Below are 57671 nucleotides of genomic sequence, written 5' to 3' on the forward strand. Positions count from 1 at the left end.
GATCTGTCGGCCTTCGCGGACGAGCGCGATCGCGCGTGCACGGAACTCTGGCGGGTAGGGGCGTGGTATGTGGGCGAGCCTTTCATGAAGGCCATCGACTAGCTACCCCGAGTGGAAACCAAACCATAGGTCAGGTCAAACTGTCACCTAAACATGCATCAGACCCGAGCGCAAGACGGCCCATGCCCGAGCTTGGCGACAACGCTTGCGTCGTCGTCACAGGACAGGGCCGACCTGCGGGAAACCACATACGGACCACATCACGCCTCATTTGCGGTGTCGCATGCAGGGCGTGAATCCATACGGTTGGGCTATGTCGGGTTCCCCAACCATCCGCGTTTCAGCTCAGCTCGGACGCGCCGCTAGCAGGCCCTCCCTGGTTGTTCTGTCGGCCTGCCTCGCTCAAGTCATCATCGTTCTCGACACCACGATTGTTGCAGTCGCGCTCCCTGACGCGCAGTTGGATCTGGGGTTCGCCAGCGCTGACCGTCAGTGGGCTGTCACTGCATACACACTCGCATTCGGATCCCTGCTCCTTGTAGGGGGACGAGTGTCAACCTTCCTTGGCGCAAAACGCGCTTTTCTGATCGGCGCAGCAGGTTTTGGCATCGCGAGCCTTCTTGGAGGCCTTGCGAATGACTTTGGAACTTTGATCGCTTTCCGTGCCCTCCAAGGAGTCTTCGCCGCGTTGCTCGCCCCTACAAACCTCTCGCTCATGAATGCTGCGTTCCCAGGGGCAGCTGGACGGTCCAAGGCCTTTGCAATCTTCGGCTCCGTCGCAGGGGCTGGTGCTGCGCTGGGGCTTGTTCTGGGCGGAGCGCTTACTGAGTTGGGGGATTGGAGGTGGTGCTTCTTCATAAATGTCCCCCTGGTCGCTGGAACAATCCTTGTCGCGATCAATGGGCTCCGCGGCACGGCCGGCAGAACTTCGGGTTCACTCCTTGATGACGTGACCGGACTACTGTTGGGAACCGCGTCGGTGTCGGCGCTGGTGTTCGCTTTCTCGTGCGCCGAATCCGACGGCTGGACTCACTCATCGACTCTCGTGTTGCTCGTCGGCGGCGCAGTTCTCGCCATCGTGTTCGTGATCCGTGAACGATTGGCGGCTGAACCTCTTGTCCCGCTGAGCCTGCTCGCTGACGCTCGGCGTTCGTCTTCGTATCTCGCGATCGCACTGGTCGGCTTCGCTCAGATGGGCGCGTCCGTGTACCTCACCTTTTACCTGCAAGAGGACCTGGGGTACTCGCCACTGCGAGCTGGACTCGCTTTCCTCCCCATGGTTGTGGGGCTGATCGTCGCTGCAATCGTTAGCACGCGATTCCTTGTGCCTCGCTTCGGACTCGGAGTCGTCCTGACTGTTGGCCCTCTCATGCAAAGCATCGGCTTCATTTGGTTGTCTGGTCTGGGAACCGTGGACGAATACGTTTCAGAGTTGGTCGCGCCCATGGTGGTGATAGGGATGGGGCTCGGGACCGTTATGGCTCCCGCGATGTCTTCCGCGACCGTGGGGCTTAATCCAGCACGGGGCGGCCTTGCCTCCGCGCTCGCCAACACAAGCCAACAGCTGGGGGCCTCACTTGGTGTGGCTTTCCTCAGCACGATCGCAACGTCGATTGTGTCCGAGCGAATAGAGGCTGCGGCTCCTCTGACGCAAGCTGAGGCTGCCACTGTTCGTCTCTCTGCCGACGTCGCGGCCTACTCTGTGGGATTTCAATGGCTCGCAGGCATCACCGCGTTGGTCGCGGTGCTCATCGCGATGCGCTTCGCCCTTGGCCGACTTGTCGGTGGCCAATGAGCGTGAGAATCGTAGCGGCCCGCCTCCCCGCAGACCTGGCAACGCTCGATCGAGGCGGCTGGAGCCCAGCGTCAGCCGCTCGAGCGGCGATGATCGCCCGCAAGCACCGCGCAATTGACCGGGTTCGATCACGGATGGCTGATTACCTCCTTCACCACGTCTGCGGCGCTCCAGCAGGGTACGACCACATCGGTCGGCCGATACATCCGACTGGCGCTGGTGCTTCTGCAAGCCACGACGGAGTCTGGGTGGTCGCGGCTACTGCAAGGTACGCGATCGGGGTCGATGTCGTCGCCATTGACCGGGCTTCATCTATCCCCAACAGTGCGTTCGACGCTCTTGAGCTCACTCGAATCGGCAAGGTCGTGACCAGCGAAGCCCAGCTTCTCAAGGCTCGGATATGGGCGGCGAAGGAAGCTCACCTCAAACGACTGGGCATAGGCCTACTCCGCCATCCGGGCACGATAGTTAGCAGTCCGTCCGCTCGGCACATCCGCATTCTCGACGGCAACGACTCTTCGTGCGTTGCCCTCCAAAGTCTCGACGCGAGCCACATCCTCGCTGTCACGGTCCTTGACGAGAACACCGGGGTCCAGCTCCTTGAATACACCGCTCCGATCGATGCGCGACGCTACCTTGCCCGCACCCGCTACTCGGCCCCCGAAAGGACTTAGTGATGATGACGAACACCTTCGGCCCTTACCCTGCAACATCGGCACAGCGCAGCATGTTTTTGCACTCTGCTGCCCACCCGTCCGACACTGCGTTCGACCTCGGATTCGTCTTCCGGGTCGAAGGAGACGTCGACCGCGCTCGCCTCATCGATGCGACACGCGCCGTATTCTCGGCTACGACAGCATTCTCAACAACCTTCCGGCACTCTGACGATGGTTTGATCGCTGCGCCGGGAACAGGTGTTGCGCGAGTGCTCGAGTTCGATCGGACACAGACGCCGACAGAGCTTCTCGAAGCCATGGTCCTTGAGGAAACCGAGCAGATGCTCGCATCAGTTCCGATTGCCCCGCACGATCCTCATCAGGTCACGGCCCGCTTCTACTACGGTCGGAACACGTTGCTCCTCTCCTTCGTTGCCTCACACCTCGTCAGCGATGCGTACTCCTTCTATCGAGTCGTTGGCATGATCTCGACGCTGTACGCATCGATCGAGGCTGCATGGCCCGATCTCGTAAGTGGTCTAGGTGAGCACCCCGGCACTGTCGCTCCGCCGCCCATCTCTCCCCGGTCGATCGATCGCTACCGTGCACTCGTCGAAACGGTACCTGAGCCAGCTTCCTTGCCACTTGCAGTTCGCGACCGTGGGCGAATCAGAGGAACCCGCTTGCGGCTCCGGCTCGATGGGCCCGAAGTTCGTGCGCTGCGTGAGAGCGAGATGGTGGGGGAGTACGGTTTGGTGGCCGTTCTCTTCGCCGCCCACGCCCATGTCCTGAGTCGCCTTGCTGGCTCCGGGGCGATCACCGTCGGGGTACCAGTTGCAGGCCGTGCGGGGCATCGAGCTAAGAATGCCGTCGGCTTCTTCGTAAACACTCTTCCGCTCCCCGTCTTGATCGACGGAAGCACGACGTGGCGGAGCCTGTGCGGGCAGATCTCCTCCGGTATCCGAACCCTCCAGGGCGCTCAAGGTCTCAACATCCACGGGGAAACTGGCTCCGTTCTGTTCCCGGGGTCGAGAGCGACGATCGACAACGCCGTGACGTTTTACGCTCAGGATCTCGCTCTCGAACTTGAGGGCGCTAGTGTGGTCTCTCTTCCCATAAATCGCACGGATCTCCCGTATCCACTCACAATCACCTTCGCCGATGAACAGGATGCGATTCGCATCGAGGTTGGCGTGTCGGATGCCTTCCATCAGCCGACGGCAGCGGCGCAGGTGATGCAAGCCCTTGCTCTCGCGACGGCACAGCCTGACGCTCTCGTTGTCGACGATGCCGTGTTCGACGATGCATCAACGTCATCCAGCCCCGTGGAAGTTGCGAAGCCCGAGCTCACGGTTATCGACCTCATCCGTTCGATCGCCGTCACCCAGCCCCACTCCATCGCCCTGAGCGCTGACGAAGAGATCAGCTACGCGGAGCTCGCTGACCGGATGCTCTCGGGCGCCGGCGAACTGGACGCCCATGAAGCCAGCCGGCTTGTGGTTGTGCGGATGAGAAAGAGCATAGACGCCGTGATCGCGATCCTGTCTGTCCTCGCATCCGGTCGAGCCTATGTTCCGATCGACCCCGCCGCACCTCCCCACCGCGCCCAGCTCATCCTAAGCAAGATCGCCAAGGAACTCGATGCATCACCAACGATTCTCGTCGACGAAGGTGCCACCGGCCCTGGCGAGATGTGTGCCGCGGTGATTACCCGCACATCGCGGCGCACTCGGCCAATGCGCCCGCCGACAGTAGCGGATCGCGCCTATGTGATCTTCACATCGGGCTCCACTGGGGAACCGAAAGGAGTCGTCGTCTCTCACAGTGCGCTTTCGGCGCTACTCCGCTCTGCTCGTTCGGTCATCAGTTCGAGCGCCCGAGACCGCTGGTGTCTCTTTCATTCACTTGCGTTCGACTTCAGCGTTTGGGAGCTCTTCGGAGCGATTACTACGGGTGGCACGCTGATAGTTCCACGCCCAGAAGAGGTGTCCCACCCTGATGCCTTTGCCGACCTTGTCGAGCACGCGAGTATTACGGTGCTCAACCAGACACCATCCGCGTTCCGGCGACTGGCTGACGCTATGCGCAGAAGCACTCGCACTTTTCCCGACGTTCGCGTGGTTGTCTTTGGGGGTGAGGCGCTCCACCCCGCTGATCTCCGGTCCTGGCGAGGCGAAGCGAACGCCCAAACACGATTCATCAACATGTACGGGATTACTGAAACGACGGTACATGTGACGGCAAAGGAGATCACGGAGCCCGAGATTGACTTTGAAAGTCGGAGCATGATCGGGGAACCCCTGGCACATCTTGGCATCATTATCCTCGACGAGCTCGGCCGCCCAGCCGCAGTTGGCGTGGCAGGCGAATTGCTGGTCTTCGGCGCTGGCCTCGCGGACGAGTATCTCGGGCAGGAAGAGCTGACGGCAGCCAGATTCCGCACCATCGAGGTCCAGGGGCGCAAGCTACGCGCATATTGCACAGGCGACCGTGTGCGCCGCGACATCGACGGAGAACTCGTCTACTTGGGGCGCATCGACCAACAGGTCCAGCTGCGTGGATACCGAATCGAGCTAGGAGAGATCGAAGCCGCCATCGCTGCGACCGGCCGAACGAGCGCAGCGGTAGCTGCGCTCGTCTCACCGGAGGGGCGGGAGCCGTTCCTCTGCGCTTGGGTCGTCACCACCTCTGAGGGGGACGCAGACGCCATCCGCGCGGAGCTCGGGGATCACATCCCGTGGTACATGGTTCCGGCCGCCGTCGTACCCCTCGAGACGATCCCGATGACTCGGAACGGGAAACCGGATGTCGTCGCCCTTCCCCTTCCTGCACATGAGACGGACGAGGAAGTCGACGATAGCCTCGCCGGGCGCATCGCTCGGGTCTGGGAGGAAGCGATTGGGGCTGGGCGTGTGCGAGCTCAAGACCGCTTCCTCGAAGTTGGCGGCACCTCGATGCACGTGATGGAAGTCCACGAGCGATTGCGCACTGACCTCGGGCTACACGACTTGACGCTCGTCGACCTCTTCGAATATTCCACCCCAGCCGCGCTGGCCGACTACGTGCTCAGCACTCGCGCCTAACCCAGAAGAAGGCTTACTATGACCGTACAAGATCCTGCTCCCGCCTACGGGAACGACGTTGCTATAACCGGGATCGCTCTCCGTGTCCCCGGAGCCGACGATGTGAACGCCTTCTGGCAATTGACCGCTGAAGGGACGTCAACATTCCGATCCGTCTCAAGGGCAGAATCAGAACGATTCGGATATACGTCCGCTCAGATCGACGATGAGGATTTCGTGTCCGTAGTGAGCGCGCTCGACGATATCGATGCCTTCGACCACGATGCGTTCGGCATCTCAGCACGTGACGCGGCGCTCATGGATCCACAACACCGTGTCTTCTTGGAATGCGCTCGCAGTGCACTCGATGATGCTGGATTCGGTGACGTTACAGGACTCAAGGTCGGCGTTTTCGGCTCAGCAAGTTCGAGTACCTACCTCACCGGACCGGTGCGCGCGGCAGGGCTTTGGGATGAGTCAGATCTCAATTTCAGTGCCATGCTCGCCAACGACAAGGACTTCCTGTGCACGCGTACGAGCTACGCGCTCGGACTCACCGGTCCGTCTGTAGTGGTGCAGTCCGCGTGCTCGAGCTCGCTTCTGGCTGTCCACCTCGCCAGGCAAGCACTCCTGCACGGGGAATGCGACGCGGCAATCGTCGGTGGTGTCTCCATTTCGATCCCGCATCTCGGAGGCTACCTCAAGCGCTCCGGAAGCATCTTCAGTCCAACCGGATCGTGCCGGCCATTCGACCGTACTGCCGATGGAACAGTAAAGGCACATGGTGCCGCGGCCGTTGTCCTAGTGAGATCAGAGGACGCTAACCTTCAACACGTATATGCGAACGTGGCCGGAACCGCTGCCAACAACGACGGGGCTGACAAAGTCGGATTTCCCGCGCCAGGGGTATCTGGGCAGGCTGCCGTAATCCGATCTGCAATGGCGTCTGCTGGCATCACCGCCGACCAGGTGCGCTACATCGAGTCTCACGGGACAGGCACGCTTCTGGGGGATCCGATTGAGATTCGCGCTCTTCGACTGGCGCGCGAAGGTTCAACCAAATCGTGCTATCTCGGTAGCGCGAAGGCGAACGTCGGCCATCTCGACGCGGCCGCCGGGGTCATGGGGCTCGTGCGAGCTGCACTCGTGCTCGAGAAGGGCGTCATTCCTCCGCTCGCCGGTTTCTCCGAATCGAATCCGCTCCTCGATGTGGGTGAGGAAGTCGTCCTCCCTACAGAACCCGTCGATGCGCCGTGGCTGACCCACGCTGGTGTCAGCTCGTTCGGGATGGGCGGGAGTAACGTGCATGCCATTCTTCGCCGACGCGCCGACGCGCGCGGCCGGCAGGTTTCCCCCCAAGGCCGTCGCCTCGTGCGAACGCGGCACTGGGTTGGCCACCCCCGGCACACTCGAACACCGGAAGTCTCGAAGGCCGCCGGTCGAACGACGGAATCGGCACGTTCAGTATCGCTTCCATCTCTGGAAGAACTGCTTGCCACCGTCCGCGAGGTCCTGCAGCTTCCCGAACTCGCGGCCGAGGACCGACTCGTGGATGCTGGTGCCGATTCGCTCGCCCTTATCGATATCACGGCAGCTCTCGCGGAACGGCACGGAACGGCATTGGACGTCGCCGAACTCGAACGGATCGGCACGGTCGAGAAACTGTTTCAGACACACGTCATCGACAGGACGTCTGGCAAGGTGGGCCCGGTCGATGAACCGACCCGCCGTCACATAGCTCGGCAGCCACGATCGGCCTTCGACAACGTCGTCCACATCACGCCACCTCGTGAGCGTACGTTTTTCCTTGTACATCCCGCTGGTGGGACTACGACCTGCTACGCCGGCGTCGCTACTCACATTGGGGAGGATGTCGGAGTCACTGGTCTCACTTTCCCTGCTGACTTCCTCGGGCAGCGCATTACGATGAGAGAGCTAGCGGCCTCCTATCTCGCCACGATCACCGGAATCCAGCCGTCCGGACCTTACCTAATCGGTGGGTACTCATTTGGCGGGAACCTTGCCGCCGAGCTGGCACTGCAGTTGGAGGAGGCTGGCGAGACAGTCGAGCTTCTCGTCATGATTGATTCGCATCCTCCGCACGCCTACACCAGCGGTGCCTGCGATGAGCAGGCGTACGTCGCAGCCTTCCCGGCGCTGCTCAGCACGCTTGTACCTGGCATTCGATTCGCCGAGGACGTTCGTGCTCGCGCGGACGCACGCGGAATCCTCGAGGCTGTCGAACACCCGGCCTGGCCTGAGACCGTGCGCAACGAATTCGCGCGATTCTTCGAGATCTGGCGAGAAAACCACGGCGTGCTTAAGCGCTGGACGCCAGATCGACTGATCGACTGTCCTGTGCTCATCATCGAGGCTTCCGAACCGGAGCCCGAGGAAGTCCTCGATTGTCTCTCGATCTCCCCGTCGACTGTGAACGAGTGGTCGAGATATCTCTCCCAGGCCCCGCAGATTATTGGCGTCGATGGCGACCACTACTCCATTTTCCGAGATCTGACCTCGCTTCGGCGCATCGGTGAGATTCTCGGCCAAGCGGCGACGCAGCGAGAATTGGTCCGATGAGCGCCGAGCGCAGTGCCGGGGCAGGACGTACGGCGATGCTCATCGCCTTCGGATGTCACAACGCCGAAGAGATCGCCTTCTCTGACCATGGCAGCAGGCTTGATCCCCGTTTCCTCGCCAATCTCGGTCTTTCTGAAGAAGACTATCGCGCGGACCGAATGAGTATCGCCACCGCGCTATTGAGCGCTGTGGTGACCTGTGCAACGCATTCGAGAGGTGGTCGAGCTCGGCGGCCGATCACTGCCGCGATCGCGATTGCGTCTGCTGGTGCACTGTCCGTGAATGCTGCAGGGCATCTGCTGCAGGCCTTGGTGCGGCGTAATTACAACCCTGGTCTTGTCACCGCACCCTTGCTCCTGATGAGTTCTATCGCCGCTATCCGTGGGTTCCGGGCGGATTCCAGTATCTCCAGCGTGGGCGCCGGAACCGCGGTCGTGGCTGGGACGGCACTCTCCGTGCCCGCGATCGTCGCCTCGCTCCGCGTTGCTCGGCTTGTCAGACCCACCACTATACAAACTCGAAAGGAAAGCTCTCTATGACCGCACAGCTCATTCATGGGCGCCCAGTGCAGCAAGGCCTCGTCGCGGCGGCACTCGCCAAGACCTCCTCGGCAGGCGTACTGCCACGTGTCGCCCTGCTTTCAGTGGCCAGTGACGACCCGATGCTCGCAATCAACCGAGAGCTTCACATGCGCACCTTCGCCGCCTACGGCGTTGAGGGTATTGACGTCGCACTTCCCGCCGACGCAACGCTCGACGCTCTTCTCGAACGCATCCATGAGGCAAACGACGACCAATCGGTCCACGGCGTCATGGTGCTGATGCCGCTTCCCTCGCGCCTTTCCATCCGCGACATCCTTCCAGCAATTGATCCAAGGAAAGAACTTGAAGGCCTGCATCCGGAGCACACCGCTGGATTGCTCCCATCGAACCGTCCGGCACCCACTGGTGTCCTGCCCCTCGTTGGAGAGGCAGTCATCCTCGCTCTTGCCGAATATGGCATCCCGCTTGAAAGCCGAAACATTGTTCTCCTGACGGAAGAGCCATTGATGCGCAGCAACCCCGTCGCCAATGTTGTCGCCAGATGCGTCGCGCCTGCGATGCTCCCGCCGAGTTCACCGTTGGCGATCGTGCCCATCGATCATCCCCAAGCTCGCCGACTCGCTTCCGCGGCTGATGTTCTGATTGTGAGTCTTGAGCGCCCGGAGGTCGTCTCCGCTGAGTGGGTGAAGCCCGGCGCAACTGTGATCGATTTCAACCCGAGTCTCGTCGGCTTCGTCGAACGTGAGGACGGCACCCAGGCACCGATTCTTCGTGGTGGAATCGCGACTGAGGACGTCGCCTCCGTCGCGGGACATATCCTCCCCGTGCCTGGGGGTATCGGTCCCGTCATGCTCGGCGTCCTCATTCGGAACGCTGCGCTGGCGGCGCTCGCATCGCGCACCCCGTAAATAGTTTGTCGGGTGAGCTCGACCCCACCCGATGCGCGGGGTCGGGGCCACACCGCGTGAGAATGACTTCTCCACGTAATATTGACACCATCTCAAGAGTATCGGGGGACTTCATCTCAAACACGTATCGCTGAATGACCGACTAATCGAGGAGCTGGAGAAATCAGATGCCGTTCTTCCGACGCAACGAGTTGATGAAAGCCGTAGAGCTGACAAACGGTGGCGCTGGCGCGACGGTCATCGTGCACGGCGCAGCGGGTTCCGGCAAATCTCGCTTTGTGACAGAGGCTGCAAGCATCCTTCAGCACTCAATAGCGGTGAGAGTGAATCCAGCCGAGTCGATCCGTCCCTTTTCCGGCATTGTGAATCTCCTTGCTGCGCTACCCAACCCTCGTACGCATCACCTATCCCGCGCAATCGCAGGTGCGAAGGACCGTGATTCGTTTATCGTGGCTGAACGGGTTGTGTCATGCCTGCAGGACGCCGAGGATCTCCCTGAGCTCATCTTGATCGACGACGCTGATGTGATGGACAGCGAGAGCACGAGTGCTCTCGCTGTCATCGCTCGCCGCCTCGGCGGAACATCCGTACGCCTCGTGATTATGGTCTCGACCTTCGGGGGGCGCCGCCCGTTCGACGGCTTGCCTACCCTTGAGATCGGGGCCCTCGACCACAGCAGAATCCGAACCCTGGTCGAAACAGAGACGGGTGCAACGCCACACGATGCGGTTCTCGAACACATCGAAACGATCTCTGCTGCAGTTGCGGGCAGAGTTGTCGACGCGGCTAACCACCTGAAGCCTGCGCAGCTCACCGGGTCCTCCCCATTGCCGACCCCACTCCGACAAGGCCGGCATGTTGCCGCGGCATTCCTCGAACCACTCGGGGAGATGGACGACCGAATGGTGGAGGCGATCGAGTATCTCGCTTCTACGCCGAGGATGCGAGCCTCCGACTTGCGCTCCCTGGTCGGGAGCGGAGTAGTTGACGAATTACTTGATAGGTCATGGGTTGTAGCAGCCGACCAATGGGTAGCCATACGAGACGCCTCGGCCCGTTCGGCGATCTACTACCAACACCTCGACACAGCTTCACGTCAACGTATCCATTCGTTCCTAGCGGAAATGAGCGACCAGCCGGTCGACGTTGCGTGGCATGCGGGATACCTGGATCCTTCCCCGGAGCATGCATCCGCGCTACGACAAGCAGCTGCGGATTTGCTGCACTCAGGCGACGTAGCACTGGCACTCGAGTACATCGAACGCTCACTCTCACTTCCTGTCTCGGACGATACTGGTCCAGAGCTTTTGGCGCTCGCCGAGACGCTCTTTTACCGAAAGAACACCTCTGCGGCAGGGCGGCTCATTGACATTGTGGATCGCGCTGCGCCGACAGTTCCTCGAACTCGCCTCGCAATGGTAAGCCTGCGCGTTCGTATCGAGTATCTAACTTCGCAGAGCATACTCGGCACACTCGCGGCAGAAGCTCTGGACCGCGACGAACACGCTGCTCCAGAAGACGCGACGCTCCTCACCGCCCTTCTGGCTATCTACTGCGCCGAGCGCTGGGAATTCAAGGAAGCAGAGTCGTACCTCGCACGTCTCAACGACCTGTCCGTGGGCAACGACCGCACGGCCACAGTTGTCGGGAACGCTCGCATCCAGATCGCGGCCATGCAAGGCCAGACGCCGCAGCTCCCCACCGCCGCTGAAATCGCAATCAGTGTCGCGGACAAGTCCGCAGCCGTCCTCGCCCGACTCGCGTACGGCCGCGCCCTCACCTTTGCGGGCCGCTATCACGACGCACGTGACTTATTCGCACTCATCGTAGGGGCGTCGGCGGAGAGCGACCCACTCTGGGTGTCGACAGCACGGTTCTATTCCATTGAGAACGACCGACTTGCAGGCGACTTCCACGGCGCATTCAGTGCGCTCGCGGACATTCTCCGCATGTCCAGCGGAGAGGGTGCGCCAGAACCGTTTCGCTTGTTCTATGAGTACTGGTACCACATCGAGCATGACGCGGATGCGGCGGCCAATGTGGTTCTCGATAGACTGTATGCGACTCTTCAAGGCCGTCGGAACCCCGCAATTGCAGCTCGTCTTGACGCTTACCTCGGTGCGCTTGCCCTTCACCGCGATGATCTTTCGGAAGCCGTTCGGCTTTTGATGCGTGCCAGACTGATCACTGCGGAGATAGAAGATCCTCAACTCGCACGCGTCGACGCTGACTTGGTGGAGAGCCTTGTCCGATCTGGAGACGAGAGCACGGCCCGCACGATCTTGTCTGACTTTGAACGGCGAGCTGCGCTGGCGCCATCGCGCTGGGCCGAGCTCGCAATCGAACGCTGCCATGCGGTAATGGCTCCACCTCCAGAAACAGTGCGCACCTTCGAGAGGCTCCTCGCGCAGTTTGGCCCACACGACTCCGACTACGAGTACGCTAAGACGCTACATGCGTACGCGGGCGCACTGGCTGCAGCAAACATGCCTGCAGAGGCCGGTCAGGCCGCTTCTGCGGCAGCAAGTGTTTTCCGCCGCATCGGCCTCCCCAGATGGGCAACACGCGCTGCCGCGGTACCGGTGTCGGATCTGAGTCGTTCAGAGAAAGCCGTCGTGGATTTGGTCGTTGCGGGACGGCGCAATAGAGAGATCGCAGCGACGCTGTTCATTTCAGTGCGCGCCGTTGAGGCGCGGCTCACTGGGGTTTATCGCAAGCTCAATATCTCTTCACGAGCTCAACTGATTGCGCGATTCAGCTCGACGACCGATATGGGCTGAGCGCTGTTGGGACTCTCCACGAGTTCTCGAGCGAAACGCCCTTCGGCTTCCGCTCGTTGTATCTCCCCGTGGGGCTGTGGACGTGGTCCGACTGAGTCTGTCCATTGATTCCGGCATCGGGTCGATGATCATTGTCATAAGGACGCCGGGGTTCCCATATGGCGTCTCTGGCCTCACTACGGTCATACGTGGCCGCATACGCCCGCTCCTGCGCAAGGGCGCGGTTGCAGCGCTCGACCTTCCCCGTTCGTCTTCCATGATTCTCGGAATACGCGAGCCGGGAAAGGTCTACAACAGCATGAGGTACAGACTGGTAACCGCGTTGGTGAGGCGCGCTAGCCCGGGCAGCTCTGCCGGATAGTGCCTGCGCCTGCTTTTACGCCTCAGAATCACTCCGTGGACTTTCCAGCTCCCACCTCGCGCAGTGGCCGTGCACGAGATCACTCGGGCGTGCGCCCTCGCGCCTCAGGGCAACTGCTGCGAGACCCCCAGAGGAGTTGCGAGCTTTTGCGTTCCGATGAATGCCAATCCGATTCGGGCAGCGGGTCTACGGCAGTGCTCCCACCGACAAGCTGATCGACTATGTCCTCTCCTCGGATGGTGCGGTGCGGAACGCTCGAAGGGAGGAGACCGAGGCCTGGAAGCTGCTCTCCGGGCGAGAGCTCGAAGTGTTGCAGCTCATCTCGCTCGGGCACTCCAACCGTGAGATCAGCCAGATCCTCTTCACCACTGTGGGCACCGTGAAGAACCACGTGTCCAGTGTGCTCCGCAAGCTTCGGCTTCGGGATCGTAACCAGCTCGCGATTCGCGCGGCTCGGTATCCTCCGGAAGATATGTCTTCGCTGTAGAACCGGCCGCCTTCCTCGGCGGAAAAATGCGAAGCCGGCCGAAACTCCGAGGCTTCCAGCGAGCGGACAACCGAGCCAAGGATCTTTTTGGGCACCAAGCGGTGTCGGTGGGCAAGAATGGGCGGACTGTCCATCTACAGCTCGCTCGTTCGTCTTGGCAGTGAGAGTCCACGGAGGAGTCTCGGAGAGGAAGATCAATCATGAAGTACCTGCTGATTTTTGCCGCAGACGAGGCGGCCTTCGCGGAACCCGGCTCTGCCGCCGCTGAGGAAGAGATGCAGCGGTTCGTCACGTTGACAGAGGAGCTTGAGGCAGCGGGAGCGCTGCTCGGCGGGGAGGAGCTCAAATCTGTGACCACCGCGACCACGGTGCGGATTCGAGCGGGTGAGACGCTGATCACTGACGGGCCGTTTGCAGACACGAAAGAGGCTATTGGGGGATACTTCGTGATCGAAGTGGAGACCCTCGACGAGGCGATCGCGTGGGCGCGCAAGGTTCCCGTCGCAGAGTACGGCGCGATCGAGATTCGCCCCGTCCAGGAATGGGAATGACACTCGACTCGCTCTTCCAACGCCACTGGTCTCGTCTTGTCGCCGTACTCGCCCGAGACACTGGCGACCTCGGTCTCGCTGAAGACTGCGTGCAGGAGGCATTCGAAGCGGCAGCGAGCTGGGGAGCCACCCCGCCGGAGAATCCGGCGGGGTGGCTCTACCGCACGGCCCGAAACCGCGCTATCGACAAGATTCGGCGCGAAACGAAAGCTCGGGATCTCGCGCCGCAGCTCCTCCCGGAGGAACCCTTTTCCGAGGACGAAGCCGTGCTTGGAACAATCCTGGGATGCTGCCACCCCGCACTAAACCTTGACGCACAGATCGCACTCACGCTCCGATACGCCGGGGGACTGCGCACCGAGCAGATCGCGCAGGCATTCTTCGTCCCCACGGAGACCATGGCAAAGCGGCTCGTTCGCGCCAAACACAAGATTCGCGCCTCACGAATTCCACTCACCGTCCCTGAAGACATTGACGACCGACTTCCCGCCGTGCTGCACGTCATCTATCTGATCTACTCCGCGGGGTACACCGGCCGCGCGGGCGGGCTCCTCGTGCACGGTGAACTGTGCGACGAAGCGGTCTGGCTCGCAGGCGAGATGCTCCGGCTCCTCCCGAATACGCCTGAGGTGATGGGCCTCGCCGCGCTCCTCGACTTCACTGACGCAAGACGTGACGCCCGTCTCGATGCGGACGGAAACATGGTGCTTCTGGAGCATCAGGAGCGCGCGCTCTGGGACACCCAACGAATCGCGAGCGCGCACGTTCTCCTTGAAAGCGCGGCCCAGCTGGGCAGCGTCGGGCCATATCAGGTGCAGGCCGCGATCGCGGCAGTGCACTCATCAAGCGCTTCGTCTGACACGACCGACTGGCACCTGGTTGTGCGGCTCTATCGTCGCCTCTATGCGCTGCAGCCGAGCCCAGTCGTCGCTCTCAACCTCGGCTGTGCAATCGCGAATGCTGCGACCCCGGAACTGGGCCTGCAGTTCATCGATCGTCAGGTGAGCGGCCTCACCGACTACCCGTATCTTCCGGCGGCACGAGCGCGGCTCAACGAACGAATCGGCCGGTTCGCCGAAGCGCGATCTGAATACCATTGTGCGATCGAGTTGCTCTCCGACGGGCCAGAGCGAAGAGCACTCGAAGCACGCCTGCGGAGTCTCGGCGGATAGTCTGAGCGCGCCGAGCCCCACCCGAGCGGGATTTCGGTGGTGCTTCACCGAGCCGAGAACGACCCTCCGGGGCGCTCGATCACGTGTTCGGCATATCCGCACCGGGGCGGACGGGCACCCGATTTACGGAGGTCTACTCACCTACAAGCCCGCAATCCACCAGAAACCTCGTGGGCAAAGACTAGGTGTACGGGGCGTATCGGGGCAATTGGCGTGAGTATGTGAGGAAAAGGCTCCCCAGTGGGGGCCGCCGCGTGGTGAAATAATCCTGCGCTCGCGAAGAGCTCGTGGACGATTCGTTCACGCGCGCTGCTCCTCCGAGCTCTGAAGAACGGGAGGCAGCACATGCTGGTCTACGGAGAAGCAGTGCAAGAGGTCGTTGCCGCAGTACGGGCACGACGAAACGCTCGGATCGTGGGGCGCCGCCTGGGCGGCCGAACCACCGTGCTGCGTGCAGCTATCGAGTCGCTTGAGAGCAGCGGAACCACGGTTCTCCAGATGAGCGGCGACCAGCTTGCGGGCGAGCACCCGGGCTATGCGCTGCAGCAACTGCGCGACGCGCTCTCGCTCGGCCCTCGACAGCGCGAACTCTCTGGAGTGGTTGATTCGCTTTCAAGCGCGCTGAGTGCGCGAGACGTGATCGCTGTTGACGATGTGCACCTGGTCGACTCGCTCTCGCTTCGTGCGCTGTCGGTGCTGCGGAAACGGGTGGGCGTCGTCGTGGTCAGCACCGAACTTGTTGGGCACGCCCACGATCTCGATTTCCCACCGGTATGGCCGGAAGCCGTGATCCCAATCCCGGATCTTGACCTCGCAAGTAGCGCACTGCTCCTCGAATCCGCCCTTGGACACCCGGTTGAGTCTCGCACACACCTGCAGATCTACGGCAAGGCCGGGGGAAACGCTGGTCTCACGATCGCGCTTGCCGAGAGCGCGCAGTATGCAGGTCTCATTGAACTCGACGGCTCGCACTGGCGAGGTGACGGACGGCGACTCTGGAACAACCACCTGGCGCCGCTCGTTGACGGACTCCTGGCCGAGCTTGCGCCAGAGGAGCGCGAGCTCGTTTCCTGGCTGGCGGCCGAGGGGCCCGTGCTGCACGACCGCGTGGTCGAGCGATTCTCTGAACCGCTGCTTCGCCGAGTGTTCGACCTGCACTATGCGGCCCCCGTAGGCGCACGGGCGTCGCTCCTCGTGCAGGTGTGGCCGCCGTTGCTCGTGAACCGCGCGAGACAGCACGCCTACGTTGGCACATTTCCAGAGGAGGGTCTGAGCGACAACGGGACCCCGGTGTTGAGCGAGGTACCCGGCAACGAACTGGCGCTTCTGGCCCGCAGCTTCGTTGAACATGAAGAGCGCGCAACACGTGCGACGTTCCGCACATGGACCGTCGCGCCGACGCCCGCCAACGCGCTTGCCTACCTGGCCGCTGCCATGGGGGTGTCCAGCGAGATGGAACGAGTGCGCCGTGTGTTCAGCCAGACCACGATGTCACATCGGCTCGGTGACCAGCGCATCCACCAGGCCTTCGCAATGCGTCGCCTGCAGTGGCTGCGCTTTGACGAGCATGACGGCGAGAGCGAACGCGCGATGCTCGCACAGTTGCTCGAACTGAACCCCGGCATGGAGACGTCTCTCAACGCCGCGCTGGCTACCCTCGACATCGCCGATGGGCGAGGTGTGCCCGAGGACATTGCCCGCCTCGAAACACCGCCGAACGATGAGTGGGAACTGGTGGGCCGGATCGCCTGTGCGCTCTCGCTCGGTGACGTTGACGGGGTGCGCCGGGGCGTGGAAAGCGCCACTCACCTCGCCGGGCACAGCGTGTTCATTGGCTTCGTTGAAACGGCGCAACTGTACCTCGAAGGAGAAGTGCGCGAGTCGGTCCGCCGCGCCTTGGAGCAGCGCGAGCTGGCCCGTGAACGGTTCAGCCGCTCTGAGTACACGATGCTGAGCTACGTTGCTGCGGTGGGCGCGCTGTATCTTGGCGACATCCAACTCATGCGCCAGTACGTTGATGAGGGTACGGTTGCGGGGCAGCCCTCAAGCTCGCTCAACATCTTCTACGGCGCGCTTTTCGCACTGGAAGCCGGTTTGGCGCACTACTCCGGCCAAACGCGACTTCGAGACAACCTGCAGCGAGAGGCAGCGACACGCTTGCCCTCGATTGGTCCGGGCATCGGGATGAGCGCAGACTTCTTGGACGCGACCATTCGCTTGTCGGATCAGCCCGAAGAGTTCGCATCCGCCGTTGAAGCGACGGTCGATCGCAGCCTTGAGCTTGGCTACCGTCTTGGTGCGGTGCAGACCGCGGCCCTGAGCCTCACGATCCGGTGGAACGAGCGCATTGCCGAGGCGTTCCTTCGTGCATTCACGATTGCCGCGATTCCCGCATATGTCTCCACCGCTGAGGGGGTGCGGCTCATCGTACAGCGAGACCTGCCGGGGCTTCATGCGTGGGGAGCGACGCTCTCTCCTGACCGAGACGACGCAGAGATGCTGGTGCGTGTGCTCGGGGCCGCGTATCGCAGTGCACGGCGCGAGGAGCTTCCGCTCGCCGAGGTGCTTGAACGCATCCTTTCGACCGTGCTGCAGCGCCGCACAGAGACGATTGCCACCGGAGAGATTGCCCAGCTTCTGAGTAGCCGCGAGCTGCAGGTGGGGCGGCTCGGGGGAGAGCTGAGCAATACCGAGATCGCTGAGCGATTGAGTATTAGCCGGCGCACTGTTGAGAATCACATCGCGAATGGCCTCAAGAAAACGGGGCTGGCAAACCGCAAGGAGCTTGCACGGCTGCTGCAGTCGCTCTAGGAGAGCTGCCCAGCGAATTCCTCAGCGTTCTGAGCTGAACACCTACTGCTCAATTCCACTCCACTCACCCTGCGCAAGAGACGCACGTGATCTCTGCCGACACCATACCCAGCGCCAATATTCGGTGTTGCCATGGATGGTGGAAGTCCTCCGCCAATCGGGCGGCGGGCGCAGAGTGGGAAACGAGGAGCGCGAGCATGGGACTGCGCCGAATTGGGTTTGAACGGATATCGTCTCCGGCGTTGAGACACGGCGCAGTCGTGGTGATTGGTGCGCTGGTAGCGGGCGCGGCTTTCGCGATGGGCGCGGTGATGCCCACTGCGGCGCAGGCGCTCGCCGCAGACCTCGTCGACATTCCTCTGGGGGCAGACACCGGCTTGGGAACAACGACCCCGAATGAGGCAAACGTTGAGCAGCAGCCGGCTCAGCCTCTGGAAACGCGTCAGGCACGAGCGCTGCCCGACGACCGTGAGCGTGTAGAGATCCCCGATCCGATTCTGCGGCGGGAGATTGCGCGAAAGCTTAACCTGAGCCAGTCCTCGACGATCACTCGGGGAGACGTTCGGCGCCTCCAGTCGCTCACTGCGAAAAACCTCGGGATCACGGACCTCACTGGGCTTGAGTTTGCAACGAGTCTGTCCAATCTCTACGTAGATCAAAACGGCATCACCTCGCTGGAGCCGCTGCGCGATCTTCCGAGCATGCGCCAGCTGACCGCCAGCCGAAACCCGATCTCCGATATTTCGCCGCTCGCTACGCTGCCGAACATCAACTGGCTTGAGTTGAACTGGACAGAGATCACATCGCTCGAGGCGCTGCGCGGCAATATCAAGTTGGGGTGGCTTCAAGTTGCATACACCGGGATCGATTCGATTGAGCCGCTGAACGAGAGCACGAATATCGGAAGCCTGTACATCCAGAACACCACTGTGTCAGATCTTGCTCCGCTCGCGGGGATCGAGGGCATCCAGGTGATTTCCGCGCCGAACGCCGAGATCAGTGACCTTGAGCCACTGCGTGGCAAGGAGAAGCTCTTCTTGTTGAACATCAACTCGAACCATGTGACCGATCTTTCGATGCTCGAGACCTGGCCCTCTATTTCGACTGTTGGGTTCAACGACCAGGAGATCGACGGAGGGAACGCGCTGATTCCCGCGGGAGCAAACGAATTCACCCGAAGCGACATCGTGCCGATGTTCAAGATGCCCTTCGATGAACGGCAGCAGGTTGTGGAGCATGCTGCGCCGACCGAAGATGGAGATGGCGCGGTGTGGAGCGACATGGAAGCAGATGCGGATCGCATTGAGGTCTTCCTCTCGAAGCCGGTGGTGCCGGGCGGGCCTCCTTTCTCCGCGACCGTCGAGTTTGCGGTGGAGCGCGCTGAGTTCATGAACGCGGAACCACACGAGGCTGCTCTCGATACTCCGTATGAGTTCTCCTTTGAAGCCACGTCGGGTTTCGTGGTGAACGAAGTTACCCGCGGCACCGGCACCTCCGGCTATTCCATGCTCCAGGGGAGCGTGCCCGGGCTGCAGCTGAGCGCGGACGGCGTGCTCAGCGGTACGCCGACCAGCCGTGGAAGTTTCGACTTCACTGTGCGTGCTGCTGATCGGCACGGGAACGTGCTCGATCGGAGCTACGCCATTGCGGTCGGTGAGAAGCCGGTGACCCCGGAGCCGCCGACGGTTGTGCCGCCGACAACGGAGCCGCCCGTGGTCGTTCCGCCGAAGGTCGATCCGCCGGCCGTGGATCCCGGAGTCACCCCTCAGACCAAGGAAGACGCGAAGGGCGCCGACACACACGTCCTCGCCCATACGGGCGCAGCGGCCCAATGGTCGCTGGCCCTTGCCGCACTGCTGCTCTGTGGAGCTGGCATCTTCCTTGCTCTCCGCGCCAAGCTCCGTCGCCGCTAACACAGATCAAAGGACACTCCTGAATGTTGCTTACTCGAACAAGAAAACGCGTGGCCACGGTGACGGCCACGGCACTGACCCTGGGTCTGTTGCTTGCACCCACGCTGAGCATGTCGCCTGCGCTTGCGGACGACTCCACCAATGAAGAATTGGGGACCACGACTGAGCTGGCTGAACCTGGCCCGCAGACGCGAGCGATCGGACCAGCAAAGGTATCGCGGGTGTTTTCCGGAGTGCCTGCTCAGTTTGGTGCGGGCTCCGCACTCGTGCTCCCTGGGGCTGAGGGCCTCCCGCCTCGAGCGGTTGTGACCTCTTCGTACACGGGCACAGCCCCGATCGTCGATCTGCCGAGCGGAAAAGCTCCGGTGACCGCGGTGACCGGGCTGAACGGAACACACGGCGTCGCGGCCGCCTCAGGAGCCACCTCGGCGGGCGGGCGACTCTTCTTCGTCTCCGTGTTTTCGAACAGCGTTGGTGTCTACGACATCGCCTCGCGGAACTGGGTGGACGAGATCTCGATCCCCGGCGCACAGCCCGCTTCAGTCACTTTCGTGGGCAACCCGGAAGGCACCGAGGGAACTTTGTTCGTCGGTGCGACGAGCGAATCATCAATCTACGGCGTCGACGTTGCGACCGGAGACACGGTGATGGAGGCTCGTGTCCCCTGGGGCGGCTGGATCGGCGGCCTTGCGCCCGGCGCAGACGCAACTGCCCGCTCCGGCAGCTTGCTCGTGGTGGATGCCGGTCTGAAGGGCGAGGTACTCCGCATCGACATCGCGAGCGGTGCCATCACCGAGACACACAAGCTTCCGGCAGCTGGCTCTCCCGACTCGGCGCGCAATATCGCGGTGATCCCGGGGAGCGCTGCAGGAGAAGAACACGTACTGGTCACCAACCAAGAAACCGGCAAGATTCTTCGTTTTGACTTGGCGAACGATAGAGCCCTCACCGAGTTCGCGTACGGTCCTGCAAAACCGTGGCCCTATAGCGATCTGGGTATGTCAGCGGTGGCGTACCTTCCGGGTGAACAGAATGGTCAGGGCACCGTGTTCGGCTTCATGCCGAGCGGCGGAGTTGTCGCCTTCAACGAGACCACGGCCGACGTCGAGTACGTCACTGACTCGCTGGGATACGTGACGGGAGGTATCGGCTTCAGGGCGGTCAGCCCGGGAAGCAGCGACGGTGAGGTGTTTGTCGCAGACCGACTTTCACGCAACATGAAGGTGTACGACACCGCAAGCGACTCGCTTGCTCGAGAGATCACGCTGTCGGGTAAAGACTTCCCCAAGGTCGCCGTGAGCGGTGGCGGGAGTGAGTACTTGATTGTGGGATACGCCGAAGGTCCGGTGGAGATCCGTGACCCAGACTCCGGTGATGTTCAACACACCTTCACGATGCGTGCCGATTCGTTGGGAAGTTCGCCCGACTCAAACCTGATCTTCGTGTCAGAAGAAGCGGCATCCTCGTTTACATTGCTCGATGCGAGCACCGGCAAGACCGTTGGGGTGCACACCCTTCCGTACGCGCCTGGAGCGGTGACCCTTGCTGATTACGCAGGGAGGTCCTCGTACTTCATTCCTGACCGTAGCGGCGGCCGCATTGAGGTGCGTAGCGTCGACACATTCGAGGTGCTGGCATCCTTCACGGGGTTCAGCGCGCCGGTTCAGGCGAGCGTCGCTGGCGGCACGTTGAGCGTGCTTGAGCGTCGCGGCGTACTTCACGACGTTGCGCTCGAGGACGGCACGGTGTTGCGTTCCGTGCGCACAGGGTTCAACGGGGCTGGTGTCGTGTCGGGAACGGACCTGGTGGATGGGGGTAGCTGGGTGTACACCGCAGACTCCACTATGGGCATCGCGTTCACGCGAGTATCCGGGCTGAGTCTTGCCCCTGACGCGCTGCCCGACGGACTGGTTGGCGATGCATATAGTGCTGAAGTCGATGCGTTTGGCACTCCCGCGCCCACCCTTGCTCTCACGGGCGACTTGCCAGATGGGCTGTCGTTCGACACCGCCTCTGGTGAAATCACGGGGACTCCCACGCACGCCGGCACCTTCGAATTCACGGTGACGGCGGCGAACGGAGTGGATCGGGATCAGAGCCGTACCTACACAGTTGTCATCGGTGCTCTACCGCACATCACAACGGACTCGCTGCCGAACTCGACGGTGGATGACAAGTATCGTCACTCGGTCGATACGGACGGTTACCCTGACCCGAGCCTGAGCGTCTCTGACGGTGAGCTTCCACCTGGACTGAGCCTCGATGCTGCGAGCGGAGTGCTTTCCGGCACGGCAACGAAGGCCGGTGAATACAGCTTCTCTCTCACTGCTACGAATGACTTCGGTGCAGACACGAAGCAGTACACCATCTCAGTGGCAGCTGCACCCGTCCCGCCGACTGTCACTCCGCCCGGGACCAAGCCGCCGGTCACGGAGCCGCCCACCACAGAGCCCCCAGTCACACAGCCGCCCGCCGCAGAGGGCAATGGGGACGAGAAATCTGAGCAGCTTCCGGAGACGGGCGCCGCAGGGCTCTGGTCGCTCGGAGCTGTGGCGCTCGCACTCTGCGCCGGGGGAGCGGTGCTTGCTCTACGGCCCAGCCGTCGGAGAGTAAAGGGCTAAGCAGGCCCGGCCCAGGCGGGCGCAGTCTCGCGAAGGGCGGAAGCGGTAGAGAACCTCCGGGTGGGATGTGGCTGATTGTTCGGCCACATCCCACCCGGAGGTTCTTTTGCTGTGAGGTCTTGCGTGGCCGATTCGATCGGAAGAATCGTCGTCGATGAAGTCGTCGCGGCCCAACGAAAGGGAGTGCTCACAGTGATCCGCCTGAGGCACCCACCGGCGAAAGAAGGTGGCACTTACTGGGTACTCAGACGGGGCCGGTCACCGCGTAGATTCGCGCGCTTTGCGCCCAAATTGAGTGTGTCTACTACGTAGACCGTGATGCTTTGCTTCATGCTTTTGTCTGGCCCTCTTACCGTCGAAGTATGGGGCACAACAGAGAATCCGTATTCACCACAAACCGACCACGTCGAGGCACTCGACTCGCTGCGGTGTTTGGTGTGGTCTCCGCGCTACTCGTCGCACCGCTCGTTGCGGGCACCGCGGCACACGCGGCTGCGGCGACGACCGTCGAGACCGCGGAGGAGCTGCGCGACGCGTTCGCGGCTGCGACCACCGACACGGAGATCATGCTGGGCGCGTCCTTCCCCGACGAGCTTTCCGCCTCGGTGAAGCTCGCAAACGCGAGCGGTGCGAACATCGCCGTTGACGGTGCCGGGCACACGCTGCTCGCACCGCCGAGCGGCAAGCACTTCGACGTGCAGGCCGGCGGTGCAGGCTCGGTGCAGCTGCGCAACCTCGCCCTCGCGCCAGCGGAAGGGCGCACGAACGGCGGCCTGCAGCTTACCCAGAATGATGCCGCCGAAGTGACGCTGAGCGAAATGACCATCTCGGATCTCGGTGCGACTGCACTGAACGTCGGGGGATCGGGGTCGGGATCGCTGCGCATCGAGGACGTCACGCTGAGCGGCAACACCGCGTCGTCGGCCGCAGCGTTCTCCTTCGGGCGGAACAACGCCGGCGCTGAGACCGTGATGAACAACGTCAGCGTGACGAACAACGTGGGCGACGGCGGCTACGGCTATTCCGGCGGGGCTGCACGCGCGGGCGCGGGCAGCTCGGGCACGCTGCGCATTGCGAACTCCCTCTTTGAGAACAACACCTTCCGCGAGGGCGGCTCGCAGCCGCGCGGCGGTGCGATCGCGCTGCACAACTCAAACGTGCAGCTGGTGCTCGAGAACGATCTCTTCCAGGGCAACAGCACCTTCTCCGCGGGAACTCCCGGCAGCGCAGATGGCGGCGCAATCTCCGTGTTCAACTCGAGCGCAAACACTTCGGGCTCGCTTCTGGTGCGCAACAGCTCGTTCATCGCGAATGAGGCGGGTGACGACGGTGCGGCGATCTTCATCGAGGGTCGCAACGCCAACAGCAGCCGCCCGTTCCCCGCGAACCTCACTGTGACGAACTCGACCTTCGCGAACAACGTCTCCGGCGACCTCGGCGGGTCCGACACCGGCGGCGCGATCCAGGCCTCGCTGCGCGTCGACGTGAACCTGAGCAGCAACACCTTCGTGGGCAACACGAAGGCGAATGGCCGCAAGGGCGTGGACTTCGGCACGCACTCGACGCTCGACAGCACCGGGTTTGTGCGCCCGATCGGCACGCTGACCAACAACATCTTTACTCGCAACGACTCGGTTGCCGGACTCACCTGCTCCGGAGGCGCCGGGTGCGGGCTGCCGGTCGCGCAACAGGACGCCTTCATGCTTGGCGTGTTCGGCACCGCGGCACCCGTGGCTGCCGAGAACGGCACCACCGTGTTTGCCGGCGACAGCCGTGGCCAGCAGGCAGCCGTACCTACCGTGGCGATCGTGCCGCCGCTCGCGGCAGACACGCACACCGCGTCTCGCGCGGTCGCGGATGCCACGGCTCTGAACGCTGACCAGCGCGGCGTTGCCTACCGTGCCGAGGGCAACCAGGATGCGGGCAGCTTCACCATGGACTACGTGCGCTTCAACGCGACGGAGAACGGCGGCTCGTGGGCCGGCTTGACGCCGGTGCTGCCGGGCGCGCAGGGCAGCTTCCTGAGCGACGCCACTGCCACCGGCGGCTGGTTCGAGGTCGCAGCGCCGGGCGCTCCCGTTCCGCTGCCCACGACCGCGCCAACCCCTCCTGCAGGCACCACATTCCTCGGTTGGTTCGACAGCGCGAGCGGCGGCACCGAGGTGACCACCGCGGTGGCTGCCGGGCAGACGGTGTACGCGCAGTTCTCTGCTGTGACGCACACGGTCACGTTTGACCCTGCCAATGGTGAGAGCACTTTCACCGCGGAGGTGACGGACGGCGACCCGGTCACGCAGCCCGCAGATCCGGATCGTGACGGGTTCACGTTCACGGGCTGGACGCTGGACGACGCGGCGTACGACTTCTCGGCGCCCGTCACTTCGGACCTGACCCTCGTGGCGGCGTGGGAAGAGATCCCCGCCGTGATCCACACGGTCACGTTTGACCCTGCCAATGGTGAGAGCACTTTCACCGCGGAGGTGACGGACGGCGATCCGGTCGCGCAGCCTGCGGATCCGGAGCGCGAGGGATTCACGTTCACGGGCTGGACGCTCGAAGACGCGGCGTACGACTTCTCTACGCCGGTCATCTCCGACCTGACGATTGTGGCCGGGTGGGAAGAGATTCCCGCCACTCTGTACACGGTGACGTTTGATCCCGCGAACGGAAACGACGTATTCACCACCGAGGTTATCGATGGGGATCCCGTGGCGCAGCCCGCAGACCCGCAGCGCGACGGCTTCACCTTCGTGGAGTGGACGCTCGACGGCGCGGCCTACAACTTCACCGCCCCGGTGACCGCCGACATCACGCTGCTCGCTGTGTGGGAGGAGATCCCCGCGGTGGTGCACACGGTGACCTTCGACCCGGCGAACGGTGGTGACACGTTCACCGCTGAGGTGACCGATGGTGACACGGTTGCGAAGCCGGCTGACCCGACGCGCGAGGGCTTCACCTTCGTGGAGTGGATGCTCGACGGCGCGGCCTACGACTTCACCGCCCCGGTGACCGCCGACATCACGCTGCTCGCTGTATGGGAGGAGATCTCCGCGGTGGTGCACACGGTGACGTTCGATCCGGCCAACGGTGCCGCCGCGTTCACTGCTGAGGTGACCGACGGTGACGCGGTTGCGAAGCCGGCTGACCCGACGCGTGACGGGTTCACCTTCACCGGCTGGACCCTGGAGAGCGCGGCGTACGACTTCGCGGCACCCGTGACCGCGGACATCACCCTCGTGGCGGGTTGGGAGAAGGCATCCGTGCCGCCGGGCCCCGGCCCCGGGCCGACGCCTCCCGGACCGACGCCGCCGACCGTTGACCCCGCAACGCCGCAGCAGCCGCTCGAGCGCACGGGTGGGGCGCCCATCGCCCCGGCGCTCGGAGCCGCTGCCGTGCTGCTCGCCCTCGGCGCGGGCCTGATCGTGGCGCGGAAGCGCCGCGCGCAGCCCGACACCGCAGCGGACGCGTAGGCGCAGCGCGATTCAACGCAACGCACAACGGGTGCGGGCCCCGGACAACCTCTCGGTTGTCCGGGGCCCGCACCCGTTGTGCTCGCTACGGCAGCAGGGTGAAGCCCGACTCGTTGCGCGTGCGGCCGAGCGCAGCGAGCGAGATCTGCAGGAATCCCATCGCCTCAAGCTCGCGGGCGCGGGGGAGCGGGCCCGCGTCCACCGCGCGCATGCCGGCTGCTTCGACGAGCTGCGCGACCGCGATCTTCGCCTCCGCATAGTCGCCCGCGTACAGCACCGTGGTAGGGGTGGTGCCGTTCGTGCCGCTCGTGAGCGTGTCGCCCAGGTTCACATTGAACGCCTTCACGACGGCGGTGCCAGGGGGGAGCTGCCGCGCCAGCTCGGAAGCCGTCGACTCGCGCCCTGGCAAGGCGAGTGGCGAGTAGGTGGTGAAGTCGATCGGGTTGCTGATGTCGACCACCACCTTGTCCGCCAGGCGATCGCGATACTGCTCGATGATGCTTGGGTACGCGACAAACGGCACGGCGAGCACCACGAGCTCACCCGAGAGGTCCTCCCCGAGCGCGCTGTACGTGACTCCTGGCCGGTCGCCCGAAGAACTCAGCGTGCTGCGGCGCAGGATCTGGGTGTCCCACCCGGCACGCGCCGCCACCTCGGCGATCGCCGCGCTCATCTTGCCGCTGCCGATAATGCTGATCGAGGTCATGCGACCTGGCTCCCTTCAAACCGCGCGAGCGCCTGCTCGGCAACCTTCTGCGCGTCGTAGTCGAACACCGCGCTGCGGCGGAAATCGCGCCCCACCCGCAGATCAGCATCGCGCTTCGCGAGGTCGGTGAACTCGTGCTGCGCATCGAACATCCAACCGGATCGCCGCGAGCCGTGCTGCAGGATCGCGGTGCGCTGCATGCGCACGGCGGTGTAGCGGCGGAACGCCTCCGGAATGTCTGCCACGGTCTTCGCGGCCTTCAAGAACGTTGCGAGGGCCATGCTGTCCTCGATCGCCTGGTTGACGCCCTGCCCCTGGTGGGGGAGCATCGTGTGCGCGGCGTCGCCGAGCAGCACAATGGGCCCGCGCGACCAGTTGGTCAGCGGCTCGTGATCGAACAGCCCCCACCAGAACGTCTGGTCGATGGCGCTGATGAACTCCTTCAGCTGGGGATCCCAGATGTCCGACGCGTACTCGGCTGCGAGCTCGCTCACCTCGGCCGGGCCCGACCAGGGGCCGTGCAGTGGCCGGTCGCTCGGCACGCCCGCAACGAAGTTGAAGAGCTTGCGCTGCTGCAGCGGGTAACACATGAAGTGGCGCTGATCGCCCATCCACACTTGGCTGATCATGGGCCAGTCCGCGGGCAGACGCGACGCGTCGACCACACCGCGGTACACGATGTAGCCGGAGTACACGGGCTGGGGGAACTGACCTACGGACCTCCGCACGACGGAGTGGATGCCATCGGCACCCACCACCGCGTCGAACTCCTCGGTGACGCCGTTCTCGAACTCGAGCCGCACCCCGGCTCCCGCCTCGTGCACGGCGGCCAGCTTGTGGCCGAGGCGAATGGTGGCGGGGGCCACCTCGGAGGCGAGGACGTCGATGAGGTCGGGCCGGTACATGCCGATGTTGCGGTACTGCTTCGCCGAGTCCTCCCACGCCGCATCGGTGACGAGCTCGCCCATCGACCCCTGGTAGACACCATGCCCATCGGGCACCGCGCCCGCGCACCGCACGCGCTCGAGCACACCGAGAACATCGAGCACGCGCTGCGCGTTCGGCGCGACGGTGACGCCCGCGCCCACCTCGCCGAGCTTGCTCGCCTGCTCAAAGATGGTCACCTCGACGCCGGCGATTCTTGTCAGCGCGATCGCGGCCGTGAGACCGCCCATCCCGCCGCCAATAATCGCGACCCTGGTGGATTGACTGACCATGATGACTCCTTTGAACTGCTGGTCAACGGGTGTGCGCAAGCTCGCGCGCGGGCGCGGGCTGTGAGAACATGGTGGCGCCGGTGGCCTGCTCGACCTCGTGGTCTGGGCCGAGCGGAATGCCTGGCCGGTCGCGCAGGCAGAGCGTCGCAATGCCGCCGAGCAGCGACGCAGCGAGCAGGTAAGCCGACACGGCCGCGGTGGAGCCGGTGGTCTCGAGCAGCATCTGCGCAATCAGGGGCGCAAACGCGCCGCCCAGGATGGCGCCGAGCGCGTACGTGATCGAGACGCCCGAGAATCGGATCGAGGCGGGGAAGATCTCCGAGTACCACGCCGCGAGCGGGCCGTAGGTGAGGCCGAGGCTCGTGGAAATGAGCACGAGCGCGGTGTAGAGCCCGGCGAGCCCGCCGGTGTCGACCAGCCAGAAGATGGGGAACACGATCGCGGCCTGCAGCGCGAAACCGATGAGGAAGGTGGTGCGGCGGCCGATCTTGTCTGCAAGATACCCGGCGAGAAGGGTCGAGAAGAACCACAGGAATGCGGCGACCGAGGCGGCGACGAGCACGGCGGTCGTGTCGATGCTCTGCACGTTGATCGCGTAGTTGTTGAGGAAGCCGCCCGTGGTCATGTACCCGAGCGCGCCGTTGCCCGCGAAGACGAGGGCGGCGAGGAGCACGAGGTGCCAGTGATTCTTGAACAGCTGCACGATGGGCACGCTGCTCTGCTTGCCGCGCTCGGCGATCTCGGTGAACACGGGGCTCTCCTCGACCGAGCGGCGAATCACAAACCCCACAACGATGAGCACGATGCTCACGAGGAACGGAATGCGCCAGCCCCACTCGAGGTACGCGGCGCCGGGGGAGATCACGCCCGTCATAAGCGCGGTCACGCCCGAGGCGAGCAGGAAGCCGAGCGGCACCCCGAGCTGCGGCCAGGACCCCGCGCGACCGCGACGATCGGCGGGGGCGTGCTCGACGGCCATGAGCACGGCGCCGCCCCACTCGCCACCGGCGGACAGTCCCTGCAAGATGCGGAGGACGAGGAGGAGGATGGGAGCCGCGATCCCGATCTGAGCGAATGTGGGCAGCACGCCGATGAGCGTGGTGGCCGCGCCCATGAGCACGAGTGTGATGACGAGCACCGCGCGGCGGCCGATCACGTCCCCGAAGTGGCCAGCGAGGAACGCGCCGAGCGGGCGGAACAGGAACGAGATGCCCACGGTGGCGAGCGAGAGCAGCAGGCCGATCTCCTTTCCCGCGGGCTCGAAGAACAGCTGCGCGAACACGAGGCCGGCGCTCGTGGCGTAGATGAAGAAGTCGTACCACTCGATGGTGGTGCCGATGATGGTGGCAAACGCGACCCTGCGAAGCGAGGTGGGCGCGCCGGAGGCGGGTGTAGACATCGTGATCCCTAACGTCGTTGTCGGGCGTGAACGTGGTGGTGCGGGCAGGCCGGTGAGCGGCTTCCCCGGCGGTCAGGGAGACGCTGCCTCTCAATGGTGGCGGCGATGTCTCTGCGTGTAAATCACAGTAATATGAGGAACTAATTTGGTTTGATGAAAGAAACAGATCGGGATCGGGGATGGTCATGAGTGACGTGAGCCTGCGCCAGCTGGAGCTCTTCGCTGCGCTGCCGAACTTCACCACGCTGAGTGCCGCGGCCGCACACCTGCACATCTCGGAGTCGGCGCTGTCGCAGGCGATCACGGCGCTCGAGCGCTCGGTGGGAGAGCAGCTGTGCGTGCGGCGCAAGGCGCGCGGGCTGACGCTCACGCCAACCGGGGTGGAGTTCGCGCGGCAGGCGCGGCAGATCGTCACCGACACCCGGGAGCTTGTGCTGAGCGCCGGGCGCGGGGAGGAGCTGCGTGGGCCCGTGAAGCTCGGGTGCTACTCGACGTTCGCCTCGAACGTGATGCCGTCGCTGCTCGAGGAGTTTCCGAAGCGGCATCCCGGTGTGCAGATCGAGATTATGGTCGGCACGAACGAGCAGCTGCTCGCCGCGCTCGAGGGCGGGCGGCTCGACGTCGCGCTCGTGTACGACGTGTCGCTGCCCACCGGCCTGCGGAAGCGCAACATCTACGGCACCCAGCTCGAGGCCCACCTGCACCCCGAGCACCCGCTCGCGCGCGCCGAGGCGCTCGACCTCGCAGACCTCGCCGACGAGCCGTACATCCAGTTCGACGCGACCCCGGGCACCACGAACGTGCTCGACGCGTTTGCCGCGCGCGGCCTCGAACCCGTGATCGCCGCGAGCGTCACTGAGATTGGGCTCGTCCAGGCGCTCGTGGCGCGCGGTCTCGGCTATGGCCTGCTCATGTCGCGGCCGAATCTCGTGCCGCTCAGCCTCGAGGGAAAGCCGATTGTCACTCGGCCGCTCGACCCGCCTGTCACCGTGTCGCACGTGGTGGGAATCTGGCCGCGGGACACCTGGCTCACGCCGCGGGCATCGGCGCTGCTCGACTTCGCGGAGGAGACATTTGGGGCGCCTGACCAACGCTCAGAGCAGATCATCAGATGTACTTTAGGCTAGCCTTGGCCACGGAAATTCCCACCGCTAAGGAGCCTCATGTCTTCGCACCACCCCCGCATCGCGCGCCGCTCGCTCGGCGCGCTCGCCGCACTCACCGCCGCAGCGTTCGCGTTCACGGCCTGCGCGGCGTCGCCCTCGGCCACGGAAGACGCGGGCGGGGGAGCAGCCTCGGGTGACGGGGTATTCCCCGCGAGCGTCGAGCATGTGTATGGCACGACCGAGATCCCGGCCGAGCCCACGAAGGTGGCCACGATCGGGTGGGGCAGCTTCGACGCGGCGATCGCTCTCGGTGTGGTGCCCGTGTCGATCGGCAAGGCGACCTTCGGCGGCGACGCCGAGGGCTTCCTCCCCTGGACGAAGGAAGCGATAGAGGACGCGGGTGCGGAGCTCCCCGCTCTGCATGACGAGCTCGACGGCGCCCCCTACGAGGTGCTCGCCGACGCCGGAGTCGATCTGATCCTCGGCACGAACTCGGGCATGAGCGAGCAGGAGTACACGACGCTCAGCAAGGTCGCCCCCACCGTCGCCTACGAAAAGACCCCGTGGGGCACGCCGTGGCGTGACAACACCCGCATGGTCGGCGAAGCGCTCGGCAAGCCCGAGGCAGCCGCGAAGCTCATTGCCGACACGGAGAAGTTCACCGACACCGAGATGGCGAAGTACCCGGACGTTGCGGGCAAGACCGCCATGGTGATCTGGGTGGACGCGAAGGATCCCGGCAAGGTGCAGTACTACACGCCGAACGACACCCGCCTCCAGTACCTCACCGACCTCGGCATGACGATCGCCCCGTCGATCGAGAAGCTCTCGGAGGGATCCGAGGAGTTCGTCTCCACGATCAGCGCCGAGGAGGCCGACAAGCTCGACGCCGATCTCGCCGTCGTGTTCGTGCAGGGTGGCGGCGACCTCTCCACGCTGAAGAACGATCCGCTGCTCAGCAAGATCCCCGCCGTCGCATCGGGCGCGCTCGCCTACGTTGATGACGACGCGCAGCTCATGGCCATCTCCTCGCCCACCCCGCTGTCGATCCCGTGGGCGCTGCCCGCCTACGCGAAGCTGCTCGGCGAGGCCGCCGCACAGGTCAAGTGACCCGCACCACCACCGCACCGCACCGGGGCGAGGAGCGCCGCCGTGCGCGCCTCGCCCCGGTCTGGGTGGTGGGCATCGCGATCGCGGCGGTGGCGCTCGCCGCAGTGCTCTCGCTGACCATCGGGGTGCGCGATGTGCCGCTCGCGTCCGTGTGGACCGCGCTGACCGTTGGCGACACGCAGAACATCGAGCAGGCGGCCGTGCTCGCTCGCATCCCCACCACCGTCACCGGCCTCGTCGTCGGGGCCGCGCTCGGCGTTGGCGGCGCGCTCATGCAGGGGATGGCGCGCAACCCGCTCGCGGATCCCGGTCTGCTCGGTGTGAATGCTGGCGCCTCCCTTTTCGTGGTGCTCGGCATGAGCCTCCTGGGGCTCGAGGCGCCGCTCGCCATCGTCTGGTGCGCGCTCGCCGGCGCCGCGGTCGCCGTGCTCGTCGGCTACGGCGCCGCAAGCGCGAGCCCATCGGGGGCAACACCCGTGACGCTCGCGCTCGCGGGTGCGGCCGTTGCGGCGATCGCCGCCTCGGTGATCTCTGCGATCCTGATCACCGATCAGTCCACCCTGGAGAGCTTCCGCTTCTGGCAGATTGGCTCGCTCACCGCGGGCAACCTCGGCACCATCGCGCAGCTCTCGGGCTTCCTTGGGGTGGGCGCCGTCGTTGCGCTCCTCTGCGCGGGCGGACTCAACGGGCTCGCGCTCGGCGACGACGTGGCGCGCGGGCTCGGCGTACGTGTGGGGCTCATCCGCACGCTCGCCGCGCTCGCGGTCGTGCTGCTGTGCGGCACGGCGACCGCCATTGCGGGCCCCATCGCCTTCGTCGGTCTCGCCGTACCCCACGCGGTGCGCCTCATCGCGGGCAGCGACTATCGCGTGGTCGTGCCGCTCTCCGCGCTCACGGGCGCCGCGTTCCTTCTTGTGTGCGACGTGGTGGGCCGGCTCATCGCGCGCCCCGGCCTGATCGAGGTGGGCATCGTCACCGCGGTGATCGGCGCCCCCATCTTCATCCTGCTCCTCCAGCGGCGGAAGGCGGTGGGACTGTGAGCGAACAGCTCGCCACGCGACTGCGTGGATCCCGATCCGCGCGCGTGCGCCGCGATGCACTCGTCTGCGCAGCCCTCGCGCTCCTCATCCTTGCGCTCATGGGCGTCTCGCTCGTGTGGGGCAACTCCGTCACGCCCCTCGGCGACGTCTTCCGTGTGCTCGCGGGAGAGGAGGTGCCCGGCGCCTCGTTCGTGGTGGGGGAGCTGCGCGTGCCGCGCACCCTCGGTGCGCTCGCCGCCGGTATGGCGTTCGGCCTCGGCGGCACGCTCTTCCAGACCATGCTGCGCAATGTGCTTGCGAGCCCCGACGTGATCGGCATCTCGGCCGGCGCGAGCGCGGCCGCCGTGATTGCGATCGGCCTCTTCGGGGCATCCGGTCTGGTGGTTTCGGGTGTCGCGGTGCTCGGCGCGCTCGGCGCCGCCCTCATCGTGTGGGTGTGCGCGTACCGCCGCGGGCTCTCGGGCATTCGCTTCGTGCTCGTCGGCATCGCGGTGGCGGCCGCGCTGCAGGCGGTGATCAACTACGTGCTCACCCGCAGCGATGTGAAGGGCGCGCAGGACGCGGTCGTGTGGATGACTGGGTCACTGAGTCGCAGCCTGTGGGATCAGCTCGGCCCCACCCTGCCCGTGCTCGCCGTGCTCATCGCCGCGGGGTTGCTCGCCGCCTCCCGACTGCAGACCCTGCGTCTCGGCGACGACACCGCGGCGGCGCTCGGCGTGCGCGTCCAGTGGGCGCGGCTCGGCATCATCCTCTGCGGCGTGCTGCTGATTGCCGTGGCCACCTCGCTCACCGGTCCGATCGCGTTCGTCGCCTTCCTCGCTGGTCCGATCGCCATGCGACTCGTGCGGCGGCCGGAATCCGTGCCGATCGCCGCGGCGCTCGTTGGCGCGCTCCTGGTGCTCGGTGGCGACGTGGTGGCCCAGCACCTCGCGCCGGCGGTGCTGCCCGTCGGCGTGGTGACGGGCATTCTCGGCGCCCCCTACCTCCTGTTCCTGCTCATGAGAGGACGCACCCGCGTATGACTCACTCGCTTCTCGCGCGCGAACTTGTTGTCGGTTACGACGCGGAGCCCATCATCGATGGGCTCGACCTCGAGCTGCCCGGCAGCGGGGTCACCATGATCGTGGGCGGCAACGGCTGCGGCAAATCGACGCTGCTGCGCGCGCTCGCCCGGCTCCTGCGCCCGCGTGGGGGATCGGTGCTGCTCGATGGCCAGCAGATTTCGCAGCTGTCCACCAAGCAAGTGGCGCGCATCATCGGCCTGCTGCCGCAGGCGCCCATTGCGCCCGACGGCATCACCGTCGCCGAGCTCGTGGATCGCGGGCGCACCCCACACCGTGGTGCACTCGGTCGACGCGGCACGGGTGACGACGCGGTGGTGGCCGAGGCGCTCGATCTCACGGGCATGAGTGAGTTTGCGGAGCGCGGGGTCGACGAGCTCTCCGGCGGCCAGCGGCAGCGCGCGTGGGTGGCCATGGCGCTCGCCCAAGAGCCAGACATTCTGCTGCTCGACGAGCCGACCACCTACCTTGATCTCGCCCACCAGGTGGACGTGCTCGAACTGCTCGTGCGCCTGTCACGCGAGCGCGGCACCCAGGTAGTCGTGGTGCTGCACGAGCTGAACCTCGCCACCCGCTACGCGGACCACCTGATCGCCATGTCGGGCGGTGCGATCGTGGCGCAGGGCCGCCCCGCGGACATCATCACCGTGGAGCTGGTGCGCGAGGTGTTTGGGCTCGACACCGTGATCTGCCCCGATCCCGTCGCGGGCACCCCGATGATTGTGCCCGTCGGTTCGGCGCGGAGCGCCGCATGAGCGGGCTCGGCGCCTACCGCTTGTTCCGAGTGCGGGTCATCGCCGCGGAGTGGGTGACGCCCAGCTTCGTGCGGGTCACGTTCACGGGCGACGATCTCGCGGACTTCGGGTTTGTTGGCATCGACCAGCGGGTCAAACTGCTCCTGCCCGACGCGCATGGGGTGCTGCCCGAACTGCGCGGCAGCGACGACTGGTACGCGGCGTGGTGTGCGCTGAGCGCCGCCGAGCAGCCGCCCATGCGCACCTACACTCCGCGCATGCTGCGGCCGGCCGATCCCACGACCGGCACACCCGCGAGCGTGGTCATTGATTTCGCGTGGCACCCCGATCCTGGGCCTGCTGCGGCGTGGGCGGCGCGTGCGCAACCCGGCGACATCGCGGCAATCGTCGGCCCGAACGGCGCGTATTCCGCGACCACGCGCGCGGTCGGGTGGCTGCCGCCCCGAGGCGCGAGCCAGCTCCTGCTCGTCGGCGACGAGAGTGCGCTGCCCGCGATCGCGGCGATCCTCGAAGACCTCGATGCGGCTGCCGCGGTGCGCGTGATTCTCGAGCTGGGCGATCCCCGCGACGCTGCGCTGCTGGGAGACACGAGCGGGGTGACGGTTGAGGTGCACGAGCGAGGCGACCGGCACTACGGGGAGGCGCTTGTCGCCGCGGTGCAGGCGCTCGATGATCCCGCGTTCCACCCGGCTGCGCGCGCTGAGGCGGTGCCGACGGCCCGGCCCGAGCTCGAGGACGTTGACCTTGAAGCGACGGTGCTCTGGGAGGTGCCCGGGCTCGACCCGGAGACGGGAATGCCCGCCGAAGACGATGCCCGTTCGGCCCGCGCCTACGCCTGGCTGGCGGGCGAGGCCGACGCGATCAAGCGCATCCGCCGCGAGCTCGTGGCGGAGCGCGGTATGCCGCGCGACGCGGTGGCATTCATGGGGTACTGGCGCTTCGGCCGCGCCGAACGCTAGCCCGCGTTCGGAGAACTCACAGCTCAGCGAGCAAATCGCGCACCTTTCGCGTCAGCTTGCGCCTCCTTGGTGTGAAACCCCTCGGCTTTCAGCGCGGGGCTTGTTAGCGTGCTCGCATGAATACATCTGGACCAAGATCTTTGCGTGGCGCTCAGCGGCGCTCTGCCGCCGCGCGCCGAGTCGCGGCACCCGCCGGAGGCGCCACCGCAGCAGCGTGGGCGACGCCGAGCGCTCCCACTCCTCCCCGTGCGGCGCCCGCGGAGATCTCCCTGGCCGCGGAGTACCGCCTCATGCTTGAACAGGAACGGCGGGCCTACGCACACCCTCGCCAGGATCTGGACGCTGGCACCTCCGTCGCGAAGTGAGCAGAACGCGCATGTTCGGTGCCACCTTGCGACACCTTCCGGGCGTGCCCTGTTCGGCGGGTCATCACCCTGGTTAATTTGCTCGGGCGAAAGCATCTGAAACAAGAGCATTGCGCGCCACGGGGCGACTCCTCGCGCTGCTGCTCGGGGTCGGCCTGGTCGGGGCAGCCGCCCCCGCAGCCTACGCTGCTTGTTTGTTGGAGGTCGCTCGGTACCCCGTGAGCATGCCAGCCGCCGCGAGCACTGCCGAGCCAGTGCAGACGGAGGTCACCACCGTCGCATGGTTCGCGCGCTCGGTGAGTGCAGTGAGGAAACGGGTATCGGTGACGAGCCGCCGTGTTCCCGCTCCGCCCGGGATGAGGAGGAGAACGCTCGCACGTGCAGGCGACAGGGGCTCCTCCGCAATGACCTCGGCACCCTGTGAGCTGCGCACCGGCCCCGGCTGCTCAGCAACATAGGTGATCTCGTAGTGCTTCGGGAGGGCACCAAAGAACTCGACCGGGCCAAACACGTCGAGCAGCTCGAATCCGTCGAACAGAATGACATCAATCTTGTGGCGCATGCACCCAGTGTGAACTCCTGAAGCGTCCGTTCGCCGAACCGGGTGCGAAAACGGCAAACGCGAACTCAGCGCGCGATGAGCGGTGCGAGCTGCTCGGCGACGAGGAGCAGGCCGATCCCGATCATGGAGACGCCCGCCACCCGGGTGATGACGAGGGCCGCTCGCGGGCGTGCCCCGAGCACGCGACGGGAGCCGTGCGCAATCGCAAAGTAAATGACAATAATGTTGGCGACGTACAGCAGGCCGAGCACAAACATCTGGGCCTCGGGCCGCCACGGGGTCGTGGTCGAGGTGAACTGGGGGAGCACCGCGAGGAGGAGCAGTAGTCCCTTCGGATTGAAGCCGCTCACGCCGGCGCCGCGCAGAAACTGCGTGAGGAAGCTGCCACTTGGCGCGGCGGCGGTGTCACCAAACGCCTGCGCCGGCCCGCGGAGCGTGCCCACACCGAGGAAGACCAGGTAGGCGGCGCCCAGCACCGTGAGGGCGGTGAGGATGATCGGGAAGGCCGTGATGAGCGCGCCCGCGCCCAGCGACAACACCGTCACCATGACGATATAGCCGGACGCCATGCCCAGCACAGACGGCACGACGGCGCCCGATCGGAGACCTGTCGAGATCGCAAACGCCCAGTCGGGCCCCGGGGTGAGCGCGAGCAGTACGGCGACGGCCCAGAACTGCAATACGAGAGTGCCATCCATTGCGTCTCCGCTCCACTGTGCGGGGCACCGTGTTGCCCCGCGTGAAGACTGTACGGAGAATCTCACGAAATGTGCTTCGCTTCTTCGCGTGAATCGCGGGAATCACTGGCAGAATCTCCTACATGGACAAACTTGATCGGGAGATTCTTGCAATTCTGCAAGAGGACGGGCGCATCACGGCCACCGACCTCGCCGCGCAGGTGGGTCTCAGCCTCTCGGCCTGCCACCGACGTTTGAAGGAGCTGGAGCGCTCCGGTGCGATCCTCGGCTACCGTGCGATTGTTGCCCCTGAGCCAGTGGGACTCAGCTTCGAGGCGATCGTGTTCGTCACGATGCAGCACACCGCGCTCGAAGTGATCGCATCGTTCGAGGCGGCGGTGACGGAGATGCCGAGCATCGTCGAGGCGCAGCGCCTGTTCGGGCAGCCCGACTACCTCCTGCGGATCCTCGCGCGAGATCTGGCGGACTACCAGGAGTTCTTCGACACGACGCTCACAGGCCTGCCTGGGGTGCAGCGCCTCACCTCGACGATGGTCATGAAGCAGATCGGCGAGGAGCGGGCGGTGCCGATCCCGTAGCCTCAGCGTGCGCGGTTCACCCGCCCCTCGTCCCACACGGGCTTCGCGGATTCGACGACCTCGCCGTCCTCTTGGAAGACCCAGAACCGGTCGAAGTCGCGCGCGAACCAGCGGTCGTGCGTCACCGCGATGACGGTGCCCTCGAACGCAGCGAGTGCCTGCTGCAGCGCCTCTGCCGACTGCAGGTCGAGGTGGTCGGTGGGCTCGTCAAGCAGCAGCAGGGTCGCCCCGCCCAGCTCGAGCAGCAGGATCTGGAAGCGCGCCTGCTGGCCACCCGAGAGCGAGTCGAAGGCCTGCTCGGCCGACTGTGCCAGCTCGTAGCGGGCCAGCGCGCGGGCTGCCGCTTCCCGATCCCGCCCCGCTCGATGCTCGTCACCACGATGCAGGATCTCGAGCAGCGTGCGCCCCGCGAGGTCCGGGCGCCGCTGCGTCTGCGCGAACCAGCCCGGCCGCACGCGGGCGCCAAGGCGGGCGGAGCCCGTGTGTGCAACCGGCTCGATCTCCAGGTCGCCCACCGGCTCGTGTTCCAGATCGGGATCGCTGCCGCCGGCCGCGAGTAGGCGCAGGAAGTGAGATTTCCCCGAACCGTTTGAACCGAGCACGGCGACGCGATCGCCAAACCAGGCCTCCGCGTCAAACGGAAACATGAGGTCGGTGAGCTCGAGCTGCTCGCAGATCACCGCGCGCTTGCCCGTGCGGCCACCCGCGAGCCGCATCTCGAGACGCTGCTCGCGCGGCTGCTCGTGCGGCGGACCGGCTTCTTCGAAGCGCGCGAGGCGCGTCTGCGCCGCGTGGTACCGAGAGCTCATGCCCGCGTTGTACGCCGCCTTCTCCTTGTACATGAGCACGAGCGCCTTGAGTTTGGCGTGCTCCTCGTCCCAGCGGCGGCGCAGCTCGTCGAGCCGTTCGAAGCGCGCGTCTCGCGCAGCGTGGTAGCCCGCGAAGCTGCCCGGGTGGATCCACGCGGTGCTGCCCGCAGCGCCGAGCTCGAGCGTCGCGATTGCGGTGGCAGAGCGCGCGAGGAGCTCGCGGTCGTGGCTGACAAAGAGCACACCCTTTCCGGAAGCGCGCAGCTGATCCTCCAGCCAGCGCTTGCCCGGCACGTCGAGGAAGTTGTCGGGCTCGTCGAGGATAAGCAGGCCGTGCGGGCCGCGGATGAGTGCCTCCAGCACCAGTCGCTTCTGCTCGCCGCCCGAAAGCGTCTCGATGGGGCGGCTTGCGGCTCGCTCAAAGGGGAGTCCCAGCGCGGCCTGCGTGCAGACGTCCCAGAACACCTCGGCGTCGTAGCCACCGGCCTCGCCCCAGGCGACGAGCGCGTTCGCGTAGGCCATCTGCGAGGCCTCCGAGCCTGTCTCGGCCATGCGGCGCTCGGCCGCTTCGAGCCGCTCGCTCGCCTGCTGAATCTTCGGAGCGGAGACATCGAGCAAGAGCTCGCGCACCGAGGCTCCGGTGAGGAACTGGCGCATCACGCCGAGCGAACCCGTGCGCGCAACCGCGCCGTCGTCGGGGATGAGCTCGCCGAGCGCGATACGCAGCAGGGTCGATTTGCCTGCTCCGTTTGCGCCAATGAGCGCGAGACGATCACCGTCGCCCACGCGCAACGAGACGTTGTTCAGCAATGGCCGACCGTCGGGAAGCGAGTAGCTGATCGCGGAAAGATCGAGATGGGACATCATTTCAGTTTACATCCCGGGCGTGGCGCAGTGCAGGCGTGTTGCCGATTGCGCAACCTTTTCCGGGATGCCGAAGAGATCGCGGTCTGGGTTTGTGCCCAACGCATCCGCGCGCAAGGATTGTGGGATGACCAGCACTTCGCCCGATCTGACACTTCGCCCGAGCTCCGGAGCAGGGGAGTACCCCGCGCTCGTTGAGATCTGGCGCAGCGCGGTGCGCGCCACCCACGATTTCCTTGCCGCGGAAGACTTTGCGCGAATCGAATCGTTGCTCGCCGACGCGTACTTTCCGGCGGTCACGCTGACCGTCGCAGAGCGCGCCGGTGCGCCCGTCGGGTTCTCCGGGGTCGCCGAGGGCAATCTCGAGATGCTGTTCGTGGCAGATTCCGCGCGCGGAAGCGGGGTCGGCAGTGCCCTCCTTGCCCACGCGGTTGCAGAGCAGGGCGTGACGCGGGTGGATGTCAACGAGCAGAACGCGAGCGCGGGTGGCTTCTACCGGAGTCGGGGCTTCGTTCAGGTGGGGCGCAGTGAACTCGACGGTGATGGGCGCCCGTACCCGATCCTGCACCTCGCGCTGTAGGGCAAGCAGCGCCTGGCGGCTCGACGCGCGCCACTGCGCGCAAAAAAGGTGCAGTTCGCGCAGTGCTGGCACACCGCGCCGAGTACCGCGGGGCGTGCTCGAATAATCTCTGGACATGATCCAGCATTCTTCACGTCCACGATCCATCGCACTGCTCGCTGCATCGACGCTTGCGCTCAGCTGCGTGGGTCTCGCTGCAGCAAGCCCGGCTATGGCGGCCCCGCTCTCGCAGCAGGTCCAGCCACCCGTCGCATCTCCCTCAGAGGGGGATGAGACGGTGCCGCAGCCTGCGGGCTCGGAAACCGTGACGACGCTGCGGGTGAATGAGGCACCTACGACCTTTGGCCAGCCGCTTATCGTGTCCGGTGCTGTTGAACTGCTGGGGCCCGCTCTGGTGATTGGCAAGCCGATCGACTTCTATCTCGACGACACGAAGATCGGCACGAGCGTGTTGCTGATCCCAGAGGGCCCAACGAAGTACGGGGCTCTCTTCCCCGTGCCGTTCTTCCCGCAGGCGGGGACCTACACGCTCACCGCTCGCTTCGCGGGGAGCGAGAGCGACATTCAGGGTCTTCCGAATGCACTGCCCTCGATCAGCGAGGGGATGACGATTGTTGTGGCCCAGGCGTTGACGCAGACCACCATCCTCGAGGCCCCCACCTCGCCCGCGGCGTTCGCGCCCATCGACGTAGTGGCACGTGTCTCCTCGTCTGCGCCCGGTGTCGCGGGCACTGCGGTGCTGCTCGCCGACGGCTCCCCGGTGCAAACCGAGACCCTGGAAGCCGACGGCACCGTCCGCTTCGAGCAGGCGGAGGTGCCGTGGGGTGCGAAGGAACTGACCGTCGCGTACACGGGCGACGTCTCAGGTAACTGGGGAAACTCGACGTCCGAGGCGGTCGCCTATGGGGCGCGCGAGATCGGCACGAGTGCGAACCTCAGCCTCTCCACGCACCAGCTGCGCGCAATCGACACGGTGACCGCTGAGCTGGAGGTGCGCGCAGACGGGCTGGGCGCGCACATCGATCCCCGTGGTGGAATCGAGATTCTCGTTGACGGCGAGGTCTTCTACGCGGAGGCCTCGAGTGACGACCGCGACGCGACCCCGGGCGATGGCATCTCGCGCTTCGAGGCCTCGCTGAGCGGGCTCACCCCAGGATCGCACCAGGTGTCGGCGCGCTACCTGCCGGCCCCCGGATTCGGCAGTGCCGAGATCGCGCCGGTGGAGTTGGACGTTCGTGCCGTGGAGACGGTCCTCACGCCCGCCAAGTCCGAGCTGCACGGCACCCCGAAGCACCCCGCGACGGTCGACGTGACGGTAGCTCTTGCCGAGGAGGATCCGGGCACCGACCCCGGGCCAGAGACCGTTGCGACGCGCAGTGCCGCAAGCGCCGCGCCCGCTGAGGTGTTCCTGCCGAACGGCACCGTACAGGTGTTCGTGGGCGATGAGCCGCTGGGCGAGCCGTTCGTCGTGACCGACGGTGCGGGAACCGCGGTGCTTGCCGGGCTGCCCGTGGGAACGCACGAGATCGACCTGCGATTCGTGCCCGCTGAGCAGGGCCTGCTGCGCAGCTCTGCCACGGTGACCGCGATCATCGCCGCGGACGAGACGGACGGCGGCACTGACGGTGAAACGGATGGGGGCACCGACGGTGAAACCGACGGGGGCACTGACGGGGGCACTGACGGCGGCTCCGCAGTGACGCCCAAGACGCCGGGCAAGTCGAGCGGCAGCGCGCTTGCGAAGACGGGCGGTGCAGATCAGAGCGGGATCCTGCTCGGCGGTGCCACGCTACTCCTCGGCGCCGGCGCGGCGCTCACCGTGGCGCGCGCCCGCCGACGCAACTCCTAGTGCGGTTCTCGCGGTGCTGCCCTAGCGCAGCACCGCGATGCCGAGCGAAGCGAGCACGCCAAACACGGCGCCCCAGATGATGATCGAGATGATCTGCCACATAATCACCTGGTTCTTCGAAGCACCGAACGACACCATGGCGGCAGAGGTGATCTGACTCGGCAGGATGAGCTGGCCGAGCAGGCTCACCCCGGGCACACCGAACTGGTCGAAGCGTTCCTTCAGCTTTGCGCGGCGCGGGGTGAGCGGCTTCGCCTCGCGCCGCTTCGTAGCCTGCGAGCGCACACCGTGCGCGGTCAGCACGCACACGAGCATCGACACGATGTTGCCGAGCACGGCCACGCCGATGGCCACGACCGGGCTCAGCCCGATGATCACGCCGATGGCAGAACCAAAGTACGACTCCACGAACGGAATGGCCGAAACGAGCAGCACCCCCAGCCACTGGAGCACCTCGGGGAGTGAAGCGGTGAAGTCCTGGAGCGTGGTGATCATGGGGGCCTTTCGGGTCGAAACGGTGGTGATTCCATCGTCTCGATTGGGAACGCTGGCGCCCAGTGCCACCGTGTCACGCGTTCGTGTGAGCCGTGCATCACCGGGGCATGACATCTGTCACAGCCTGTGGTGACGGCGGTGACGGCGGTGGCGGCAGGGCCGGGCCGCCTAGGCTGGGAGCGTGTCTGAACCCACCACCACTCCCGCCCCGGGCGCCGGCGTCACCGCCACCTGGAATTACACGCTCGGCTCGATCGTGTTCCTCTTCCTCGTGATGGACCTGTGCATCGTTGGGGATGCGCTCACGCGGCTCTCGGTAGACCGCAGCCCCATGCTTCTGGCGTTCCTCGCGCTCACCGTTGTCGCTGCGGCGGTGCGCCTGCGCGTCACCTGGCTGCTCCGTGATGCGGCGACGGCGGGCCATCCGCCGCGCGTGTGGACGATCTTGCTCTTCGCCTCGGCCGGGGCATCGTGGCTGCTCGCGTTCGCCGATCCGAGCATCGCGGTGTTCGCGGCGGCGCAGCTCTGGTTCTCGGGTTCGACCTTCGCCTGCTGGCTCCGCCGGCCTACCCGCTGGGTCGTGCTGCTCGGATTCCTGATGCTCACGCTGATACCCATTCTGTGGCACCAGGTGCGTGCGCCGGGGTCCATTCTGCTCGGCGCCGGGCCGCTCCACTGGATGGTGGCGTTCTACGCGCTCCTCCTGCCCTTCATGCTGCTGACCAGCCTGTGGATCTGGCAGGTGGTGCGACAGCTGGACGAGGCACGGCACCTCGGCGCAGACCTCGCCGTGACGCAGGAGCGGCTCCGCTTCGCCTCCGATCTGCACGACATTCAGGGGCACCACCTGCAGGTCATCGCGCTGAAGGCCGAGCTTGCCGAGCGCACGCTCGAGGTCGCTCCTGCTCAGGCAGTCGCGCAGGTGGGGGAGATCCGCCTGATCGCGAAGGAAGCGATGGAAGAGACGCGAGCGCTCGTCGCGGGGCTCCGTGAGGTGGGTCTCACCGAGGAACTGGAGAACGCGAGCGATGTGCTGACGCTCGCCGGCGCGGAATGCCGTTTGACTGTGACCGGGATGCCAGCGGATCGTGAGCTGCAGCGGGTGCTCGCGTTCGCGGTGCGCGAGGCGACGACGAACATCCTTCGTCACGCGAGCGCAACCGAGGCCGAGCTGACGCTCACGCAGGCTCGCGGTGGGTATCTCCTCATCGTGGTGAACAACGGCGTGGCCGTCGACGACGAGACGGTTCCGCGCGGCGCCGCGAGCTCGGGCCTTGCCGGGCTGCGCGAGCGGCTTGCAGCGGTGGGTGGCACGCTCACCGCGGGCGTCACCGAGCACGCGGTCGCGGGCGAGGCCGGGCCCGGCATCCCCACCGCCCGGTTTGAATTGACGGCCTGGGTGCCGAAGGGAGGCTCGCGATGAGCGCAATAGAGAACGGTGAAGATGCTCAGCCGATCCGCCTGCTGATTGCTGACGACGAGCACCTCATTCGGGGCGCGCTCGAGGCCCTGCTCGGCCTGGAGCCTGACATCGAGGTGGTCGCGGGCGCCGATGACGGGGAGCAGGCCGTTGCACTCGCGCTCGAGCTGCGACCGCGCATCTGCCTGCTCGATCTCGAGATGCCGCGTGCCGACGGCATCGAGGCGGCCGAGCGTATTCTCGCGGCGCTGCCCGCGACTCGTGTGATCATCGTCACGCGGCATGCTCGTCCTGGCGTGCTCCGTCGCGCGCTCGCCGCACAGGTCGCGGGCTTCGTGCCGAAGTCGACGCCGGCGGGCGAGCTCGCTGATGTGATCCGTGACGTCGCGGCAGGCAAGCGCTACATCGACCCGGAGATCGCTGCTGCGGCGCTGACCGCGGAGCGCTGCCCCCTCACGGAACGGGAACTCGACGTGCTCCGCGCCACTCGGGGCAGCCGGGGCTCGGCGAGTGTGCAGGAGATCGCGGAGCAGCTCTTCCTCTCGTCGGGAACCGTGCGCAACTACCTTTCCGCGGCGATCACGAAGCTTGGGGCAACGAACCGACACGATGCCGCGGAGCACGCCTGGCAGCAGGGCTGGATCTAGCGGCGAACCGCGGTCACGCCAACCCCGGCCGAAAGCACGGCGACTGCCGCCGCGAAGATGATGCCCGCCGGGCGGAGGCCGATTGCGTTGGTGAGGAGCCCAACGCCGATCGCGGGCAGCGCGAGCATCGTGTACAGCCCTGCGAAGAACGAGGACGACACTTCGCCACGGTGCTCCGGGGCCACGCTGCCGACGGTCGTGGCGAGTCCGGCGTTCATGCAGATCCCGCCCGAGGCGCCGAGAACGGCAGCAGCGATGAGGAGCGGAATGGCGTTCGTTCCGGTGAGCGCGAGCGCGAGGAGACCTGCCGCGACGACGAGCCCGCTGCAGCCGATCGGCAGCGCGCGGCGTGGGCGCATGCAACCCGCGATCAGCTGCCCCGCAGCCATGCCCGCGAATGTGAGAAACACGACGAGGCCAGCAAGCGCGTGGTTCTCGACGCCCAGTTCGCGTGAGAGGAAGAGTGCAGACACCGCGGTGAGTACCCCGGTGACCGCAAAGCCGCTTCCCGCGGCGAGCACCGCACGGATAAAATCGCCGCGGACTTCTCGCGGCACACGAAGGCGCTGCGGGCGAAAGCTGGGGCGGTGCGTGATCACGTGGCTGGGCGTCCACGCGAACAGCCCAACGAATGCGAGCGCGCAGAGCGTGAGATGCACTGCGAACGGGGTGAAGAGCGGCTCGCTTGCGAACTCGGCGATGAGGCCAGCGCCGAGCGTGCCAATAGCGAGGCCGCCCGTGTTTGCGATCACCGCGAGCGACCCCGCAGCGCCACGGCGGTCGGGCGGGAAGAGATCGAGCACCGCCGCGGTGCCGGCGCCGCTCATGAGGCCTGCGCCCAAGCCGGAGACGACGCGTGCCGCCAGGAGCAGCGGTATCGACGGTGGCAGGAGGAAAAGCACAGCGCTCGCGAACGCGAGTGTCACGGCGGCGAGGAGCACGGGTCGCCTGCCGATCTGGTCGGAGAGCTTTCCGAAGAGGAGCAGCGCGGTGACAACGCCGACGGCGTAGACCGCGAAGAGCACGGTCACGGTGAGCGGTGAGAAGTTCAGCTCGGCAGCGTACAGCGTGTACAGCGGGGTGGGCACCGTGGTGCCGAGCATGGTGACCGTGAACGCGAACGTGGCCGCCGCAATAGCGCGCGCCGCTCGACCGCGTGCGGCGGGGGATGGGGTAAAGGACATCTGCTTCCTGACTATCGATACATTGTGTCTCGAAATGAACGTAACACATTACGGGTCACTCTGTCCTGATACTGTTGCCCATCGAGGCATGGTGTCTCGATATTGCGAGAGGAGTGAGATGGGTACGGCGAAGCAAGGGGTGGCCGCGGGTGAGACGAGCGGGGGTGTCGAGCTCTCGCCAATTTCGGAGGTGCTGGCTCGGTTTGCGGCGGGCGACGTGGTGTTGGTTGCAGATGATGATGCCCGGGAGAACGAGGTGGATGCGATCGTGGCCGCCGAGCTGGCGACCCCGGCGACGATCGGGTGGATGGTGCGCTACACCTCCGGGCTGCTCTGCGCGCCAATGGCCGCGGAGCGTGCGGACGCCCTCGGGCTGCCGGCCATGGTGGAGCGAAATGAGGACCCGCGCGGCACCGCGTATACAGTGACTGTTGATGCGCGGACTGTCGCGACGACCGGCATCTCGGCGAGCGACCGAGCGTGCACCGTGCGCATGCTCGCCGACCCTGTTGCCGGTCCCGGTGACCTGATCCGCCCGGGGCACATATTGCCACTTCGTGCGCATCCGCTTGGTACTCACGGGCGCGGTGGCCATACCGAGGCGGCTGTTGATCTTGCTCGCATGGCGGGTCTTGAGTCGGTGGGGGTGCTCGCGGAGTTGGTGGACGACGTGGGGGAGATGCTTCGTCTGGGCGACGTGCTCGAAAGCTCGGTGTTCGCTGGGATGGCGGTGACAACCGTGGCGGAGATTGCGCGCGCGAGTCAGTCCCGGTAGTCACCAACGCCGGCGCGCCAGTAGCCCTGCACGTGCAGGCTCGCGAGCTCTCGTTCGCGGAGGGCGCGGCGCGCCTCCCTCGCGGCGCTTGCCTCTGCGGCAAACCACGCTGCGCTGCCGGGATGGATGTCGAGCATGTGCGTGGCGGCTGCGAGTCGAGTGCCCGGGGCCTCGCCGCTCTCGCGTATGAGCCATACGATCTCCGCGTGCTTGGGCGCGGCGAGCTCCTGCCGGTCTCGCTCGTCGCCCACCTCGATGACCGCCCGCACTGGGCGCCCGTGGCGAACGTGGTTTTCGCGCTCGAGGATCGCCGCGAGGGCGGGCAGGGCGGTCTCGTCGGCGAAGAGTGCGAGGGCGTCCGCGTGACGACCGTCGGCGCCCCCGCCGCGCGGTCCAGCGATGCGTGCGGGTGAGCCCACGCGGCACTCGCTCGCCCAGCGCGGCATCGTGCCGCCCGGGTGGAGGAATACGTCGACGGTGATCTCGTCGCGGAACGGGTCATGGCCGCGCACCGTGTACGCGCGGCCATGTTCGCTGCCGTCGGGCTGTGGGGCGAAGAGCTTCACCCACGCCCCCGGGGCATCGTGGACGGTGGGGGTGAGGTCATCGCCGCTCAGGTGGAGGCGGAGCATGTGCTCGGTGAGGTGCTCGCGTGCGGTCACGACGACGTCGCGGAGAACGGGGCGCATGGTGGTCCAATCTTTTCGGGTCACTGTGTCTCGTAAGCGTATCCGCGACAGTTCCGATGCAGCAAGTCTCGAAAGTGGTACGCTCGGGCCATGGCAGACCACCCGCGCCCACTGGGGCGACCACGCAGCGAAGATGCTCGGCTCGCCGTCCTTCGTGCCGTTGACGACATGCTTGTTGCGGACGGCTATGCCGCGATGACCATGAAGGGCATTGCCGAGCGCGCCGGTGTGGGGCGCCAAACGGTGTACCGCTGGTGGTCCTCGAAGGCTGAAATTCTGCTCGAGGCGAGTGCCGCAGACGCGGCCCGAGAGCTCACGGTTGAACCCGGGGTCGATGCCGAGACTGAAGTGGCGGCGTTTCTGCGGGCGCTCGCGGCGTTCCTCACGGTGTCGGATGCGGGGCTTGCGTACCGTGCCCTGCTGGGAGAAGCGCAGCATGATCAGAAGGTGGCCGAACTGCTCCGCGGCACGGATGTGCTAGGTGATGCGGCCCGTGCAGTGATCCAGCGGGTGCAAGCGGAGGGGGCGATCCCTATCGAATCTGACCCGGGGGCGCTCGCCGCCGGCCTGGTGGGTCCGCTGGTGTTCCGCATCCTTACCGAGGGGTGGCGTGCCGACGATGCTGAGCTGCTGCGTATGGCGCAGCGCTTTCTGCGTGGCCTCCGGTAGTTTTTGAATGGCCCGCCCTGAGGTGCGGGCAGCGCTCAGGTGTCACAGCTGAGCGCTGATACGATCAACATCTGATGAATGCGTATCGCCAGCCCGATTGGGCACTCAGCGGGGCGCACCCGCCGGCGATCAGCGATCCGTATCTCATGGGCACCGGCGTGGTGCGCGGGAGTGATGTGGACCCCGAGCGCCCCATCTCGCCACCGCACACGCACCCCGAGGCGATGCTCGCCTGGTGCTACCGGGGCACGGTGTGGGTGTACCTCGAGGGCGCGATGTGGCAGCTTGGCCCGGGCCAGGGGATTTGGATCCCGCCGCACACACCGCACACCGCCCGGCACGAGCGCGACGCCACCGGGTGCTACACGTACGTGCCGGACAATGCGCTTGGCGAGCCGATCACCGAAGTGAGTCGGGTTGCCGTGCCGCGCGCGGTGCAGGAGATGCTGCTGCACCTTGCGTCGAACGACATGGATCCCGATCTGCGTATCCGCATTCAGCAGGCGCTTATCGACATGCTTCAGCTCCCTGCCGAGCACGTGGCAGAGGAGGTGGGGGAGGTACCCGTCCCCGCCGACGAGCGGGTGCGCGGCCTCGTTGAGGCGGTGCTTGCCGAGCCCGGGGATCGGCGTACCGCGCGCGAGCTGTTCGCGCAGCACGGGCTCCACGAGCGCACTGTGCTTCGCGTGTTCACGAGTGATATTGGCATGAGCTTTGGGCAGTGGCGCACGGGTGTGCGCATGACGGCGGCAGCGCGGCGCATCGTCGCGGGCGACCCGGTGGGGCTCGCGGGGCAGCAGTGTGGCTACGACTCGACGAGCGCGTTCTCCGCAGCGTTTAAGGGGCGCTTTGGGGTGACTCCGCGCCAATACGTTGCGCGGGCGCGCGCCGACTCTGCGCAACGGAACTACTGGCGGTAGTGAGCGGGGCTGTCGGTTTCGGGATAGAAGTCGTCCGCTCGGCAACACACGGGACTTCGCGGCACCCGTAGCCTTGAGGAGTTAGGTGAGCCTTCCCTACGTCTGATGTCACGCCGCGACGCACGCCGCAGGGCGTGGCATCCACTCATTCGCTTTGCCACAAGGAGAACCATGCCGCACGCGTTTGCGCGCCCCCAGATCCGCCGCGCCTCGGGCCTCACCGCGCTGCTCGCCGCAGCCGCGCTCGCTCTCACGGGGTGCTCGCCGAGCACCTCGGGTGCAGCCGAGAGCGCACCGGCCGCCTCCGGCGACGCCGTGGTGATCGAACACGCGCACGGCAGCACCACGATCCCGGCGAAGCCGAAGCGAATCGTGGCGCTCGGCTGGATGAGCCCCGACATCGTTGCGGCGCTCGGCACGAACCCCGTGGGCATCGAAGAGGTATGGGGCGCCGACGAAGACGGCTTCCAGCCCTGGTTCGAGGACTACGTCATGGAGGAGTACGGGGAGACGCCCGAGATCATCCCCTTTACCGAAGAGGGGCCCAACTTTGAGGCGATCAAGGCCCTCGATCCCGATCTGATTGTCAGCCTCTACTCCGGAATCACCGATGTGGAGTACGAACGACTCAGCGGCATCGCGCCCACGCTTCCCTACATCACCCGGGCCTGGGATCCGAGCACCTGGCAGGACATGACCCGCACACTCGGCACCGCGATGTCTGAGGAGGATCGCGCCGAGGAGCTCATCGCCGACACCGAGGAGCTCGTCACCTCGCTCGCCGGAGAGCACCCCGAGTTCGAGGACAAGACCTTTGTGTGGGGCCTGACCCTCAACGAGGGCGGCACCGATCTTGGTGTGTACCTCAACTACGATCCGCGGGTGCGCATCACCGAGGAGCTCGGCTTCACCTCCACCTCCGCAATGGACACGTTCCTGGGCACCGCCGAGGGCGACAACTGGTACACGGGCGTGAGTCTCGAGCAGCTCGGTGACGTCGAGGCCGATCTGTTTGGTGCGTGGGGTGGCAGCGTAGCCGAGGGCGAGTACACCGTCGCCAACAAGGTCGTCTCGCAGTGGAACCCCATCGCCAAGAAGTCGTACGTGATCTACACCGACCAGGCCGACGCCTCCGCGATCAGCGCCCCCACGGTGCTCTCGCTGCAGTACATCCTGCCGCAGTACGTCGAGGATCTCGCGAACGCGCTGCAGGGCAAGCCCACCATCAACGGGAAGTGATCGCTCGAACAACGGGGCTCATCATCGCGGCGGTCATTCTGGCCGCCGCGGTGATCGCCTCGCTGGCGGTGGGGGCCAAAGCGATCGAGCCGGCAACGGTGATCGACGCGCTCACCGCCTTCGATGAGGAGGATCCGCTCCACCTCACGGTGATGGAGCTGCGGTTCCCACGCACGGTGTTCGCCGTGCTCGTGGGGGCCGCGCTCGCGGTGTGCGGCGCGCTCATCCAGGCGTTCACGCGCAACCCGCTCGCCGACCCCGGCATCTTGGGAGTGAACGCCGGTGCCTCGCTCGCCGTGACCTTCGCGGTTGGGGTGCTGGGGCTCACCGCGCCCGGCGCCTACGTGCCCTTCGCGCTGTTTGGGGCGCTCGCGCTCACCCTGCTCGTCACGCTGCTCGGCTCGCTCGGACCCTCCGGCGGCAGCCCGGGCAAGCTCACGCTCGCGGGTGTGGCGCTCGGGGCCGCGTGCACCGGGCTCACCACCGCGATCGTGCTGCAGAACCACAGCACGCTGCAGGTGATGCGATTCTGGGGCGTGGGAGCGGTGGGTGGTCGTACCCTCGACCAGGTTGTCTGGGCGGGCCCGCTCATCCTCGTGGGGCTGCTGCTCGGTTTCGCCTGCGCGCGCTCGCTGAACGCGCTCGCGCTCGGCGATGAGCTCGCCGGAGCCCTCGGCACACGCATCGCGGTGACGCGCGTGCTGGTCGTGCTCGCGGTGACGCTTCTCGCGGGAACCAGCGTTGCTGCCGCGGGCCCCATCGGGTTCGTGGGCATCATGGTGCCGCACGCGGTGCGCTGGTTCACCGGACCCGATCAGCGCTGGGTGCTCGCGTACTCCGTGATCGTCGGTCCCATCTTCCTGCTGCTCGCCGACATCCTCGGTCGCGTCGCGCTGCCGAACGGTGAGCTGCGAGTGGGCATCGTAACGGGCGTCATCGGCGCACCCGTGCTGATCGCGCTCGTGCGCCGCAGGCGGGTGATCTCGCTGTGACCCTGCTGCACTCGGAGATCGACAGCGGGCGACGCGAGATTTGGATCGATGCACCACGTGCGTCCGGGCGCGTGCCGGTGCGCACGCTGTGGGTCAGCGTGGCGCTCCTGGCCGTCGTGCTCGTCGCGGGGCTCGCCTCCATGACGATCGGCTCGTACTCGCTCGACTTCGCCACGGTGCTCCGCGCGCTCGTCGACCCCGCGGCCGACCCGGACGCGCGCCAGGTGGTGTTCGAGTGGCGGCTGCCACGACTCCTCTTCGCGATCCTCTGCGGCGCCGCGCTCGCGCTGTCCGGCGGGATCTTCCAGTCGCTCACCCGCAACCCGCTCGGCTCGCCCGACATCATCGGTTTCGGCGTGGGCGCGCAGTTCGGCGTGACGATCACGCTCCTCGTGCTGGGCCTCAACACCTACATGACCAAGGCTGCGGGTGCGCTCGTGGGCGGCCTTCTCACCGCGCTGCTCGTCTACGCGCTCGCGGCCAAGCGCACCACCAGCTCGTTCCGGCTCATCATCGTTGGCATCGGCGTCTCGGCAGGCCTCGGGTCGCTGAGCTCATGGATCCTCATCTCTGTGAGTGTCGAACAGGCCATGATGGTGGCGACCTGGGGCGCGGGATCACTCGCGTCGCTCGGCTTCGACCAGCTGTTGCCCGCCGCGCTCGTGTTCGTAGTGGTGGTGTGCGCGTCGCTGCCGCTCGCGCGCACGCTGCCCCTGCTCGAGCTCGGTGATGACTCCGCCTCGGCGCTCGGCATCCGCCCCGGCCGGCTGCGCTTCTGGGCGATGTGCGCGGGCGTTGCGCTCATGGCACTCGTCACCGCCGCGGCCGGGCCAATTTCGTTCATTGCGCTCGCCGCACCGCAAATCTGCCAGCGCCTGCTGCGAGCAAACAGCCCCATGGGCACCGTGCCGCTCATGCTCACGGGCGTCGTGCTCGTCGTCGTATCCGACGCGATCGCGCAGCTTATGCAGGTTCCCGTCGGCGTTGTCACGGTGTCGCTGGGCGGCCTCTACCTCGCGTGGCTGCTCGCCGTGCAGTACCGATCTTCACGTTGAAAGGACTTTCCATGACCGCCGCACTGCGCGCAGAAGAGATCACGCTCGGCTACGGGGACACCCCGATTGTTCGGGATCTCACCCTGGGCATCCCCGACCGCTCGTTCACCGTGATCATCGGCCCGAACGCGTGCGGCAAGTCGACCCTGCTGCGCGGCTTCTCCCGACTGCTGCGACCCAGCACGGGATCGGTGATGCTCGACGGTGCTGAGCTGCACTCGCGGCCGCCGAAGGAGGTGGCACGCAAGCTGGGCCTGCTGCCCCAGTCGGCCATTGCCCCCGACGGGATCACCGTCGCCGACCTCGTGGGCCGCGGCCGCTTCCCGCATCAGAGTGCCCTGCGCACCTGGAGTCGCGCCGACGAGGAGGCGGTGGCCGAAGCGCTCGCCGCCACCGCCACGACCGAGCTCTCGCACCGCCTCGTTGACGAGCTCTCGGGTGGGCAGCGGCAGCGTGTCTGGGTGGCGATGGCGCTCGCGCAGCAGACGGGCCACCTGCTGCTTGATGAGCCCACCACGTACCTCGATATCGCGCACCAGATCGAACTTCTTGAGCTGTTCGCTGAGCTGCACCGTGGTGGCACCACGGTGGTGGCAGTGCTGCACGACTTGAACCACGCCGCGCGCTACGCCACCCACCTCGTGGCGATGCGTGATGGTGCGATTGTGGCGCAGGGCCCGCCCCGCGAGGTCATCACCGCGGAGCTTGTCGAGCGCGTGTACGAGCTGCCCTGCCGAGTGATTGAAGACCCGGTGTCGGGAGCTCCGCTCGTGCTGCCGCTCGGCCGGAGCGGGAAGTGACCGTCACCCCAGGAAAGCTCTTTCGTGTCGCGCTCGCGGGGGAGGGGCGTGGCCTCGCGCTCACGCTTGCGACCGCGCTGCTCGTGCTCCACGCGCTCGCGGAGACCGCGATCCCCGTGCTGATTGGCGTGGTGGTGGACCGCGCGGTACTGAGCGCGGACGCTGGGGCGCTGGTCACCTGGCTCGGTGTGCTCCTCACGGTATTTCTCGTCCTCACGCTGAGCTACCAGGGGGCCTCGCGTCTCATGGTGACTGTCTACGGCACAGGCGAGCAGGCGCTGCGGCATCTGGCGCTCTCGCGGTTGCTCCGCCCCGCGCTGCCAGCGCGCACGCTGAGTGCCGGCGAGGCGTTGGGCTACGTCACTTCAGACACCTACCGGGTGGCCGGCGTCGCCTGGTCGGTGGCGCAGCAGAGCGCCACCGTTGCCGCGATCATCGCGTCCGCGTGCGCCATGCTGGTCATCTCACCGGCCGCGACTCTCGTGGTGTTTCTCGCCACCGCGGTGATGATGCTCGTCATGCGCCTCGTCTCGCGTCCGCTCGAGCAGCGCGGCCATGCCGAGCAGGCGGCCGCAACGGAGGCTGGGGCGGTCGCCGCCGACTTCATGACTGGATTCCGCGTGCTCGTGGGCATGGGGGCGCGCGGCGAGGCCGTGCGCCGCTACACCGCGGCGAGCACGCGCTCGCGCGGGGCCGCGACCTCCGCTGGTCGGGCGCTCGCGGGCGCTGAAGCGGTGAGCGCCACGCTCGCAGCACTCACCACAGCGGGGCTCGCGGGCATGTCTGCGTGGTTTGCGAGCGCGGGCAGCATCAGCATCGGCGAGCTCGTCACGGTGCTCGGCCTCGCCCAGTTTGTGAGCGGCTCGCTCGCGCACGCGGGGACATTCCCCGCGAATTGGGCGCACAAGCTGGCTTCGGCGAGGCGACTCGCCACCCTGATCAACACCCCGGACCTGCTGCCACCCGCGGAGCAGGGGGACGCTGTGCAGCATCACGCAGACGTCGTGCTCACATTTCTGCCGGGCCGCGGCGCCGAGCGGGTGGAACTGCGGCGCGGCGAGAAGTTGGGGGTACGGCCCACCGACACGGCTGCGGCGCGCGCCGCGTCCCGCGCGCTCGGGCTGCGCGCCCCGCTCGACCGCGGCGTACTCACCCTCGCAGACGCGGCTCAGGCCGGCGCGCACCGTGATGCGCGTGATCTCGAGCTCGCTGAATACCGTCGCCGCGTCGTCTCGCTGCCGCACCGGCAGGCGGTGGCGAGCGAGAGCCTCCGCACCGCGGTGCTGGGCCCGGCGGCACCCGTCGCGGGCGATGCGCCGCAGGCCGCGGCGGTCGCAGCCGCGGCGCTCACCGATGTGGTCGCCGAGCTCGGTGGCTGGGAGACCCCGCTGGGCGAGGCGGGCCGGCGCGTATCCGGCGGACAGCGGCAACGGATTGGCATCGCACGTGGCCTCCACGCGAACGCGGAGGTACTTGTGCTCGATGAGCCGACCTCCGCGGTTGACGCGGTGACGGAGGCCGAGATTGCAGCTGGTCTCGCGGTGCGACCCGAGACGATGGTGCTTATCTCCTCTTCGCCCACGCTGCTTGCGGCCTGCGATCGCGTGGTGGAATGGGGTGCCCAGTGAGCAAGCCGACTCCCACCCTGCCGATTGCGAGCGGGCGCGAAGTTCGCGCCGTGATTGTTCGACTGCTGAGCGTGCACCGCGGCCGGACGATCGCAGCGGCAGTGCTGCTCCTCCTCGCGAGCGTGCTCGGGCTCGTGCTGCCGCTCTGCCTCGGGCGCATCGTCGACGCCGTGGTGCGCGACGCCGGGCCCGCGGTGATCGGCGGCTGGGCGTTCGGAGCTGCCGCGGGCGCCATTGGTGCCGCGCTCATGGGGATGTGGGGGAGCCGGGTGCTCGTGGGGCTCGTGCAGCAGACGCTCGCGAGCCTCCGCGAGGAGGTGTTCGCATCCGCGATGCGGTTGCCGGTTGCGACGATTGACGATGGCGAGAGCGCTGACCTCCTGTCTCGCGTCACTGGCGACGTTGAGGCGGTCGCGGAGGCCGGCGGCGATGTCATGCCGACACTGCTCTCCGCACTGTTTGCGATCGCGGTGTCGCTTGCCTCGCTCGCGGCGCTCGACCTGCGCCTCGCCCTCGCAGGGCTCGCCTGCGTGCCCTGCTATGTGTGGGGAACGCGCGTGTTTCTGAAGCACTCGCGCGTTGTGTTCCGTGAGGTGCGCGAGCGCGAAGCCGCTCGCAGCCAGGCTGTGCTCGAAGCCGTCGAGGGTCGGGAGACGCTCACCGCGCTCGGCGAGGAAACGCACGCGCTCGACCGCGTTGCGGTGCGGGCCCGAGCGTCGATCCGCACGCAGATCGTGGGCGCGCGGCTGCGCAACCGACTGTTCTTCACCATCAACGGGGGCGAGGCGATCGGCATGGTTGCCCTGCTCGGCACGGGGTTCGCGCTGAGCGGCGTCGGCGCGGTGACCGTGGGCATGGTGACCACTGCGGCGCTCGTGTTCCACCGACTGTTCGGCCCCATCGGGCAGCTCATCTTTGGGCTTGACGACATTCAGCGTGCCACGATCGGTCTGGCGCGACTCGTGGGAGTCATCGAAGCCGCCCCGCCCGCCGTGCCTGCGCCGCAGCGCGAGGTGACGCGATCTGGCCTGGCCGAAGGCCACATCGCGGTCGCCCTCAACGATGTGTCATTCCGCTATCCCCGCACCGGCCGTGGGGTGCAACACGTGACGCTCACGATCCCCGCGGGAACGACGGCGGCCTTTGTCGGCGCGTCCGGCTCAGGCAAGAGCACGGTGGCGCGCCTCATCGCGGGCCAGTACGCACCAGATTCTGGCACGCTTGACACCAGCGCGCAGCCGTACACGATCTCACAGGAGCTCCATCAGTTCCGGGGCACCGTCGCCGAGAACCTCAGGCTTGCGGCGCCCGAGGCGGCCGACGAGGAGATCCACGCCGCGCTCGCGGCGGTGGGTGCCGAGTGGGCGCTTGAGTCACAGCAGCCGGAACGCTGGGACGAGGGGCGTATTCAGCAAATTGCCGTTGCGCGTGCGCTGCTCGCTGACCCTGAGATTGTCATTCTCGACGAGCCGACCGCTGAGGTGGGTCTGCAGCAGCGGCCCGCGGTCGACCGAGCCATTGCGTTGCTCCGCCAAGAGCGCACCGCCGTGTACATCGCGCACCAGTTGCAACCCACGGCGACCGCAGAGCAGATCGGTGTGTTTGCCGACGGTCGTTTGGTGCAGCACGGCACACACGCTGAGTTGCGCGCGGCGGCCGGCCCGTATCGCGAACTGTGGTCCGCGCAGCTCGGTGAGAGTGGCTCGCCCGCCACCGACGCTTTTGACACTGATCTTTCCGATCCCGATCCTTCCGATCCCGAAAGTGAGAATCCATGACCATCTTCCGTGGGGTAGTCACCGCCACCGAATCCCTCAGCCCCGAGCTGGTGCGCGTCACGCTGGGTGGGCCGGGCGTTGCCGACTTCGTCAGCACCGGGGTGCCCGACGAGTACGTGCGCGTGTTCTTTCCGCACGGCGATGACCCGCACGATGTGTCGCTGCCGGTTCCCGACGGCGACTGGTGGAGCACCCCGCCGGGCGCCCCGGAGGCACCGATGCGCACGTACACGATCAGTGCCGTGCGACCGGCGGCGGGCGAGATTGACATCGACTTCGTGGTGCACGAGGCCGGGATCGCGGGTCCGTGGGCGCGCACCGCTCAGCCCGGCTACGTGCTCGGCTTGAATGCCCCCACTGGGCTCTACGAGCCGCCGAGCGGCACGCGCTGGCAGCTGCTCGCGGCGGACCTCACCGGGCTGCCCGCTGCGGCCCGTATCGCCGCACGCAGCACCGGGATCCGCACGCGGCTGGTGCTCGAAGCGCCCGCGGGTGCGGCTCTCGTCGATCTTGCCGTCTACGGGGTTGCCGCGGGTGCTGGCATCGAAGTGACGTGGATCGAGGGCGGCAACGGACACGGCCCGAGCGCGCTCGGCGAGATTGTGCGCCGGTCGTTGCACGAGAAGGGATCGTTCGAGGAAGGGTACGTCTGGGTGGCGGGCGAGACCGCTGCACTGCGCGACGTGCGGAAGTTCCTGCGCCGCGAGCTCGGGCTGCCCGCCGCCCGGTACAAGGTGGTGGGGTACTGGAATCCGGTGGCTGACTGGAGCTCGCGCTACGACGCCCTCTCGGAGGACGTGCAGCGCGAGCTCGCAGCGATCTGGGATGACGCCGAGCCCGGCGACGCTGAGGATACGCAGTTGCGCTACGAGGAGCGCCTCGCTCAACTGGGGCTCTGAGTCTCCGATTCGGCGGCGTGGCTGGCAGCGGGGTCGGCGGTGGCTTCGGTGAGCGCGGTGCGTTCCCGACGTTTTGCCGCGCGGCCCTGGGCCACGAGGTTGAGCGTTTCCACGAGCACCGCAAACGCCATGGGGCCGTAGATGAGGGCCTTGTCGATCTTCACACCGAAGCCCTCGGCGATCAGGAACACCGCGATGAGGAGCAGGAACGACAGCGCCAGCATCTTCACGGTGGGGTGGCGGTTCACGAACGCGAAGATGGTGCCCGACGCGAAGAGCATAATGCCGAAGGAGAGCAGCACGGCCGCGATGATCACGATCATGTTTGAGGTCATGCCCACCGCGGTGATCACCGAGTCGAGCGAGAACACCAGGTCGAGCGCCAGGATCTGGGCGATCACCGCACCAAAGGTGGTAGCGACGGCGCCGGCCTTCGGCTGTTCCTCGTCATGTCCCTCGAACTTGTGGTGAATCTCCTGTATCGCCTTGTACAGCAGGAAGACACCACCCGCGATGAGGATCAGGTCCTTCATTGAGAAGCCCAGCTCGCCGATCTGAATGAAGTCATCGGTGAGCGTGATGATCCAGCCGGCGAAGAAGATCAGCACCACGCGCATGAGCATGGCGAGGCTGAGGCCGAGCTTGCGGGCCTTGGCCTGCTGGTGTTCCGGCAGTTTGCCCGCGAGGATCGAGATGAAGATCACATTGTCGACACCGAGCACCACCTCCAGCAGGAAGAGCGCAAGAAACACAGCGACGAGGTCAGGGGAGAGGGATAAGTCGAACTCCATGGAATAACGCTAGGGCACGATCCCGCGCTTCTCAGCGTTCATTCAGCGCTTACGCGGCTACTTTGCGGCAGCGGCTCGCCTCCGGTGGCGGCGCACGGCGTCGCGCCCGGCGCAGGGCTGCGAGCAGTAGCGCTGTCGCCCCGGGCGGCTCACGTCAGCGAATGCGCGAGCGCACTCGGGCAGGGCGCAGCGGCCGAGCCGGTGCATCCCGTTCTGTGTGAGGTGCTCGGCAGCGGCGACGCTCACCGCGGCGGCGAGGGTCTCGCCGAGCCCCGCGGTGTCTGCGCGGTAGTGGAGGTGCCACCCAGAACCGTCGTGGTTCG

Annotated in this window: 47 protein-coding genes (1 of these 47 running past the window's edge); 36 read left to right on the forward strand and 11 right to left on the reverse strand. The window is 66.1% G+C overall.

All coding sequences use genetic code 11. The annotated features are described in order from the left end of the window. The first annotated feature begins 313 nt into the window (after positions 1 to 313). From D3226_RS06140 to D3226_RS06205, 14 genes are all read left to right on the forward strand, one after another. Positions 314 to 1795 (forward strand): MFS transporter, encoded by a 1482-nt coding sequence (locus D3226_RS06140; RefSeq protein ID WP_202381564.1) that lies wholly within the window; start codon positions 314 to 316, stop codon positions 1793 to 1795. Positions 1796 to 1929: 134 nt separating this feature from the next. Further along, positions 1930 to 2469 carry a 4'-phosphopantetheinyl transferase superfamily protein gene (locus tag D3226_RS06145; RefSeq protein WP_202381565.1) on the forward strand — a complete coding sequence of 180 codons (540 nt, stop codon included), beginning with the start codon at positions 1930 to 1932 and terminating at the stop codon, positions 2467 to 2469. A gap of 2 nt (positions 2470 to 2471) precedes the next feature. Beyond that, complete coding sequence (locus D3226_RS06150; protein ID WP_202381566.1) at positions 2472 to 5534, forward strand: non-ribosomal peptide synthetase; 3063 nt, start codon at positions 2472 to 2474, stop codon at positions 5532 to 5534. A gap of 18 nt (positions 5535 to 5552) precedes the next feature. Beyond that, the gene (locus D3226_RS06155) at positions 5553 to 8093 is read left to right on the forward strand and encodes a beta-ketoacyl synthase N-terminal-like domain-containing protein (protein ID WP_202381567.1); all 2541 of its coding nucleotides are present in this window, start codon (positions 5553 to 5555) and stop codon (positions 8091 to 8093) included. Continuing rightward, positions 8090 to 8632 carry an HXXEE domain-containing protein gene (locus tag D3226_RS06160; RefSeq protein ID WP_202381568.1) on the forward strand — a complete coding sequence of 181 codons (543 nt, stop codon included), beginning with the start codon at positions 8090 to 8092 and terminating at the stop codon, positions 8630 to 8632. Before D3226_RS06155 ends, D3226_RS06160 begins: the two co-directional genes overlap by 4 nt. After that, positions 8629 to 9543 carry a bifunctional 5,10-methylenetetrahydrofolate dehydrogenase/5,10-methenyltetrahydrofolate cyclohydrolase gene (locus tag D3226_RS06165; protein ID WP_202381569.1) on the forward strand — a complete coding sequence of 305 codons (915 nt, stop codon included), beginning with the start codon at positions 8629 to 8631 and terminating at the stop codon, positions 9541 to 9543. Before D3226_RS06160 ends, D3226_RS06165 begins: the two co-directional genes overlap by 4 nt. A 167-nt stretch (positions 9544 to 9710) precedes the next feature. Then, entirely contained in the window at positions 9711 to 12323 is a 2613-nt protein-coding gene (locus D3226_RS06170; RefSeq protein ID WP_202381570.1) for a LuxR C-terminal-related transcriptional regulator, read from the forward strand. A 521-nt stretch (positions 12324 to 12844) separates the two neighbouring features. Beyond that, complete coding sequence (locus D3226_RS06175; RefSeq protein ID WP_202381571.1) at positions 12845 to 13171, forward strand: response regulator transcription factor; 327 nt, start codon at positions 12845 to 12847, stop codon at positions 13169 to 13171. 200 nt (positions 13172 to 13371) lie between these two features. Then, positions 13372 to 13722, forward strand: coding sequence for a YciI family protein (locus D3226_RS06180; protein WP_202381572.1), 351 nt, complete (start codon positions 13372 to 13374; stop codon positions 13720 to 13722). Continuing rightward, positions 13719 to 14894 carry an RNA polymerase sigma factor gene (locus D3226_RS06185; protein ID WP_202381573.1) on the forward strand — a complete coding sequence of 392 codons (1176 nt, stop codon included), beginning with the start codon at positions 13719 to 13721 and terminating at the stop codon, positions 14892 to 14894. The genes D3226_RS06180 and D3226_RS06185 overlap by 4 nt, the downstream gene beginning before the upstream one ends. A gap of 345 nt (positions 14895 to 15239) precedes the next feature. Then, positions 15240 to 17705, forward strand: a complete 2466-nt coding sequence (locus tag D3226_RS06190) for a helix-turn-helix transcriptional regulator (RefSeq protein WP_202381574.1) — start codon at positions 15240 to 15242, stop codon at positions 17703 to 17705. A 242-nt stretch (positions 17706 to 17947) separates the two neighbouring features. Next, positions 17948 to 19618 carry a putative Ig domain-containing protein gene (locus tag D3226_RS06195; protein ID WP_202381575.1) on the forward strand — a complete coding sequence of 557 codons (1671 nt, stop codon included), beginning with the start codon at positions 17948 to 17950 and terminating at the stop codon, positions 19616 to 19618. A gap of 50 nt (positions 19619 to 19668) precedes the next feature. Continuing rightward, positions 19669 to 22239, forward strand: a complete 2571-nt coding sequence (locus tag D3226_RS15025; protein WP_202381576.1) for a putative Ig domain-containing protein — start codon at positions 19669 to 19671, stop codon at positions 22237 to 22239. A gap of 362 nt (positions 22240 to 22601) precedes the next feature. Further along, on the forward strand, positions 22602 to 25709 hold the full coding sequence (locus tag D3226_RS06205) for an InlB B-repeat-containing protein (protein WP_202381577.1): 3108 nt from the start codon (positions 22602 to 22604) through the stop codon (positions 25707 to 25709). 85 nt (positions 25710 to 25794) lie between these two features. On the opposite strand, the gene D3226_RS06210 is transcribed toward D3226_RS06205, so the two are convergent. From D3226_RS06210 to D3226_RS06220, 3 genes are read right to left on the reverse strand one after another with little or no spacing between them, the layout of a single operon-like run. After that, complete coding sequence (locus D3226_RS06210) at positions 25795 to 26415, reverse strand: NADPH-dependent F420 reductase (RefSeq protein ID WP_202381578.1); 621 nt, start codon at positions 26413 to 26415, stop codon at positions 25795 to 25797. After that, entirely contained in the window at positions 26412 to 27632 is a 1221-nt protein-coding gene (locus D3226_RS06215) for an FAD-dependent oxidoreductase (protein WP_202381579.1), read from the reverse strand. The genes D3226_RS06210 and D3226_RS06215 overlap by 4 nt, the downstream gene beginning before the upstream one ends. A 22-nt stretch (positions 27633 to 27654) precedes the next feature. Then, positions 27655 to 29031: an MFS transporter gene (locus D3226_RS06220; protein WP_202381580.1), complete on the reverse strand. Its 1377-nt coding sequence runs from the start codon at positions 29029 to 29031 to the stop codon at positions 27655 to 27657. 185 nt (positions 29032 to 29216) lie between these two features. On the opposite strand from D3226_RS06220, the gene D3226_RS06225 reads away from it, so the two are divergent. The 7 genes from D3226_RS06225 (at position 29217) to D3226_RS06255 (ending at position 35427) form a co-directional block, all read left to right on the forward strand. Then, positions 29217 to 30158: a LysR substrate-binding domain-containing protein gene (locus tag D3226_RS06225; protein ID WP_202381581.1), complete on the forward strand. Its 942-nt coding sequence runs from the start codon at positions 29217 to 29219 to the stop codon at positions 30156 to 30158. 36 nt (positions 30159 to 30194) lie between these two features. Further along, on the forward strand, positions 30195 to 31247 hold the full coding sequence (locus D3226_RS06230) for an ABC transporter substrate-binding protein (RefSeq protein WP_202381582.1): 1053 nt from the start codon (positions 30195 to 30197) through the stop codon (positions 31245 to 31247). After that, on the forward strand, positions 31244 to 32287 hold the full coding sequence (locus tag D3226_RS06235; protein WP_337248916.1) for a FecCD family ABC transporter permease: 1044 nt from the start codon (positions 31244 to 31246) through the stop codon (positions 32285 to 32287). Before D3226_RS06230 ends, D3226_RS06235 begins: the two co-directional genes overlap by 4 nt. After that, positions 32284 to 33309, forward strand: coding sequence for a FecCD family ABC transporter permease (locus tag D3226_RS06240; protein WP_337248917.1), 1026 nt, complete (start codon positions 32284 to 32286; stop codon positions 33307 to 33309). The genes D3226_RS06235 and D3226_RS06240 overlap by 4 nt, the downstream gene beginning before the upstream one ends. Next, positions 33306 to 34103, forward strand: coding sequence for an ABC transporter ATP-binding protein (locus D3226_RS06245; protein WP_202381583.1), 798 nt, complete (start codon positions 33306 to 33308; stop codon positions 34101 to 34103). Before D3226_RS06240 ends, D3226_RS06245 begins: the two co-directional genes overlap by 4 nt. Continuing rightward, positions 34100 to 35062, forward strand: coding sequence for a siderophore-interacting protein (locus D3226_RS06250; RefSeq protein WP_202381584.1), 963 nt, complete (start codon positions 34100 to 34102; stop codon positions 35060 to 35062). Before D3226_RS06245 ends, D3226_RS06250 begins: the two co-directional genes overlap by 4 nt. A gap of 116 nt (positions 35063 to 35178) precedes the next feature. Continuing rightward, on the forward strand, positions 35179 to 35427 hold the full coding sequence (locus tag D3226_RS06255) for a hypothetical protein (RefSeq protein WP_202381585.1): 249 nt from the start codon (positions 35179 to 35181) through the stop codon (positions 35425 to 35427). A 181-nt stretch (positions 35428 to 35608) separates the two neighbouring features. Here D3226_RS06255 and D3226_RS06260 read toward each other — a convergent pair whose 3' ends face one another. Both D3226_RS06260 and D3226_RS06265 read right to left on the reverse strand, forming a co-directional pair. Continuing rightward, entirely contained in the window at positions 35609 to 35989 is a 381-nt protein-coding gene (locus D3226_RS06260) for a DJ-1/PfpI family protein (RefSeq protein WP_202381586.1), read from the reverse strand. A gap of 65 nt (positions 35990 to 36054) precedes the next feature. Then, positions 36055 to 36687 carry a LysE family translocator gene (locus tag D3226_RS06265; protein ID WP_202381587.1) on the reverse strand — a complete coding sequence of 211 codons (633 nt, stop codon included), beginning with the start codon at positions 36685 to 36687 and terminating at the stop codon, positions 36055 to 36057. Positions 36688 to 36809: 122 nt separating this feature from the next. Between D3226_RS06265 and D3226_RS06270 the strand changes: the two genes are divergently transcribed. After that, positions 36810 to 37265, forward strand: coding sequence for an Lrp/AsnC family transcriptional regulator (locus D3226_RS06270; RefSeq protein WP_202381588.1), 456 nt, complete (start codon positions 36810 to 36812; stop codon positions 37263 to 37265). 2 nt (positions 37266 to 37267) lie between these two features. Here the strand turns inward: D3226_RS06270 and D3226_RS06275 are convergent, their stop codons facing one another. Then, on the reverse strand, positions 37268 to 38938 hold the full coding sequence (locus D3226_RS06275) for an ABC-F family ATP-binding cassette domain-containing protein (protein WP_202381589.1): 1671 nt from the start codon (positions 38936 to 38938) through the stop codon (positions 37268 to 37270). A 127-nt stretch (positions 38939 to 39065) separates the two neighbouring features. Between D3226_RS06275 and D3226_RS06280 the strand changes: the two genes are divergently transcribed. Continuing rightward, a complete protein-coding gene (locus D3226_RS06280) occupies positions 39066 to 39518 on the forward strand; it encodes a GNAT family N-acetyltransferase (RefSeq protein WP_202381590.1) in 453 nt (150 codons plus the stop codon). Positions 39519 to 39633: 115 nt separating this feature from the next. Then, positions 39634 to 41367, forward strand: a complete 1734-nt coding sequence (locus D3226_RS06285) for an Ig-like domain-containing protein (RefSeq protein ID WP_202381591.1) — start codon at positions 39634 to 39636, stop codon at positions 41365 to 41367. A 21-nt stretch (positions 41368 to 41388) separates the two neighbouring features. Here D3226_RS06285 and D3226_RS06290 read toward each other — a convergent pair whose 3' ends face one another. Next, on the reverse strand, positions 41389 to 41862 hold the full coding sequence (locus D3226_RS06290; protein WP_202381592.1) for a hypothetical protein: 474 nt from the start codon (positions 41860 to 41862) through the stop codon (positions 41389 to 41391). Positions 41863 to 42043: 181 nt separating this feature from the next. Between D3226_RS06290 and D3226_RS15030 the strand changes: the two genes are divergently transcribed. Further along, the gene (locus tag D3226_RS15030) at positions 42044 to 43285 is read left to right on the forward strand and encodes a histidine kinase (RefSeq protein ID WP_202381593.1); all 1242 of its coding nucleotides are present in this window, start codon (positions 42044 to 42046) and stop codon (positions 43283 to 43285) included. Then, entirely contained in the window at positions 43282 to 43929 is a 648-nt protein-coding gene (locus tag D3226_RS06300) for a response regulator transcription factor (RefSeq protein WP_202381594.1), read from the forward strand. The genes D3226_RS15030 and D3226_RS06300 overlap by 4 nt, the downstream gene beginning before the upstream one ends. Here the strand turns inward: D3226_RS06300 and D3226_RS06305 are convergent. Then, a complete protein-coding gene (locus D3226_RS06305; protein ID WP_202381595.1) occupies positions 43926 to 45113 on the reverse strand; it encodes an MFS transporter in 1188 nt (395 codons plus the stop codon). The two genes, D3226_RS06300 and D3226_RS06305, sit on opposite strands and share 4 nt — an antisense overlap. Positions 45114 to 45231: 118 nt before the next feature. Between D3226_RS06305 and ribB the strand changes: the two genes are divergently transcribed. Next, positions 45232 to 45888, forward strand: coding sequence for a 3,4-dihydroxy-2-butanone-4-phosphate synthase (gene ribB, locus D3226_RS06310; protein ID WP_202381596.1), 657 nt, complete (start codon positions 45232 to 45234; stop codon positions 45886 to 45888). Here the strand turns inward: ribB and D3226_RS06315 are convergent. After that, positions 45876 to 46601 carry an SIP domain-containing protein gene (locus tag D3226_RS06315; protein ID WP_202381597.1) on the reverse strand — a complete coding sequence of 242 codons (726 nt, stop codon included), beginning with the start codon at positions 46599 to 46601 and terminating at the stop codon, positions 45876 to 45878. The two genes, ribB and D3226_RS06315, sit on opposite strands and share 13 nt — an antisense overlap. Before the next feature lie 66 nt (positions 46602 to 46667). On the opposite strand from D3226_RS06315, the gene D3226_RS06320 reads away from it, so the two are divergent. From D3226_RS06320 to D3226_RS06360, 9 genes are all read left to right on the forward strand, one after another. Further along, entirely contained in the window at positions 46668 to 47246 is a 579-nt protein-coding gene (locus D3226_RS06320; RefSeq protein ID WP_202381598.1) for a TetR/AcrR family transcriptional regulator, read from the forward strand. A 74-nt stretch (positions 47247 to 47320) separates the two neighbouring features. Next, positions 47321 to 48166 (forward strand): helix-turn-helix domain-containing protein, encoded by an 846-nt coding sequence (locus tag D3226_RS06325; RefSeq protein ID WP_202381599.1) that lies wholly within the window; start codon positions 47321 to 47323, stop codon positions 48164 to 48166. A gap of 171 nt (positions 48167 to 48337) precedes the next feature. Further along, a complete protein-coding gene (locus D3226_RS06330; protein WP_202381600.1) occupies positions 48338 to 49405 on the forward strand; it encodes an ABC transporter substrate-binding protein in 1068 nt (355 codons plus the stop codon). Further along, a complete protein-coding gene (locus tag D3226_RS06335; protein WP_202381601.1) occupies positions 49402 to 50397 on the forward strand; it encodes an iron chelate uptake ABC transporter family permease subunit in 996 nt (331 codons plus the stop codon). The genes D3226_RS06330 and D3226_RS06335 overlap by 4 nt, the downstream gene beginning before the upstream one ends. Next, entirely contained in the window at positions 50394 to 51452 is a 1059-nt protein-coding gene (locus D3226_RS06340; RefSeq protein ID WP_202381602.1) for an iron chelate uptake ABC transporter family permease subunit, read from the forward strand. Before D3226_RS06335 ends, D3226_RS06340 begins: the two co-directional genes overlap by 4 nt. Before the next feature lie 11 nt (positions 51453 to 51463). After that, positions 51464 to 52252 carry an ABC transporter ATP-binding protein gene (locus tag D3226_RS06345; protein WP_202381603.1) on the forward strand — a complete coding sequence of 263 codons (789 nt, stop codon included), beginning with the start codon at positions 51464 to 51466 and terminating at the stop codon, positions 52250 to 52252. After that, positions 52249 to 53880, forward strand: a complete 1632-nt coding sequence (locus D3226_RS15035; protein ID WP_202381604.1) for an ABC transporter transmembrane domain-containing protein — start codon at positions 52249 to 52251, stop codon at positions 53878 to 53880. Before D3226_RS06345 ends, D3226_RS15035 begins: the two co-directional genes overlap by 4 nt. After that, on the forward strand, positions 53877 to 55658 hold the full coding sequence (locus D3226_RS06355) for an ABC transporter transmembrane domain-containing protein (RefSeq protein ID WP_202381605.1): 1782 nt from the start codon (positions 53877 to 53879) through the stop codon (positions 55656 to 55658). The genes D3226_RS15035 and D3226_RS06355 overlap by 4 nt, the downstream gene beginning before the upstream one ends. Further along, entirely contained in the window at positions 55655 to 56557 is a 903-nt protein-coding gene (locus D3226_RS06360; RefSeq protein WP_202381606.1) for a siderophore-interacting protein, read from the forward strand. Before D3226_RS06355 ends, D3226_RS06360 begins: the two co-directional genes overlap by 4 nt. On the opposite strand, the gene D3226_RS06365 is transcribed toward D3226_RS06360, so the two are convergent. Together D3226_RS06365 and D3226_RS06370 are read right to left on the reverse strand one after the other, a co-directional pair. Then, positions 56542 to 57348 (reverse strand): TerC family protein, encoded by an 807-nt coding sequence (locus tag D3226_RS06365; protein ID WP_202381607.1) that lies wholly within the window; start codon positions 57346 to 57348, stop codon positions 56542 to 56544. The two genes, D3226_RS06360 and D3226_RS06365, sit on opposite strands and share 16 nt — an antisense overlap. A gap of 57 nt (positions 57349 to 57405) precedes the next feature. After that, on the reverse strand, positions 57406 to 57671 hold the 3' portion of the coding sequence (locus D3226_RS06370; protein ID WP_202381608.1) for a CGNR zinc finger domain-containing protein. 262 nt of this gene lie beyond the right edge of the window; the window shows 266 of its 528 coding nt (coding positions 263-528); the start codon falls outside the window, past its right edge — the gene reads right to left on this strand; the stop codon is at positions 57406 to 57408.

Origin of the sequence: Leucobacter chromiireducens subsp. chromiireducens (genome assembly GCF_016758255.1) — a bacterium.
Taxonomy (GTDB): Bacteria; Actinomycetota; Actinomycetes; order Actinomycetales; family Microbacteriaceae; genus Leucobacter; species Leucobacter chromiireducens.

Excerpts from the sequence above, each read along its gene's own strand:
- D3226_RS06265 (WP_202381587.1), bottom strand. The coding sequence starts at position 36,687 with ATGGATGGCACTCTCGTATTGCAGTTCTGGGCCGTCGCCGTACTGCTC.
- D3226_RS06290 (WP_202381592.1), bottom strand. The coding sequence starts at position 41,862 with ATGATCACCACGCTCCAGGACTTCACCGCTTCACTCCCCGAGGTGCTC.
- D3226_RS06160 (WP_202381568.1), top strand. The coding sequence starts at position 8,090 with ATGAGCGCCGAGCGCAGTGCCGGGGCAGGACGTACGGCGATGCTCATC.
- D3226_RS06245 (WP_202381583.1), top strand. The coding sequence starts at position 33,306 with ATGACTCACTCGCTTCTCGCGCGCGAACTTGTTGTCGGTTACGACGCG.
- D3226_RS06320 (WP_202381598.1), top strand. The coding sequence starts at position 46,668 with ATGGCAGACCACCCGCGCCCACTGGGGCGACCACGCAGCGAAGATGCT.
- D3226_RS06280 (WP_202381590.1), top strand. The coding sequence starts at position 39,066 with ATGACCAGCACTTCGCCCGATCTGACACTTCGCCCGAGCTCCGGAGCA.
- D3226_RS06250 (WP_202381584.1), top strand. The coding sequence starts at position 34,100 with ATGAGCGGGCTCGGCGCCTACCGCTTGTTCCGAGTGCGGGTCATCGCC.
- D3226_RS06270 (WP_202381588.1), top strand. The coding sequence starts at position 36,810 with ATGGACAAACTTGATCGGGAGATTCTTGCAATTCTGCAAGAGGACGGG.
- D3226_RS06165 (WP_202381569.1), top strand. The coding sequence starts at position 8,629 with ATGACCGCACAGCTCATTCATGGGCGCCCAGTGCAGCAAGGCCTCGTC.
- D3226_RS06300 (WP_202381594.1), top strand. The coding sequence starts at position 43,282 with ATGAGCGCAATAGAGAACGGTGAAGATGCTCAGCCGATCCGCCTGCTG.
- D3226_RS06215 (WP_202381579.1), bottom strand. The coding sequence starts at position 27,632 with ATGGTCAGTCAATCCACCAGGGTCGCGATTATTGGCGGCGGGATGGGC.
- D3226_RS06275 (WP_202381589.1), bottom strand. The coding sequence starts at position 38,938 with ATGTCCCATCTCGATCTTTCCGCGATCAGCTACTCGCTTCCCGACGGT.
- D3226_RS06220 (WP_202381580.1), bottom strand. The coding sequence starts at position 29,031 with ATGTCTACACCCGCCTCCGGCGCGCCCACCTCGCTTCGCAGGGTCGCG.
- D3226_RS06175 (WP_202381571.1), top strand. The coding sequence starts at position 12,845 with ATGCCAATCCGATTCGGGCAGCGGGTCTACGGCAGTGCTCCCACCGAC.
- D3226_RS06180 (WP_202381572.1), top strand. The coding sequence starts at position 13,372 with ATGAAGTACCTGCTGATTTTTGCCGCAGACGAGGCGGCCTTCGCGGAA.
- D3226_RS06140 (WP_202381564.1), top strand. The coding sequence starts at position 314 with ATGTCGGGTTCCCCAACCATCCGCGTTTCAGCTCAGCTCGGACGCGCC.
- D3226_RS06285 (WP_202381591.1), top strand. The coding sequence starts at position 39,634 with ATGATCCAGCATTCTTCACGTCCACGATCCATCGCACTGCTCGCTGCA.
- D3226_RS06255 (WP_202381585.1), top strand. The coding sequence starts at position 35,179 with ATGAATACATCTGGACCAAGATCTTTGCGTGGCGCTCAGCGGCGCTCT.
- D3226_RS06345 (WP_202381603.1), top strand. The coding sequence starts at position 51,464 with ATGACCGCCGCACTGCGCGCAGAAGAGATCACGCTCGGCTACGGGGAC.
- D3226_RS06170 (WP_202381570.1), top strand. The coding sequence starts at position 9,711 with ATGCCGTTCTTCCGACGCAACGAGTTGATGAAAGCCGTAGAGCTGACA.
- D3226_RS06365 (WP_202381607.1), bottom strand. The coding sequence starts at position 57,348 with ATGGAGTTCGACTTATCCCTCTCCCCTGACCTCGTCGCTGTGTTTCTT.
- D3226_RS06145 (WP_202381565.1), top strand. The coding sequence starts at position 1,930 with ATGGCTGATTACCTCCTTCACCACGTCTGCGGCGCTCCAGCAGGGTAC.
- D3226_RS06155 (WP_202381567.1), top strand. The coding sequence starts at position 5,553 with ATGACCGTACAAGATCCTGCTCCCGCCTACGGGAACGACGTTGCTATA.
- ribB (WP_202381596.1), top strand. The coding sequence starts at position 45,232 with ATGGGTACGGCGAAGCAAGGGGTGGCCGCGGGTGAGACGAGCGGGGGT.
- D3226_RS06360 (WP_202381606.1), top strand. The coding sequence starts at position 55,655 with ATGACCATCTTCCGTGGGGTAGTCACCGCCACCGAATCCCTCAGCCCC.
- D3226_RS06185 (WP_202381573.1), top strand. The coding sequence starts at position 13,719 with ATGACACTCGACTCGCTCTTCCAACGCCACTGGTCTCGTCTTGTCGCC.
- D3226_RS06330 (WP_202381600.1), top strand. The coding sequence starts at position 48,338 with ATGCCGCACGCGTTTGCGCGCCCCCAGATCCGCCGCGCCTCGGGCCTC.
- D3226_RS06205 (WP_202381577.1), top strand. The coding sequence starts at position 22,602 with ATGGGGCACAACAGAGAATCCGTATTCACCACAAACCGACCACGTCGA.
- D3226_RS06190 (WP_202381574.1), top strand. The coding sequence starts at position 15,240 with ATGCTGGTCTACGGAGAAGCAGTGCAAGAGGTCGTTGCCGCAGTACGG.
- D3226_RS06210 (WP_202381578.1), bottom strand. The coding sequence starts at position 26,415 with ATGACCTCGATCAGCATTATCGGCAGCGGCAAGATGAGCGCGGCGATC.
- D3226_RS06305 (WP_202381595.1), bottom strand. The coding sequence starts at position 45,113 with ATGTCCTTTACCCCATCCCCCGCCGCACGCGGTCGAGCGGCGCGCGCT.
- D3226_RS06230 (WP_202381582.1), top strand. The coding sequence starts at position 30,195 with ATGTCTTCGCACCACCCCCGCATCGCGCGCCGCTCGCTCGGCGCGCTC.
- D3226_RS06325 (WP_202381599.1), top strand. The coding sequence starts at position 47,321 with ATGAATGCGTATCGCCAGCCCGATTGGGCACTCAGCGGGGCGCACCCG.
- D3226_RS06225 (WP_202381581.1), top strand. The coding sequence starts at position 29,217 with ATGAGTGACGTGAGCCTGCGCCAGCTGGAGCTCTTCGCTGCGCTGCCG.
- D3226_RS06260 (WP_202381586.1), bottom strand. The coding sequence starts at position 35,989 with ATGCGCCACAAGATTGATGTCATTCTGTTCGACGGATTCGAGCTGCTC.
- D3226_RS06150 (WP_202381566.1), top strand. The coding sequence starts at position 2,472 with ATGATGACGAACACCTTCGGCCCTTACCCTGCAACATCGGCACAGCGC.